Raw genomic sequence first — 57,671 nt, 5'->3', positions numbered from 1 at the left:
CGAGCCCATATGGTTCGCGCCGCCTTGGAAGGCGTCGCGTATACCGTTGCATCCCATGTCGACATTATCGAGCGAGAGCATGGACTGCCAATTGGGCGCATTATGCTTGTCGGAGGTGGAACCAAGAATCCAGTTTGGATGCAGGCTATCGCCGACGTATGCGGGCGCGAGGTCTCGGTTGCCATGGTTACGATGGGCGCATGCTTCGGCGATGCCATCATGGCAGCTCTCGCAGGTGGCGCCTATGCATCATGGGATGAGCTCGCCCAAGTCCTTGGCGTTGCGCAAACAATCGTACCCGATATGACTGCCCACGAGTTATATGCGTCGCGCCGTCACATCTTTGACGAATTGTATGCACGCAACCGTGATCTCATGCACGAATTGGTTTAATGCTGCCGAATTGTACTGCCTTCCAAAATAGGGACTGCGTTGTGCGATTCGCATGTCCCTTGGCATTTTTGCCCACAGGGGTTAGCGAAGGTCAAAAACAGAGTGCGCATTTGCTAAAACTACCGACTCGATGCGCTTTGCGTCACAGTTTTTGAGTGAGGCAATGCGCATCGAGGTCCTTGCGAGCGATTTGATGAGCGACTGCGCGCTTGTTTCTGTGTTTGGCTCGGCCGGCGCATCGGTCTCGAGCAGTATACGGTCGAGTGGAATCTGTCGGGCGTATTCACGACCGCGCTTGGTGGCGAGCATGCGCTCGTTGACGGAGAAATAGCAGCCTGCATCGCTCGCGCGGACGAGTTCGTCCGAGGTACCGCTAAACCAGTGGAAGGTGATAACGGGGGAGTCGGGCCTTGGGGTGAGCAATCCGTGCGACTCGAGGACGTCCAGTACGGTTCCTGCCGAACGAACGGCGTGAATTGATATCACGCGCCCGGTAAGAGGATGATGCACAAGTGCATCGCAGAGCCGTTCAAGTGCCTGTATTTGTAACGGCTCGCTTCCAACAAAGCGTGCGGAAAAGTCGAGCCCGATCTCGCCGATAAAACGCTCTTGTGCAGCGACTTCGCAAAGTAGATTGATTTCGGCGGTTCCGCATCGGCCGTCGGCGAGCCACCAGGGATGGAGCCCTACGCCCGCGATGATGCTCGGGCGGTGACTGGCGCGTGTTTTTGCTGCCGCGAAGTCGCGTGGGTCGACGCCGCAGTCAAATAGACCCAGGCCCAGTGCCGTCGCCTCATCGGCAACGGTATCCGGGCAAGCCATCAAATCAAGATGACAGTGTGCATCAAACAGCTGCGGCTCCATCGCGGCATCCCTGCTAGTCCAAGCGCTGGCCGTCGGCGCGCACGCGCTCGGTGCCGCGTCCGCTGATCTGGCGGATAACCTCGCCGGCGATCATCTGGCCCATGATGGGCGGCATAAAGCTCGCGGTTCCCAGCTCGGTACGCTCGTGGATGTTGGAAGGGTCGCGAGGCTGTGTCTTAACCGATTCCTCGCAGCTAAACAACACGCGAAGGCTCTTGATGCCACGCTTTTTGCACTCTTTGCGCATGATGCGGCTCATAGGGTCGCGCACGGTGTCAAAAATGTCGGCAAAACGCAGGCATTCGGGGTGGAGCTTGTTGGCCCCGCCCATGGAGCTAACCAAATGAATGTCGTGGTCCTGAGCATATTTGGCAATGGTGAGCTTGGCCGAGATGGTGTCGATGGCGTCGACGACGTAGTCGAGCTTGCCGTCCGTCTGCTCCAAAACACTTGCGAAGAACTCATCGATGTTGTCGCTCAACAGGTATTCGGTACGTTTGATGACAGCGGCGGCGGGGTTGATGTCGTTGATCATGGCTTCCATTACATCCACTTTGCGCTTGCCGATGGTGCTGTGAAAGGCGATAGCCTGGCGGTTGATGTTGCTGGGCGCGATGATGTCCTTGTCCAAGATCACAAAATGACCGATGCCGCCACGGGCAAGTGCCTCGCAGCAGTTGGAGCCCACGCCGCCGCAGCCAAGCACCAGCACCGTGGCGTTGGCGAGTTTATCGAGCGCCTCGCGGCCCATGATAATCTCGAGCTTGGTGTCGCGTGTCTCGACGGGCGCTGCAGCTGCGGTTTCGGTCATAGATATCCTCCGATGGGGAAGCGGGTCGTGTTTTGGCTATCGCCATTATAGGTATTATCGCGATTCCATTTGAGCCCTAGGGGTTTGTTGAAACGAGACCGGGATTCGCATAAGATGAAGCAGGTGGCACCCGTTGCCGCGGGTTGGCCAACTCCCAAACACGTTTGTAGCGTGAGAAGTGGCCGTCTTCGCATTACGCGGGGGCGGCTATTTTTTTGAGTATAAGATTAGATAGTTAGACAAATATCTAAATATTGAGTATAGTGTGCGCGTCGAACGAAATACTGAGAGGAGGTCCTATGCCGGGAGAGGGTTTTAAAGCGCTGGCCGATCCTACACGGCGTCACATTTTGGAACTGTTGCGCGAGGGCAATTGTACGGCCGGAGAGCTTGCCGAGCATTTTGACATCAGCAAACCGTCATTGAGCCATCATTTGGCGACGCTTAAAAACGCTGGGTTGGTGACCGACGAGCGTCATGGTCAAAACATCGTATACAGCTTAAACACCACTGTCATGCAGGACTTGATTGGCTGGTTTATGAGCTTTAGAAACACTGAAGGTGGTAAGGATGAATAACGAAAACAAGGGCATTCACGCCACGGGGGTATCGCCGCGCGTGTGGGCCGTGCTCGTGGTGCTGTGCGTTGCCAATGTCGCGGCACATCTTATGGTGATGCCGAGCCTTCCTGCGCAGATTCCCACGCACTGGGGAGCGAGTGGCGCCGTTAACGGTTGGGGTCCCAGTTGGATTGCCTCTGCGCTCGGCGCACTGCCGCTGGTGCTTTTGGCGGTATTCTACGTGGTGCCGCGCATCGACCCCAAGGGCGAGGCATATCGGACTTCGGGCAAGTTCTATCAGGGTTTCGTAATCGCCTTCACGCTGGTCATGTGTGCCATAAGCTGGCTGGGGGAGCTTACCGTATGGGGTGTGGTGCCTGCTGCTGGCACGGTCAATTTGCTGGTATCGGGCGCTATCGGTTTGCTCTTTATTGGCATGGGCAACTACCTGCCGCGTGTGAAGCAAAACTACACGCTGGGCATCAAGACGCCTTGGGCGCTTGCCGACCCCGAGAACTGGCGCCGTACGCAGCGTTTTGGTGGCGCTTGCTTTATGGTGCTGGGCGTTGGTCTGATTGTGATGGGTGTGGCGGGCAGCGTGCTATCGAGTGAAGTCGTCGCCACAGTGATCGCGGTGCTGGCGTTTGGATCGGCCGGAGCTGCCTACGTCTACTCGTATCTGCTGTGGCGCAAGTCTCAGCGGGCTGTTCGCTAAGGTTGCGGAAAACTAGCGTACGCAGTTCATATTTTGTTCCGGGGGACTTTTCCCAGGTAGTATTAGGGGGTGTGGGCGACCATGCCCCCTTTTATTAGAACGCGCGGATTGCCCCCCGCTTTTCCAAAACGGACAGGGGGAGAAGATTTCCGCAGCTAGATAAGGAGAAACGGACATTGGCTGAGTTCATTTACAGCATGTATCAGGCTCGCAAGGCCCATGGCGACAAGGTGATCCTTGACGACGTGACCCTGAGCTTCTATCCCGGTGCCAAGATCGGCGTCGTGGGCCCCAACGGCATGGGCAAGTCGACCCTGCTCAAGATCATGGCCGGCATTGAGGAGGTCTCCAACGGCGATGCCAGGCTCACCCCCGGCTACACCGTGGGTATCCTGCAGCAGGAGCCGCCGCTCGACGACGACAAGACCGTCATCGAGAACGTGCGCATGGCGTTTGGCGACATGATCGCCAAGGTCGATCGCTTCAACAAGATCGGCGAGGAGATGTGCGACCCGGATTGCGACATGGACGCCCTCATGGCCGAGATGGGCAAGCTCCAGGACGAGATCGACGCCGCCGACGGCTGGGATATCGATTCCAAGCTCGGCCAGGCCATGGACGCCCTGCAGCTGCCCGATTCTGACATGCCGGTTAACGTGCTTTCCGGCGGCGAGCGCCGCCGCGTGGCCCTGTGCAAGCTGCTGCTCGAGGCTCCCGACCTGCTGCTGCTTGACGAGCCCACGAACCACCTGGACGCCGAGTCGATCCTGTGGCTCGAGCACTTCCTGCATAACTATCAGGGCGCGGTGCTTGCCGTCACGCATGACCGCTACTTCCTGGATAACGTCGCCGAGTGGATCTGCGAGGTCGACCGCGGCCACCTCTACCCCTACAAGGGCAACTACTCCACGTATCTGGAGACCAAGGCCGCGCGTATCGAGGCCCAGGGCAATCGCGATGCCAAGCTCGCCAAGCGCATGGAGGCTGAGCTCGAGTGGGTGCGCAGCTCGCCCAAGGCCCGCCAGGCCAAGAACAAGGCCCGTCTGGCTCGCTACGAGGAGATGGAGGCCGAGGCCCGCGCAAGCCAGAAGCTCGACTGGACCGACATCCGCATCCCTGTGGGTCCGCGTCTGGGCAACAAGGTGCTCGAGGCCCATCACCTGCACAAGGAGTTCGACGGCCGTGTACTCATCGACGACCTATCATTCACCCTGCCGCGCAACGGCATCGTGGGCGTCATCGGCCCCAACGGCGTCGGTAAGACTACGCTCTTCAAGACGATTGTGGGTCTGGAGCCGCTGACTTCGGGCGAGCTCGAGGTGGGCGAGACCGTCAAGATTTCCTACGTCGACCAGAACCGTTCCGGCATCGACCCCGATAAGAACCTATGGGAGGTCGTCTCGGACGGCCTGGACCACATGATGGTGGGCGAGACCGAGGTTCCGAGCCGCGCGTATGTGGCGAGTTTTGGCTTTAAGGGCCAAGACCAGCAGAAGCGCGCCGGCGTGCTCTCCGGTGGCGAGCGCAACCGTCTGAACTTGGCGCTTACGCTCAAGCAGGGCGGCAACCTGCTGCTCCTCGACGAGCCCACGAACGACCTCGACGTCGAGACGCTGTCCTCGCTCGAAGCGGCGCTGCTCGAGTTCCCGGGCTGCTCGGTGGTCATTAGCCACGACCGTATGTTCCTGGACCGCGTCGCCACGCACATTCTGGCGTGGGAGGGCACCGACGAGAATCCGGGCAACTGGTATTGGTTCGAGGGCAACTTCGAGGCCTATCAGGCCAACCGCATCGAGCGCCTGGGCGAGGACGCAGCCCAGCCGCATCGTATTCACCGCAAGCTGACGCGTGACTAGGTTTATTGCTGGTTTGGTTACGTAACATCGCAGATGTGTAGTAATAACGGCTCAAATCCGGGTTTGGATTTGAGCCGTTTTTCGCTGCTACTTGCGTCGAGCGATGTCGTGAAAGACAAAGTAGTCGGGGCGGTGTCGCGAACAGGTGTATTCGAACATTTCTCCGGCGGCGGTAAAGACTTGGTTGGACATAACGGCCATGTAGCAGCCTTCGGGAAGGTCCAACAGCTCATAGTCGCGCTTGGTGGCGGGTTCGACGGTTATTTCGCGACGGCTTTGGGCAATCTTAAGGCCAAGGTCCTGCTCGAGATATCGATAAATGGAGCTTGAGGCCTTATTGGCATCGAGCCCCTGTACGTCGCTTGCCAAAAAATAGCTTTCATCGTGAATGACTGGGCAACCGGCTATGGAGCGAACGCGCTCGAGATGAATGAGGTCTGACCCGATTTCAAACCCTGTTCTGTGGGCTGCCTTTTCGGTGGCTTTGACTTGCTCAAAGAGCGTCACTTTTGTTTCGGAATCAAGCTCCAAGCGCCTGATGGATTCGTCGTATGTCTCGATGCCGCCAACTTCAAAGAGGGCGCGGCTTCGCGGGCGCCAGATGACGCGGACACCCTTGCCATGGATCGGCTGCACCAACCCCTCGTCGGCGAGAGCCGTGAGGGCGCGTCGAAGTGTGTTGTGCGAGCACTCGTATTTTTGGACGAGTTGGGCCTCGGAGGGGAGAAACGACTGAAAAGGATACGTTCCCTCAAGAATGTCGCCTTTGATATCGGTGTAGATGCCTTGCCAGATGGCCTTCATAGCTGTCCTTTGAATCATTTAAATAAGTTGTATTTCAGTATACCGTTCGAATCCGATGCTCTCCGTTCGCAGTGAAAAATCGACCGTTCAGCAACTTATTCAAATAAGTCAAGAAACGTAGAATCAATCTGGCTAAACTAGTTGCTGTCAAACAACTTATTCAAATAAGTTGTCATTTAAAGGCGGGTGGGCCACCTACAGTGTTCTGTCGAAAAGCGCAGAAGGAGGAACGCATGGGTAAGTATGCGGACGACGCGACCAAGCTGCTCGAGCTGGTGGGAGGCAAGGACAATATTGCCGCTGTGAGCCACTGTATGACGCGTATGAGGTTTGTCCTCAACGATGAATCGAAGGCCGACGTGCCGGGTATCGAGGCGCTTCCCTATACCAAGGGCAGCTTTACGCAGGCTGGGCAGTTCCAGGTCATCATTGGTAACGACGTCAAAGCCTACTATTCGGAGTTTACTGAGATCGCCGGAATCGAGGGCGTGAGCAAGGACGCAGCCAAGGCTGCCGCCGTCCAAAACCAGAATCCCATTCAGCGCGCCATGACGGTTATCGCCGAGGTATTTGCACCCATCATTCCCGCTGTTATCGTCGGCGGCCTCATTCTCGGTTTCCGCAATTGCATCGATTCGCTGTATGTGTTTGGCGACGGTACGCAGACGCTCGTGCAGCTGAGTCAATTTTGGGCTGGCGTCGACAGCTTTTTATGGTTGATTGGCGAGGCGGTCTTCCATACTGGCATTCCAGTAGGCATCTGTTGGTCGGTCACCAAAAAGATGGGTGGCACGCCTATGCTCGGTATCGTTTTGGGTTTGACGCTTATCTCCGGGCAGCTTCTTAACGCCTATTCCGTTGCCGGCACGCCGGCTGATCAGATTCCGCAGTGGGACTTTGGCTTTGCCCAGGTCAATATGATCGGCTATCAGGCGCAGGTCATTCCCGCGATTCTCGCCGCAGTTACACTTGGCTTCTTGGAGCGTTTCTTCCGCAAGATCACGCCCGAGGTCGTCTCGATGATCGTCGTTCCATTCTGCAGCCTGCTGCTTGCCGTCATGGCCGCCCACTTTGTCCTTGGACCCATTGGCTGGTGGCTCGGTAGCGGTGTCTCCGCCATCATTTACGCCGGCATCACCGGCCCGTTCCGCGCCCTGTTCGGCGCTCTCTTTGGTGCGTTTTATGCGCCGCTGGTTATTACCGGCCTGCACCACATGTCTAACGCCATCGACCTGCAGCTGATTGCCGATTTTGGTGGCACTATGCTTTGGCCCATGATCGCGCTTTCCAATATCGCACAAGGCTCGGCTGTATTGGGCATGGCGTACCTGCAGCGTTCCAACGATCGTGACCAGCAGGTAAATATCCCCGCCATCATCTCTTGCTACCTGGGTGTTACCGAGCCTGCCATGTTCGGCGTCAACCTTAAGTACACGTTCCCGTTTGTGTGTGCCATGATCGGCTCCTCCCTTGCTGGTCTTTTGAGCGTGGTGACAAACTGCACCGCAAACGCCGTTGGCGTCGGTGGCCTGCCGGGAATCCTTTCGATGCAGCCTGACAGCTGGGCGATGTTTGCGGTTTGTATGCTCATCGTGCTGGTCGTTCCTTTTGTCCTGACGGTTATCGTGGGCTCCAAGAAAGGCATTCGCGAGGAGGCCGAGGCCATTGCCGCCGAGATTCGCGCGGAGTTGGCCGCTCAGGATAAGTAACCCTACGAGCAGTAACCCTACGAGCGCCGCGGCGGCTTTGTTCGTCAGCGGTGCTCGCGAATTTCACATTTCCTGTTGGAGGGAGGACGAGCGATGCTTGATATCAGCAATAAGGTCGTGTACCAAATCTATCCCAAGAGCTTTAACGATTCTAATGGTGACGGCTGGGGCGATCTGCCCGGCATCACGCAAAAGCTCGACTACCTCAAGCAGCTTGGTATCGATTACCTCTGGATAACCCCATTTTTTGTCTCGCCGCAAAAGGATAACGGCTACGACGTGGCCGATTACCGAAGCATCGATCCGCGATTTGGAACCATGGAGGAGTTCGAAGAGCTTTCGCGCGAGGCGCATGCGCGCGGCATCGGCCTTATGCTCGACATGGTATTTAACCATGTTTCGAGCGAGCATGAGTGGTTTCAGCGAGCCATCGCGGGCGACAAGCGCTATCAGGACTACTTTATTTTTGAAGAGGGGACACCGCGTGAGCTTCCCTGCAACTGGGAATCGAAGTTTGGCGGTCCCGCCTGGACCTGGGAACCTCATGTTGGCAAATGGTACCTGCACCTATTCGATCCGGGCCAACCCGACCTCAACTGGAAAAATCCTGAAGTGAGGCATGAGGTTGCCGATGTCTTGCGTTTTTGGCGCGAGAAGGGCGTTGACGGCTTTCGCTTCGACGTAATCAATCTAATCGATAAGCCAGATTCATGGGAAGACGACTACGAGGGCGATGGTCGCCGCTTTTACACGGACGGTGCGCGTGTGGACAGCTACATCCAGGAGCTGGTGCGTGAGGGCGGCATCGAGGGCATGATGACGGTCGGAGAGATGAATTCGACGGGCCTTGAGGCTTGCATTCGATATACGCAGCCTCAAAACCACGAGCTCGCTATGACCTTCAACTTCCATCATCTTAAGGTCGATTTTGAGAACGGGAGGAAGTGGGTAAACAAGGCTCCTGACTTTGCGCTGTTGCAAAAGACTCTTGCCGCCTGGCAGGAGGGTATGCAGGCGGGCGGTGGTTGGAATGCCGTGTTCTGGGACAATCACGACCAGCCACGTGCCCTTTCGCGTTTTGGGACCGACGGTTCCCTGCGCATTCCCGCGGCAAAGATGCTCGCGCTCTTTATGGACCTGTTGCGCGGCACGCCCTATATCTATCAAGGTGACGAGCTGGGCTCGACCAACGCACACTTTACGAGCATCGAAGAGTTCAACGATGTCGAGAGCCGCAACTATTACCGCATCTTGCTCGAGCAGGGAAAGGCACCCGAAGAGGCGCTCGCGATCATCAACATGCATTCGCGCGATAACGGCCGCCTGCCTATGCAGTGGAATGGCGAGGTGCACCATGGTTTTTCGATCGCTGAGCCTTGGGTTCCGATGGCTCGCGATGCGAAGGATTGTAGCCAAGATGAGATAACGGCGGAGCTCGAAGTGGGCGTTTCGAATTCAATTTTTGAGTTCTATCGTCAGGTGAATGAGCTGCGGCACGAGTTGCCTGTGGTGGCGACGGGCAAGGTCCGTTTTGTTGACGCGGACAGTGCGCCCGTGCTCGCGTATGGGCGATTTGGCAATCTTCCTGTCGGAGAGCCCTATGATGCGTCGGTGGCGACGATCGAAGACATGACCGCGCCTGGATCGATGCTTGTGGTTGCCAATTTCTTCGATGGTATGAGCGAAGTGGGCCCGGAAGTCCGGGAACTGCTGGCTCAAGGGGAGTGGGACGTGCTGCTGCACTCGTATGGGGATGTTGAGGACCTGCAGGCGCTTCGCCCCTTTGAGGGATATGCGCTCATTCGTAAATAAGCGCATGGGTATTGTGTCCATTTGCAGCTGAGTGCGGCCTGATTGGCACAATTAAACGGCTCAAATCCTGATTTGGATTTGAGCCGTTTGTCGTTACTGCTCGGGTTCTTCGATTTTATCGATGGTCCAGGCGGCTCCGAGACCGCCGGTGGTGTTGCGGCGGATGCGTACGGTAACCTCGCGGCGCTCGCCGTCCTGCGTGTAGCGCAGCGGGAAACTCGCTCGGTTGCGCGCGACGTCGATGGTGCCGCGCTCGCGGGCGATCCAGTAGTACTCGCCGACGATACCGAGGGTATCGGCGCCGTAGGGGAGATAGGTCGACAGCTGATGCAGCAACGGACCGGGGCAGAAGACCTCGGTTGCGATATCGATGGGGAAGTCCTCGGGGATGGTCGGTGCTGTGGGTGCGGGGGCTGGTGGCGTGGCCGGTGCAGGGGCCCGCCCATCGACGGGCGCCATCCCGGGCGCGGACGCGGGTTCGGCAGCGGACACGGGTTCGGGGTCCGCTGCCGGCATCGCCGCGGAATCTGTGGACTCGACGGTAGCGGGTGCATCTGTGGGCACGGTGTCGACCTCGACTTGCGGAGCGTTCTCATGCTCGACGCTCGGCTTTGTCTCAACCGGCGTGGAAGCCATGGTGGTGATACCTGCGTTGGCGTTCTCGGGGTCATAGACGACCGTGAGCGAGATGGCGGGCTGCGGCGTCTCGGGCTCCGGTGTCGCCTCGGTAGCGTTTTGATCTGCGGGCTCGTCAGACTGACCGTCCTCGGCATTGTCGCCAAAGACATCGCTATTCTGGAACACGGGCGCCTCGGGTTGGCCAGCCGTCTCTTCGATTGTCGACGTGGGAGTCTCGTTGAGCTCAACAGTGGCTTCCTGATCAGACATGGCTTCGGAATCAGTTGCGGTGGCGATTTCGGTTTCGGCTTCTGCCGTCACCTCGATAGCGACTTCGATCTCTGTCTCGGGCTTGGGTTCCGGCACGGCTTCAACCATGGCTTCTGGCTCGGTGCGCTTTACGTGCTTGGGGCGCACGGCCTTGAGGTCCTTCTCACCGCGCTTTTTCTTTTTGTAGGACTGCTTGGCGCCCTTGACTGCCTTGGGCTTGTCCTCGCCCTTGGCAAGTGCGGCATCCCAGGCCTCGTTTGCGATGACCGTGGCATACAGGCGACCGCCCTTAAAGACGGTCAGCTTAATGCAGTCGTCAAGCTCCTCGAGCAACTCGCGCGTGGACTCAAAGCCCAGGTCGTAGGCCGTCATATCGCCCGCGGCGAGTGCCTCCTCGACCTGCGTCATAAACGTTTGCTTGCCGCATCCAATCGCATCGCGTAGCAGTCGATACAGATAGATGTGGTTGCCCAGCGAAAGCGTGGGCCTAACTATTGTCTTGCTCATGGCAAATCTCCTCTTTACACATGTAAAGCATCTTACCATCGCATAGCGTTCGCCATGGCGGCGCCCAAGGCAAACGGGCGCGAACCGCTGTCGATTCGCGCCCGTTATACAGGTCGGTTATCTATGAGAGGCAAATGTGCTTAGTTGCCCGATGCCGTGCCTTGGCTCGAGTTGTCGGATGCCGTGCCGGACGCGGTTCCGCTCGAGCTGTTCGAGCTGTTGGTGTTGCTGCTGTCTGCTGTGCCCGTTCCCGAAGTGCTGTCGCTCGTCTGGCCGCCCGTGCTCGGCTGCGAACCGTCAGTCGTTTGGCTTGAGTCGGTCGTGCCGGACGGCGTGCTGCTGTTGGCCGTAGAGGAATCGGTGCCCTGCGATTGGTTTTGGGTGTTCGAGGACGAATTGGCAGAGGTGGAACTGTCTTGCGTATCGTCCGTCTTCGCCTGCTGATCCTGCGACTGGGTGTTGCCATCTGCATCGCTATCGGTCGTGCGCGACGAAAGGATCGGCTCGGGACGCTCGCCCAGACCCTCACCGGCAGTGGTGATAAGGATGGCGCCGGCGCAGGCGATGACCGCGACTATGGCGATAGCGATCGAGAAGATGATGACCTTCTTTTGCGTCTGGCTGCGCTCGGCCGCCGCCTTGGCGCGCAGGCTGTTGGGAGCGACGCGCGCCGTGGTCGCGCGTCCCGCAACCTGGCGCATCTCTTGCGTAGTTGCGGCGCCACCTAGGTGCTCCTCGACATTGGGCTCAACGGGCTCGTAGGCGCCGGTAGGGTAGTCGACAGCGGCATGCGTGCCCTTGATTGCTTCGGCGCTGGCGGAGATAAAGTGGCGATAGACCTGCGAAGACACAACAGTGATGACTGAGCTCACAGCGGCACCAATCACCGAGCCGGCAATGCCGATCTTTGAAGCAAGCGCCACACTCGTGGCGGCAGCTGCGGCGCCGGCGATGATCTGGGGAATGGAAATGTCATCGAACAGGCCCTTTTTGGGCGCGATGGCCATGGTCTGTCCGATGGAATGGTTCTCGTGCACGCCGTTGTTGAGCGATGCCGGCGTCATGACGCGCGTGCGCGGCGCATCGGTGTACTTGGTTGTCATACGGGGTCCTCCCGGTGTAAATCTACTTCGTTTCGTGTAGCCATCAGGGTACCCACCAGATGTGAATCGTACGTGACATTTAACAGATACCATCAACTCATCAAGGGGGCCTGCTGTCTTTGGTGCAATAGCTTGATGCTAAACTGGATTTATGTTTGCGAGGTGGTTTACGTGATGTACCCGTATATGACATTCGAAGATGGAACCGAGGTCATTCATTCTGACCTGATTACAGATGGCGATATCGAAAAGGTTATCGTGCATTTTGAACGACCGACGGCAGAGGGCTTTGACTCCGCTCGTTGTGAGCTGCCTTCTTACAATTGGACCATGTGGGAGGGGCGTTTCACCGACGAGGAGAAGCGAGGCTTTGAGACTTTTCTGAGCAATAACGCCCATCTGCTGTATCGCTACGCCGCAAGCGGAGGAGCAAAAGTTGCCTAGCTTATTTCTTATTGGCGGCTATCGAGTCTTCTTTTGGTCCAATGAAGCGGGCGAGCCAATCCATGTCCATGTTTGCAAGGGGGCGCCTTCGGATAGCTCGGCCAAAATCTGGCTGACTCGCAGGGGCGGTTGCATTGTCGCTAATAACAAAGCGAAGATCCCCCGGAGCACGCTTGACGACCTCTGTGAAATTATCGCCGCTCAGCATGAATTGATTTGCTCTAAATGGAAGGCGTTTTTCCTTGTGGATGAGATCTCGTTCTACTGCTAAACGCTATTCTGACTTCTCTTTTCCAATTTTAATCATGAGCCCGCCCCATCAGCACTGATTGAACTTGACAGTACAATGGAGGCGGACTTTATCGCCGCCGCTCGTTGCGGCTAAACGGATGTGTTGGAGCTCGCATGAACGATTTTCTAAACGGTCAAGTTGAGAACGATGGCTTTTTGCGTGTGGCGGCGGCTTCGCCGCGGATTCGCGTGGCCGATGTCGAGGGCAATGCCGAGGTTGCGCTGGCGGCTGTTCACGAGGCTGCCGAGCACGGTGTTCGCGCTCTGGTGCTGCCCGAGCTCAACTTGTGCGGCTATACCGCGGCCGATCTGTTCCATAACCGCACATTACTGCATGCCTGCGAGGCGGCACTTGTGCACATCCTCGATGGAACCCGTGAGTTGCCGATCGTCTTTACCGTTGGCTTGCCCGTTGCGGTGGCAGAAAACATCTACAACTGCGCCGCCGTGTGCTGCGCGGGCGAGCTTTTGGGTCTTAGCGCCAAGAAATATCTGCCCAACTATGGCGAGTTCTATGAGCGCCGCTGGTTTGCTCCGGCGCCGGCCGATCCCGTGTGGGTTGAATTTGCCGGTCAGGGTCCGGTCCCGCTGGGCTCGGGGCTTGTCTACCGTTGCTGTGATGAGGGCGCCGAGGACCTGGTGCTGGGCGTTGAGGTCTGTGAGGACCTGTGGGTGCCGGCACCCCCTTCGACCGAGATGGCGCTTGCCGGTGCGACGGTGATCCTCAACCCGTCGGCCTCGGACGAGATTATCGGTAAGGCAGATTACCGCCGCAGCCTTATCTCTAACCAGAGCGCGCGCCTGTACTGCGCCTATGCCTACGCGGACGCGAGCGAGGGCGAGTCCACGACCGATATGGTCTTTGCGGGCGAGAACCTTGTCTACGAAAACGGCTCCAAGCTCGCCGCGACCAAACTGCTTACCTGCGATATGGCCATCGCCGACGTTGACCTTGACCGTCTGGTTGCCGAGCGCCGCCGCTCGACGACGTGGACGCGCGCGGACGATGCGCCGGAGGCCACGACCGTTGAGTTTTCGTTTGAGGGCGTGTTGGCCGAAGAGCCCGTTCTGCGCGATGCCTACGATATCGACCGTGTTTTCCCGCGTGCGCCCTTTGTGCCGGCCGACCATGGCGATCTGGTCGAGCGCTGCGAGACCATCCTCGATCTGCAGACCGCGGGCCTCAAGACGCGCCTTGCCCACACGGGTACCAAGGCGGCGGTCATCGGCCTTTCGGGCGGCTTGGACTCCACGTTGGCACTGCTCGTGACCGTGCGTGCCTTCGATGCACTGGGCCTGCCGCGTACGGGTATCACGGCGGTTTCCATGCCGGGCTTTGGCACGACGTGCCGCACCAAATCCAATGCCGAGTCGCTTGCTCGCGACCTGGGTGTGAGCTTCCGCGAGGTCTCGATTCATGCGGCCGTGGAACAGCACTTTAAAGATATCGAGCACGATCCGGCCGTGCAGGACGTGACCTACGAGAACAGCCAGGCCCGCGAGCGTACGCAGATCCTGATGGACCTGGCCAATCAGGCTGGCGGTTTTGTTATCGGTACGGGCGACCTGTCGGAGTTGGCGCTCGGCTGGGCTACCTATAATGGCGACCACATGAGCATGTACGCCGTCAACGCGAGCGTGCCCAAGACGCTTGTGCGCCATCTGGTGCGTTATGCGGCTGATGTCTTTGGCGGGCGCATTGCCGAGGTCTTGCTCGATATCCTCGATACGCCGGTGTCTCCCGAACTTCTGCCGCCCACGGGCGACGGCGAGATTGCGCAGAAGACCGAGGATTTGGTGGGCCCGTACGAGCTCCACGACTACTTCCTCTACTACCTGCTGCGTTTTGGCTTTGAGCCCGGCAAGATCTACCGCATGGCGCTCAAGAGCTTCGAGGGCGTCTACGACGTCAAGACCGTTCACACGTGGTTGCGTACGTTCTATCGTCGCTTCTTTGCCCAGCAGTTTAAGCGCAGCTGCCTGCCCGATGGTCCCAAGGTGGGCTCGGTGACGCTCAGCCCGCGCGGCGATTGGCGTATGCCGAGTGACGCTAGCTCGCGTCTGTGGCTTGCGCAGATCGACGCGCTCAATCCAGTTGACTAAGGTTGGTTAAATTGAACCAATACGGGGGTTGCAAGCGTTACACTTTTGCAATCTGATGGCCCGTATCGCGCGGCGCTCTTGTCGGAGCGCCGCGTTTTTTATATCGAAAGGTGGCACCATGCAGGCATCGCAGCGTCTCGACCGCTTTGGCGCGGAGGTCTTCGCCTCGCTCAACAATAAGCTTCTCGTGCTGAAGGCTCAGGGCAAGACCATTTACAACATGAGCGTGGGCACGCCCGACTTTAAGCCGTACGACCACGTGGTCGAGGCGCTGACCCAGGCCGCCCAGGACCCCGAGATGTGGAAGTATGCCCTGCGCGACCTGCCCGAGCTTAAGCAGGCCGTGTGCGATTACTATGAGCGTCGCTTTGGCGTTTCGGGCATTACGCCGTCCATGGTGCAGTCGTGCAACGGCACGCAGGAGGGGGTGGGCCATTTGGGCCTTGCCCTGCTCGATCCGGGTGACACCATTTTGGTTCCCGATCCGTGTTACCCGGTCTTTGAGGCGGGTGCCAAGATCGCCGATGCCAAGCTCGAATACTATCCGCTGGTTGCCGAGCACAATTACCTGCCCTATGTGGCGGGTATCGATTCCGAGGTGGCCGATCGTGCCAAGTATATGATCGTGTCGCTGCCCGCGAACCCGGTCGGCTCGGTGGGCACTCCCGAGGTCTACGAGGAGATCATCGCTTTCGCCCGCGAGCACGACCTGCTCATCGTCCATGACAACGCGTACTCCGACATCGTGTTCGACGGCGAGCCGGGCGGAAGCTTTTTGCAGTATCCCGGCGCGCTCGAGGTGGGCGTGGAATTCTTCTCGCTTTCCAAGTCGTTTAACGTCACCGGTGCCCGCATCGGCTTTTTGGTCGGTCGCGAGGACGTGGTCTCGGCCTTTGCCAAGCTGCGCAGCCAGATTGACTTTGGCATGTTCTTCCCGATCCAAAAGGCTGCCATCGCCTGCCTGAACGGTCCGCGCGATGAGGTTGAGGCACAGCGTCTGAAGTACCAGGAGCGCCGCGATGCCCTGTGCGACGGCCTTGAGGGCTTGGGCTGGGAGCGTCCCAACGCGCATGGTTCGATGTTTGTGTGGGCCAAACTTCCCGGCGGCCGTACCGATTCCATGGCGTTTTGCGAGGAGCTCATGGAGAAGGCCGGCGTTGTGGTGACGCCGGGTGCGAGCTTTGGGCCTTCGGGCGAGGGGCACGTGCGCATGGCGCTGGTCTTGCCGCCCGATCAGATCGCTCTGGCCGTCGAGGCTATTCGCGAGGCGGGTCTGTATTAAAAAGACATCTAGGCGCGTCAATAGTTCGAAACCGATTTCGGGCAGTTATCTTACGAATTCTGCAAACAATTTCGGTAAACGGTCGATTTTTGGCTGCGAATAGGCGCATAATCAAAGTCCCGATTGGCTATATTGGGATTACGGCAAGCCGCTTGGGTCGTTCCCGGGCGGCCTGTTTGTGGAGAGAGATGGGAGTTTCTAATGGTTAACGAGAAGAAGGTCGCTATTGTCGGCTGCGGTTTCGTCGGTTCGTCGTCGGCGTTCGCACTGATGCAGAGTGGTCTGTTCTCCGAGATGGTCCTCATCGACGTGGACAAGAACCGCGCCGAGGGTGAGGCACTGGATATCGCGCACGGCATGACGTTTGCCGAGCCGATGAAGATCTACGCCGGCGATTATTCCGATGTCGCCGATGCTGCCATGATCGTCGTCACCGCTGGCGCTGCCCAGAAGCCCGGTGAGACTCGCCTGGACCTGGTCAACAAGAACGTCAGCATCTTTAAGTCCATTATTCCCGAGATTAAGAAGTCCGGCTTCGACGGCATTCTACTAATCGTCTCCAACCCGGTCGACGTTCTGACCTATGCCGCCATCAAGATGTCCGGTCTGCCCGAGGGCCACGTCATCGGATCCGGCACCGTGCTCGACACCGGCCGTCTGCAGCAGATGCTCGGCGCTCACGTCGAGGTCGATCCGCGCGACGTTCAGGCCTACGTCATGGGTGAGCACGGCGACTCCGAGTTTGTCGCTTGGTCCAGCGCTCAGGTTGCCGGCGTTCCGCTGAACACCTTCTGCGAGCTTCACGGCCATCTGGAGCATGAGGCTGCCGAGAAGCGCATCGCCGAGGACGTCAAGAACTCCGCCTACACCATCATCGAGAAGAAGCACGCCACCTACTACGGCGTCGCCATGGCCGTTAAGCGCATCTGCACTGCCGTCATGCGCGATGAACAGACCGTTCTGCCCGTCTCCTCGCTCATGGTGGGCGAGTACGGCCTGTCCGATCTTGCCATCTCCATGCCGACCGTCGTTGGCCGCGACGGCGTTGTCTGCCGCGTCCCCGTGCCGCTGAACGATGACGAGCAGCATGAGCTCACCGTCTCCGCCAAGGCCCTCAAGGACATCATCGACAGCGTCGACTTCTCCTGCTAAATTAGGCTCGTTTGCCAGCAAGCTACAATGAAGGCGCTTGGGTCCACACGACCCGGGCGCCTTTTTGGTGCAAGGGGGACAGGTTGCTTTGCGCCATTGTTGATGGGAGAGCCATGTCGGATTCGCCTAATTTTTTGACCTATGCCCAGACGGCGTTTGATCCGTTTGAGGAACGGTCGTTCTGCGCGGTGGATAGCCTGGTCTTTGCGTGGCTGTCCTATTTGCGTTTGCCGGGGGATATGCCGGAGCTTACCGGCTGGCAGGGTCTTGACGTACGCGAGCTGCTGCGTGCCGAGTGCTACCGGGACATGATTGGCGACCTGTGGGATCCGGAGGGGAGCAGGGCCTTGTTGGAGGCCGTGGCAGCAAGCCCTCGCTACCGTGGCGTGCACGTTTGCGGCTATCGTGCCGTGAGCGATGTGGTGGTGACAGAGCAGTTTGCGGCTATGACGTTCCGATTTCCGGCGGGGTTTAGCTATCTTTCCTTCCGGGGGACCGACAGCACGATTGTGGGCTGGAAAGAGGACTTTAACATGGCGTTCCGGTGTCCTGTGCCGGCCCAGGAATCCGCGGCGCGTTATGTGGACGAGGCAGCGGATACGATTGACGGGCCGCTTTTGTGCGGAGGTCATTCCAAGGGTGGAAACCTTGCGGTGTACGGTGCGGCGATGTGCTCCGATGTCGCCCGTGAGCGAATCGAACGGGCGTATTCCCATGATGGTCCGGGCTTCGTCGAGGAGTTTCTGAACGGCAGCGCCTTCGCTGATCTATCCAGTCGAATCGACAAGACGCTACCTCGGTCGTCGATTTTTGGCATGATGTTCGAGACGCAGGAGGACTATGCCATCGTTGAGAGCACCGAGTTCAGCTTGCTGCAGCACAATCCCTTTAGCTGGGTGGTTGATGGTCGCGACTTCGTGTACTGTGAGCGCCTGTCCGCCGGTGCTCGATACGTTGATGGCTCCATTCGCGAGATGCTGCTTGCGGTGTCGCCTAGCGAGCGCGAGCGTTTTGTAGATGCGTTGTTCTCCGTGCTTGAGGCTACGGGTGCTGAGCGGTTTGCGGATATCGCCGGGAATCTGCGCGAGAGCCTGCCCGTGATGCTCCAGACTGCGCAAGGCTTTGACAAGGATACGCGACGCTTTGTCTCGCAGACCATCGCGGCAATCCTTAAATGCGCACTGCTGCCCAAACGACCCCAGATCGACATGCCCGCTGCCGGCAAGAGTTTGGCAGAACAGCTCGAGGCTTGGCAGTCCGAGCTCCTGCGCTAGCCATTGGTGCAAAGCAACCTGTCCCCGATGCACCAATCTTCGATGCGCCTGGGGCGGGCTCGACCGCTATACTGGTTCGTGCTCAATTCGATCTAGAACGGAATGCCGTATATGAAAATCAATCACGCGATTCTGCATATCCTGGACTTTGACTCTGCCGTCAACGTCATGAGCCAGCGAGAGCTCGATATCGAGAGCCGCACCGTGCGCAACTTTGTGACCACACATTTGCGCCGTGCCCGTACATCGGCCGATAACAAGCGCGCCACGTTTGCCGAGAACTCCGCATTCGGCGGCGAGCTCAAGGGCTATTTCTTTGGCGAGCGCGAGTTCGTGGACCTGTCGCAGCAGATTGCGGAGTTCATTTCCTCCGAGCTCACCAAGGCCGAAAAAGCCGAGTCCACCGATGTGCTCGTGGCCGACTTTGACGACGACGAGGATGCCCGCTGGTTTGCCGTGATGTTGCTGGGCTCCAAGCAGGCTTTTATGCACGAAGTGGGCCGCGAGGAGGGCGAGGTGCGCAACGACATCACGCGCCACTATGCTATCCTGCCGAATCCTTCACAAAAGGTGTCAAGCTATGCCATCGTGCGCGCGAGCACCATGGAGATCGGTTATGTGGACAAGAAGCGCAAGATTGCCGGTGAGGACCGTATGCTTATCCCCGATGGCCTGCTGCAGTGCGACACGGGCGTATCGGGCAAGGAGGTCATCGATACGGTGACCCGCGTGGTCGAGGAAGTTGCCGAGGAGCACGGTGCCAATACGGCCGTGGCGCTCGCCAAGGTTAAGGCAGCTGTCGCCGAAAAGGTCGAAGACGACGAGGAGCTGCCGCCTTGGGATATCGTCGACGAGGTCTTTGAAGACGAGCCGGTCATCAAGGAGAGCGTGCGTGCGGTGCTGACCGAGGAGAAGGTACCGGAGCGCGTGCCCGTGGAGCGCAAGCAAGTCGAGCGCGCGGCCGTACGCAATCACAAGATTCGTACCGACACGGGTATCGAGATCAGCTTCCCGGCAGAGATGGGCTCAAACTCCGAGTACATCGAGTTCGTCAACGAGCCTAACGGCCTCATCTCCATCGAGCTCAAGAACATCGGCAGCATCGAGAATCGATAAAGCTTTTTTCTTTTGAATAAAAGTCTGGATTATATTTCGATGTATACTTGGAAATATAATCCAGACTATTTTTTTGGAGGTCAATAATGTCCCCACTTGTTCTGGAAAAACCGGTGTTTACGAAAGACCAGGTTGTTTCTGCTACCGAAGCAAGCAAGTCTTTATCCGCCATACGCAAGCGCGCCAAGCGTGCCCCGCAATTCATTGCAGACCATAACGATATCGATACCGTGATTGTCGATTATGCCGCCTATGAGGAAATGTACGGCGCGCTGCAGTATCTGCGCGAACTTGAGATTGATCGCATCGCGGCGGACCGAATCAAGAACGGTCCGCACGAGTTTATTCCGTTTGAGGACGCCTTAACTCCTGAGGAGCTCGCAGAGTTTGAGTCAATGGATCCCGACGCGATTTCCGACGAGGACCTTTTCGAATGAGTGGACATTTTGTCATCGGCTTTTTGAATCGAGATGTCGAGAAGGAATATCAAAAGCTTGATGGTTCTCAGCGAAGACTCGTGCGCATTGCAATAGAAAAATTAAAGACGCGCGCCGATGAAATCGGAACGCCGCTTCACGGTGAGCTTGCCGGCTGCAAAAAGATCAAATGGCGAAACGCGGGACTCCGAATGATTTTTCGAATTCGAGAGGACGGAACAGTTGAGATTGCCGAGATTGTAGCAATTGGGCGGCGTGACCGTTCCGAGGTCTATAAGACGGCCGCAGGGCGCCTGTCAAAGCGACCCGCCATGGTTGAATACGACGGAACCCTGAGATGATGAAGGCCGAAGCCCCGATGGTGCTTCGGCCTTTTTTGTTTTCGGCTTGGTTGCTGACACTGTGCCGCAGGTTGAGCATACGTCAGCGAAAACGCGGTTTGTCAAAACCGCGTAACCTTTAAAGCTGGCGCAGGCCTTCCTCGAGGCCGGTCTTGCTGTCGGTCTTCTCGTCGCGCATCTTGATGACGCGGGCGGGGACACCGGCCACGACGGCGCCGGCGGGGACATCCTCGACACATACAGCACCGGCGGCCACGACGGCACCCTTGCCCACGCGCACGCCTTCCAGGACTACAGCGTTGGCGCCGATCATGACATCGTCCTCTATGATGACAGGTGTGGCGCTGGCGGGCTCCACGACGCCTGCCAGCACGGTACCGGCGCCGATGTGGCAGTTCTTGCCCACGGTGGCGCGGCCGCCCAGCACGGCGCCCATGTCGATCATGGAGCCCTCGCCAATGACGGAGCCGATGTTGATGATGGCGCCCATCATGATGACGGCGCGATCGCCGATCTCGACGCGGTCACGGATGATCGCGCCCGGCTCGATGCGGGCGTTGATGCCCTTAAGGTCGAGCATGGGCACGGCGGAGTTGCGGCAGTCGTTCTCTACGTCGTAGTAGTCGATGGAGTCGGCGTTGGCGTCGAGGATTGCCTTGAGCTCGTCCCAGTCGCCAAAGACGGTCTTGCCGCGACGGCCGCCGTAGACATGCGCGTCGCCCCAGGCAACCTCCATGCCGGGCTTTTCGCGCACGTACAGTTTGACGGGCGTCTTCTTGGGCGCGGTGGCGATGTAGTTGATAATCTCCTGTGCATCCATCTCGGCTGCGTTGCTCATATGCTGTCTCTCCTTTGGGTGGATCCGGTTGATACCTGGTTAGGCAAACATGATCTGGTCGAACGTGTAGAAGCCGGGCTCGCGGGTGACGAGCTTCTGGGCGGCGGCCAGGGCGCCGTTGACGAAGATCTGGCGGCTCGTGGCACGGTGCGTGAGCGTGACCTCCTCGTCCTGGCCAAAGAAGCTCACCTCGTGCACGCCGGCGACGGTGCCGCCGCGCAACGAGTGCATACCGATTTCCTTGGGGTCGCGCGCGCCGCACATGCCCTCGCGTCCGTAGACGGGGTGGTAGCCTGCCTCGGGCTCGGCCTCGACTACGGCGTCGAGCAGCAGCTTGGCGGTGCCGCTGGGGGCGTCAACCTTTTGGTTGTGGTGCGTCTCGACAATCTCGCAGTCAAAGCCGGGCAGCTCGCGCGTGGCCTGGGCCACTAGATGACGCAGGGCGGCGATGCCGATGGAGTAATTGCCCGAGTGCATAACGCGGGCGTTCTGGCCCAGCTCACGCAGGCGGTCCATCTGCTCGGGAGTGTAGCCTGTGGTGCCCGAGACCAACGCCGTACCCGTGCGCTCGACATAGGCGACGACGGCGTCGAAGGTCACGACGTTCGAGAAGTCGATAATCACATCGGCAGCCGGTGCGTTCTCGAGCTCGCTCAAATCGAAGCCAATCTGGGCCACGATATCAAAAGCGGGCTGCCCGGCGGCGTCGACAATTCCTTCGGCGGTAGTGCGGATGAGCGAGCCCATGCGGCCCGTTCCCATAATGACGGTCTTAATCAAGCAGACCAGCTCCCTTCAGAGTATCGGTAAGTGCGGCTCGCGTGTCGTCTGCCATGGGGCATAGCGGCATACGGTAGTTTGCCTCGATCATGCCCATCTGGGCGAGCGCTTCCTTAACGGGGATGGGGTTGACCTCGCTAAAGAGGGCGTTGATGAGCGGCTGGCCGGCAATCTGGATATCGCGGGCGCGCGCTACGTCGCCGTCCAGATAAGCGCGGCACATGTCGTGCACGAGTTGCGGCTGTACGTCGGCCCACACGCTGATGGTACCCGAAGCGCCTAGGCTCATGAGCGGCACGGTGAGTGCATCCTCGCCCGAGTACATGCGGAAGTCATCGGACAGCAGGTGGGCGATCTTGGCCGCGTAGGCGACGTTGCCCGAGGCCTCCTTGATGCCCATGATGTTGGGGTGCGCGGCCAAGCGCTCTACGTTGCGCTCGCTGATACCGCAGCCACAGCGGCCTGGGATGTTGTACAGAATGCAGGGGATGTCCACGGCGTCGGCCACGGTCTTAAAGTGCTGGTAGATACCCTCTTCGTTAGACTTGTTGTAGTAGGGGGTAATGAGCAGCAGACCATCGGCACCCAAGCCCTGGTAAGTGAGCGACTTAGTGAGCATGGTTTGCGTGGAGTTAGAGCCCGAGCCGGCAATAACGGGGACGCGGCCCGCAACCTGCTTGACCACTGCGGCGACAACGGAGTTGTCCTCGTCGTCGGTCATCGTGGCACTCTCTCCGGTGGTGCCCAGGGTGAGGATGGCGTCAGTGCCATTTTGCAGGTGGAAATCGATAAGGCGCTCAAGCGCGTCAAAGTCGACACTGCCGTCCTTTTTAAACGGCGTGACAAGGGCGACGATTGAGCCCTCGAGATTGCGGATATCCATGTTCTTCTCCTTCGCTTCCGCGATCTGGACGCGTTTGTTCCATTGGGCGGCGACTGCTAGGCGCTCGTCTTGAGCGCGACGGCGGGCGGCATCGGCGCGCGATTTGGCCAGCAGCTCGCGGCCGCACGGCAGCACGTCGAGCGTGGCAAAGTAATCGCCCGGGCGCTCGGCGCGGCGGATGAGGTCTGCCGAGCCATCGGGGCGCAGCAGGACCTCGGCGGAGCGCAGACGGCCGTTGTAGTTGTAGCCCATGGAGTAGCCATGCGCGCCGGTGTCGTGAATCACGAGCAGGTCGCCCATGTCGATATGTGGCAGCTCGCGGTCGATGGCGAACTTGTCATTGTTCTCGCACAGATTGCCCGTGATGTCGTAGGTGTCCGTAACGGGCTTTGTGGTCTTGTCGTTGCCACCCGGCTGGCCCATCACCGTGATGTGGTGGTAAGCGCCATACATGGCGGGACGAATGAGGTCGACGGCGCTGGCGTCCACGCCGATATAGTCCTTGTAGATTTGCTTCTCGTGGATGGCCTTGGTGACCAGGCACCCATAGGGGCCCATCATAAAGCGGCCCATCTCGGTACAGATCGCCACATCGCCCATGCCGGCGGGAACCAGAATCTCGTCGTAGGCCGTGTGTACCCCTTCACCGATGGCGTGGATGTCGTTGGCCTGCTGCTCGGGCAGGTAGGGGATGCCGACGCCACCAGATAGATTAATGAAGGCGACGTGTGCGCCGGTCTCGCGCTCCAGGCGTACGGCAAGCTCAAAGAGGATGCGCGCGAGCTTGGGGTAGTAGTCGTTGGTGACGGTGTTGCTGGCAAGGAATGCGTGGATACCAAAGTCCTCGGCGCCCTTGGCCTTGAGCATGCGGAAGGCCTCGAAGAGCTGCTCGGTGGTCATGCCATATTTGGAGTCGCCCGGGTTGTCCATGATGCCGTTGGAGAGCTGGAACAGACCGCCCGGATTAAAGCGGCAGCTGACCGTCTTGGGGATTGGCCCCGCAACGTGCTCAAAGAACTCGATGTGGCTGATGTCGTCAAAGTTGACGATGGCACCCAGCTTGTCGGCGAGCTCAAAGTCGGCCGCCGGCGTGTCGTTGGACGAGAACATGATGTCGTGGCCGGTGATGCCCAGTGAGCGGGCGATCATGAGCTCGGTATAGCTCGAGCAATCGCAGCCGCAGCCGTATTCGTTGAGGATGGAGATAAGTGCCGGGTTAGGGTTGGCCTTGACGGCAAAGTATTCCTTAAAGCCCGGGTTCCATGCAAAGGCGTCGCGCACTTCTTGCATGTTGCGGCGGATGCCCGCCTCGTCGTATAGATGAAACGGCGTGGGGAACTGCTCAACGATATGCTCGAGCGTTTCCTTGCCCACAAACGGCTTCTTTGCCACATATGCCTCGTTGGGAGTCAATGACATGTCCCGTAAACCTCGCTATCCAGACGGCGCTACCTGCGCATCGAATCCGCATAGCGTGGACCCAATGTCCGGATAGCGCTCCCGCATTGCTGCAGACAGTCCTGCGGGTGTTTCCCGCAGGCCCACCAGGCTGTTCGTGCCCGAAAAACCCAGTTCGGCGGGTTTCGCCTCCCCACGGGGTCAAAGTCTGCCGACTCGCCCGCGGCTCTTCGTGCCCGCGCCTCTATCAAGTGGTAAAGACCCTACCACGTTGCACTTTACCAAACAAGAGTATTCGTATATAACGTTTAAAAAATGCAGGGATATGCTGGAAACATGTGTGCCACAATCCTGTATCACAATAAGTTGCAACAGATGTGCCTTACGAAGGGATTCTCTATGACCGAGCTCCAAGAACTCCGTCGCTATCGCCGCGATCTCCATCGCATTCCGGAGCTCGATTTCGATCTTCCGCAGACGATCGCTTATATCGAGGGCGTGCTGGCGCCGCTCGCCTGCGAAGTGACCCATCCGTGCCCCAGCTGCGTCTGCGCTTTCTTTGACGCTGGCGTTGGTGCCACGCATGCCACGGCGATTCGCGCGGATATGGATGCGCTGCACATTGCCGAGGCGACGGGTGTGGCCTTCGCCTCGTCTTATCCTGGTAAGATGCACGCTTGCGGGCACGACGGGCACATGGCCATGGCGCTTGCCGCCGCGACGTATGTCGACCGTACGATTCGCGAGCAGCCGGGCACCATTAAACGTAACGTGCTCTTTGTGTTCCAGCCGGCCGAGGAGACAACCGGTGGTGCCAAGAATGTGTGCGAGAGCGGCGTCTTCGAGCGCTACGGTGCCGACCGCATCTTTGGCTTTCACGTGTGGCCCGACCTTCCCGCCGGCACGCTGGCGAGCTGCCCCGGTCCGCTGCTGGCACGTTCGAGCGAGACGCATGTGCATATTCACGGGACGAGCATCCATATCGCCAAGACCTATGGGGTTCCGGTTGAGGAATCGCGCGATGCGGCGCTGGCAGCTGCCAAGTTCTTGGTCGCCGAGCGCGAGCTGATGGACGAGCTGGGCGCCGATGGACCCTGTATCGGTAAGTTTGGCCTGCTGCAGGCCGGCACCGTCTGCAACGCCGTGGCGGGGGAGGCCCACGTGGCCGGCAGCCTGCGCGTGTTTACGGACAATATGTTCGACCGTGCGCGAGAGGGCGTGCGCCGCGTGCTTGATGAGGCGTGCGCCGCTACGGGCTGTACGTACGATCTCGACTTTGCTGAAGGGTATCCGCCGGTCGACAACGACCCCGAGCTGTTTGCCAGCGTCGCACCTGCTTTGCCCGAGCTGCAACTCGTGGATGAACCGCTGTTAATTGCCGAGGACTTCGCCTTCTATCAGCGCCATCTGCCAGGCGTGTTCTTCTTGCTGGGCGCGGGTGTGCCGGAGGGCCAAGGCAATCCGATCGATTCGGATGGCTGTCCTGCCTATGCCACAAGCGCCCTGCATACCGATACCATGCTCTTTGACGAGGAAATCCTGCTCAAAGGCCTCAATGTCTACAAACGATTGCTTGTGATGGAGTGACGATGAGGCGACGCCGACAGTCTGCCGTATATAGTCCGGGTGGATGCGGGTGCGGTTTGCTGCTGCTTCCGGTCATCGCTGTGAGCATTGGCGTGATGTTTGTGCTTGCTGGGCTGGCTGCGGCGGCACTCGTACTGTTTATCACTGCCATCGGCGTGACGATTTGGCTTTATCGCAGTCGTGAACAGCGCCGCGCCGACGGTAAGACCAATGTAGAATGGATTGCCTTTTGGTCATCGCCTACCTGCTGAGCATCAGCTATTTGGCCTTCTTTATCCTGTTGGTTGTGAGCACCTTTACCGGGGAATCCGTCACGGTGGGTTGATGCACTGCCAGCAGACGGTCGCGTAAAGTGCGTTTGCTCGGCGTTTGGATAACTGCATTGGCCGTTTACCGCAGCCTTAGCTCTCAGCTAATGAATCCAAGTTCAATCCTTTCTACGATGTGCTGTGTGCCGGCACGGTGGCCGGATAGTTGGAAGGATGCATAATGGCAAAAGAGGGAAAGAAACCGATCGGCAAGATCATTTTGGGCGTCATCGTGGTGCTCGTTGTTGTCGGGGCCGTAGGTTCTATGGGTGGCAACTCGTCTGGTTCTTCTACGGGTGATGCGGCAAAATCTGCTGAGCAGACCCAGCAGGTCGAGGAACAAAAAGAGGCACAAGAGCCCTATACGGTTTCGGATGAGGCAGGGGATACGTCTAATCAGTTCGCATATAAGATCACCGGCACGTTGACCAATAATACGGATAAAGAGCAAAGCTACATTCAGATTGAGTATGTTCTGTATGACGCGGACGGCAATCAGGTGGGAACGGCTCTTGCGAACACTAACCATCTAAAAGCGGGCGGCACCTGGAAGTTCGAAGCGTTGAGTACGGTATCTCCCGACCAGGTTGCTAGCTGGGAGCGTTCTGATGTGAGCGGCTTTTAACTAGAATTAATAACATGATTACTGTGCGAGCTGGGGAGGCGAAGCCGCGTGCCCGATAAAAAACTGACCGAGGAGCTGCTCGACGAGCTTCTCGATGCGCCAAGTATCGATGGCTACATAAGGGAACACGACTTTGCCGCCCCATCGCTTTCTGATTACCTAAAGCAGCTGCTGCAGGAAAAGGGACTGGAGCGTTCGCGCGTGGTCCGTATGGCCGACCTCAACGAGACGTTTGGCTATCAGATTTTTACCGGCACGCGGCATCCGAGTCGCAATAAAGTGCTGCAGATTGCCTTTGCCATGGCGCTGACGCTCAAAGAGGCCAACCGCGCCTTGACGGCGGCGGGCGCCAACGTCCTCAACTGCAAGGACCGCCGTGATGCGATCATCATTTTCTGCATCGATCGCGGCTGCAGCTTGCAAAAGGTAAACGAGGAGCTATACCGCTTTGGCGAGGAGACGGTGAGCTAGCGGCTGTCTGCCGGCGGAAGAGTCGGTCACGATATTTCGAACGTGCAGGGCATGGGCGTCATGGGGCGCCCGTGCCCTGCGTTATTATGGACGCTATGGATACTCAGAGCCCAACATATTCCGATGATGAGCTGACCGCCGCGCTCGCCGGCCACCTGGCGTCACTCGAGCGCGATGATAGCTATCGCGTAGACCGGGTGCTCAAGCGCTCGGATGTCGAGACGACCGAGCTCGTGTACTTTGAGGGCTCTGGCGGAGGGTCTCTCGGCCCCTTTGTTCGTAAGCGTATCGACGCATCGGCCCAGATTGGCGGGGTATATGAGCGTCTGTTTGCGGCCCAGCGCGCCGGACGACGCTATGAGCACTTGCCCCGGATTGTCGATTGCCGCCGCGTGGGCGACGAGCTTTGCGTGGTCATGGAATATATCGAAGGCGAAACGCTTGAGGCCCTGGTGGGACGTTTGGGCGCGACACCCGATTATGCGTGCGATCTGTTTGGCGCCCTTTGCGATGCAGCCGCTGAGTTCCATGCCGGCTTTGCGGCGGCCGGAGAGCGTCCGGTGCCGGTGATTCATCGTGATTTCAAACCCTCGAACATTATCGTCTCGGGTGTGCGATATACGGCCGACGCGGGTATGACCTTTTCGTCACTGGTGATTATCGATTTGGGGATTGCGCGGGTATGGCGTGACGGAGCCGATGCCGACACGGTTAAGTTTGGAACGCGACCCTATGCGCCGCCCGAGCAATATGGTTTTGGGCAGACGAGCGTGCGTAGCGATGTCTATGCGCTCGGCGCACTCCTGTTCTTTTGCTTGACGGGGATCGATCCTAAGCCGGGACGGAACATGCGCGAGCAATGCGAGGCGCGTGGCGTTCCCGCCCCGCTTGCCGATGTTGTCTGCATGGCGATGGCGCTCGATCCGGCCAAGCGCTTTGCAAGCGCGGAGGCGCTCGGGCACGCTGCGCGCGCGGCATATGAGCTGTGCCTGCCTGGGCCTGGCTCGATTGGCGAGACGGAGCCTTCAGCGACGCAGACTGCTCCGCAAACGGCGGCATCCACCGCGCGACAGTCCCAAGATGTCTCGATGGTGGCCCCTTGCCACAAGGGCCTGCTTTCGCGGATCCCGGAGCCCATCGGGCGTATATGGAACGGCTTTATCTATGCAGCAACCTTGCTGCTGCTCGTCGGAAGCCATTTTGCCGTGTTCCAGCCCACGGGAGCCAACCGTAGCTATCCAACGTGGTTTTTGGCCCTTGAGTATTTTCTTATGGTCGATGGCATGGTGGTGCTCATTGCGTTTGGCATGCTCGACCGCCGCAGGCTTCGGCGCCGCTTTCCCGTGCTCGATCGCTATCGGGGTCGCGAGTTTGTCACGCTGTGGCTCAAAGCGCTGGGGATTCTGGTCGCCATCATGATCGTGGTTGTTGCCATCGGCAATGCGACCGGCATCGTCGCCTAATGTGGTGTACCGCTTAAAGAAAAAAGGGCCCCGATGGGGGCCCTTCGACGTTGAGTTTAGATGCGGTTCATCTGGCTGGCGACCTTGTTGTACCAGTCCTGCCAGGTGGGCGGGCAGTACTTTTTGGCGGCTTCCGGGGTAAGCGTGGAGCCGTAATTGCGACCAAGATAGGCAACGTGGGCTGAGATGCCCTCGCTCCAGCTGCCGAAGCTGCGCCAACCGCCGCCAACGGCGCTCCAGCCCCAGGCGTTGTAAGAATTGGCGCAATAGAGGCCCTTGCTGCTCTCGATGCAGGCGATGGCGGGGGACCAGCGAGGGTCAACACCGGTGTTCCAGGCGGCCACGGCAAAGTTGTAGCCCTGGCCTGCCAGGGGGGAGCCGGCGAGGTAGTTGTCGATACGGCTGGTCCACTCGTTGATAAACGAGTCGTAATCGGAGTTGCCGGTATTGGGGTTGTTCACCGTGGTATCGATGGTGGTGTTGGAGTTATTTGCCTGGCTGTTGGAGTTGTTGCCGCTCACGCCAGTGCCCGCGAGCTTCTCGGCGGCAGCAGCCTTGTCGGCCTCGAGCTTGGCCAGCTCGGCGGCGTTCTCCTGCTCGGCCTTTGCCTGGGCTTCGCTGCGAAGCTGCTGGGCCTGCGCCAGTGCATCCTCGGCGGTTTTCTGCTCGGCCTCGAGCTGGGACTTGGCCTGCTCGAGCTCAGTCTTGTTCTGCTCGAGCTCGGTCTGCATCTTGTTGAGCTCATCGATCTCATCGACGCTCGAGCTCGTGATCTGGTTGGTGTATTTGCAGGTCGTGATGAACTCACCCAGGCTCTGCGCATTGACCAGGAAGCTCACGATGGGGTTGGTGCCCTTCTGGTATTTATACAGATCGCGCATGGCGGAGCTCGCCTTGGCCTGCTGATCGGGAAGCTCGGCTTCGATTTGCTCGATGCTGGCCTCGTTGGTGTCGATTTGCTTCTGAAGGTCCTCGAGCTTGGTGCGGGCCTCGTTGTAGGCGCCCGTGGCGGCTTCGATCTTCTGCTGGGCGGCGGAAAGCTGATCCTGCGTTGCCTGCGAGGCGGCATATGCCGCGACGGGGGAGAGCATCGGCGAGGCCGTCAGTGCAACGGCGAGCGCGGCGCTCGTGATGATACGAGCCGGCTTCGACGCGATGAGCGCTGCGGTGCGATGGTTCGAATGCTGCATCCAGTCCCTCTGCAATCAATCGTAGGTTATGGTTCGAAAGGTATTCTACTACTGCTTTCGACCTCAACTTGAACCTTAAAGGTTCTAAAGGGTCAAGTTGAACTTGAGGCTTTGGCTTTGACCTGCAGTTATATCGAATTGTTGAGAAACCATAGAGTTCAACTTTAACGTTACGAGGACCTGTTTGTGGGCGAGTTTTGGGCTGTGAAAGCTCTCTTAACGTGGGGTTTTGCAACTACAGGGCCCTATCGCGGTGAGCGTGGCTTTCATACTAGATAATTGCGTTGATTGCCATAGATACGGTGGAGCTTTAGGAGGAGACGGCCCGGCACGTTAGAATAAACAGGTTGCATAAAGACCGCTCAGCGTATGGGCAGTTGATGATAGGAAGTATCCATGGCATTGCAGTTTACAGAGCGTGAGTTTATCCCCGTGCTGCTCGGTGGCGACATCAACGCCTATTCGGTGGCGCGCGCCTTCTACGAGGAGTACCAGGTTAAGAGTCTGGTCTTTGGCAAGTATCAGACGGGTCCCGCGTACCGCAGTCAGATTATCGACTACACGCCCAACGTGGATATCGATACCATGCCCGTGATGCTCGGGACCGTCAACGGCATTGCCCAAGCGCATGCCGATAAGACGATTGTCCTTGTGGGCTGTGGAGATAACTATGTTGCCCTCGTGGCTCAGGCCAAGGATGCCCATGAGTTGGCGGATAACATCGTCGCGCCTTACGCTCCCTATAGCATGCTTGAGCAGTGTCAGAAGAAGGAGATCTTCTACGAGCTGTGCGAGAAGCATGGCGTGCCCTATCCGCATACCTTTACCTTCACCATGGCGATGCTGAATGCCCAAGGCGAGGCACCTGCCGAAGTGCTCGACCAGATCGATTTTCCTTACCCGATGATCCTGAAGCCTTCCGACGGCATCATGTGGTGGCAGCACGAGTTCGAGGGCCAGAAAAAGGCCTATGAGATTGCCGACCGTGCTGAGCTGGAACAGGTCATTCGCGACTCGTATGCCAGCGGCTACACCGACGACCTGATCTTGCAGGATCGCGTGCCCGGCAACGACGAGTACATGCGCGTGCTCACCAGCTATTCCGACCGCAACGGCAAGGTCCGCATGATGTGCCTGGGCCACGTGCTGCTCGAGGAGCATCAGCCCCATGGCGTCGGTAATCACGCCTGCATCATCACCGAGTCCAATGACGAGCTTATGGGTGGCGTGCGCAAGTTGCTCGAGGACCTTCACTTTGTGGGCTATTCCAACTTTGACGTTAAGTACGACGAGCGCGACGGCTCGTTTAAGTTCTTCGATTTCAACACGCGCCAGGGTCGCAGCAACTACTACGTCACCAACAGCGGCTTTAACGTTGCCAAGTATGTGGTGGACGAGTATGTGTTCAACCGCCCGTTTGAGCCGGAGTTTGTGACGGCGCAGGACGAGGCCCTGTGGATGGTCGTTCCCATGGGCGTCGTCGACAAGTACGTCAAGGATCCCGAGTTGCGCGCGAAGGTGCATCGCCTGGACAAGGAAGGCAAGGGCGCCGACCCTTCGTTTATGAAGGGCGACTTTGTCTTTAACCGCTGGCTGCGCATGTGGCACACCAAGCTGCGCCACTTTAAGCTGTTCAAGACGTATTACAAGTAGATGAGTGCGGCGCCCGTCCGGTTTACATCGGGCGGGCGCGGGTATGATACGCGCAATTGCGCAAGCGTCACCAAGGAGGCGGCGATGGAAAAGCTGGGAGTTATCGGCGGCATGGGCGCCGAGGCCACGTCGTATTACTACGACCAGGTGGTGCGTCATACGGCTGCTGCCTGCGATCAAGAACATATCGACATGGTGGTGCTCTCCAAGTCGACCATGCCCGACCGCACGCTGGCCATTAAGACCGGCGAGCATGCCAAGCTGCTGGCGACCATGAAAGAGTGTGCCCAGGCACTCGAGTCGCTGGGCTGTGCGCACATTGCCATTCCCTGCAACACGTCACACTACTTCTACGACCAGATCCAGTCGTTTACCAGGGTGCCGATCATTCACATGCCGCGCGAGTCGGTTCGCTATGCCCTTGCGGGTGCGGTGATGGGGGAGTGCGAGTTCGACCCCAACTTGAGCATGCCGGCCGAGCCGGTTCGCAAGATTGGCATTATGGGAACCGACGGCACCGTGGGTGCCGGCGTCTACGGGCGCGAGTGCGAGGCGGCAGGTGTCGAGGTTGTCTATCCCAGCGAGAAACGTCAGAACGATGTGATGTCGCTTATCTACGATGATGTGAAGGCCGGACGTGAGCCCGATATGGATAAGTTCGATCGCGTGATGTGGGAGTTCGCCCGCAGTGGCTGCGACCGTGTCATTTTGGCTTGCACGGAGCTCTCGGTGCTGCAAAAGTATCGCGAGATGCCCGAGATCACCCTCGACGCCATGGACGTGTTGGTGCGCGAATCCATCATCCGCAGCGGCGCACTCTATCGCCTGTAGCCCTCGACCTGCCAAGAAGGGACAGGTTTATTTTGGCAGGTTTTATCTGGGGAAACAGTAAGGCCCCGGCTCGCTCGATGCGATCCGGGGCCTTTTGCGTTTGTCGGTTGCCGTTGGCGATGGGCTAGAACAGGAAGCCGAGGACGATGAGCGCAACACTGACAGTAAGCACAGCAATGTCCAGCCCTGTGATGGGATAGCGCTTGTACGAGCTTGCGCGCGTGCGCAGGTAGAAGCCGCGCTGTTCGGCTGCTAGGGCCGTGGCATCGGTCTTGCCCACGCTCGAGATAAGCAGCGGTACGCACAGCGGCAGCATGAGCTTAAGCTTCTTGATGGGGTTTTTGGTGTCATACTCGACGCCGCGCGCGGTCTGCGCCTCCATGATGGCGTTCATCTCTTGGCCAAACACCGGCACAAAGCGCAGCGCCGTGGTAAAGGTGAAGGCATAACGATACGGCACGTGCAGCACCTCGACGCAGGCGTTGGCAAGGTCGTTGAGCTTGGTCACCATGAGCATGAGGATGAGTGGTAACGCCACGCCCAGCAGGCGCAGACAGGCCTTCGATCCTGTGATGAGGCCTGTGTCGGTGATAAAGCCCCACACCACGTTGCCATCGCGCATAAAGGCCAGCTGGAGCACCAGCATGATAAGCGCGAGCGGAATCAGCAACTTGAGTAGCGAGAACAGACGGTTGACGACGCCGGCATAGGCACCCAGAGCAAGGGTGAGTGCCAAAAAGCCCAGCAGCGCCACATAGGTGTCGGATAAGAAGATGCCGACGATGATGGCGGCGGCGAGGCCCAGCTTGACAACGGGGTTCAGGCGATGCAGCAGCGTATCGCCCGGCATGTAGTCGATGACGTTAACCACGGTGGACCATCTCCTTGGTAATTCGAACGACATCGGTGACCTCGCTCACCTGCGCAAAAGCGGGCGAGACGGAAGATGCCAGACGGCGCGAGAGTTCAATAACCTGGGGAGGCTCCACGTAGGCACGCCGCATGAGATCGATGTTCGAGAATAGCTCGTGCGTGCGGCCGCGGTCGAGGATGCGGCCGTTTGCCATCACCACGATGCGCTCGGCAAAATCCGAAACGACTTCCATATCGTGGCAGACCATGATAACGGCGCAACCGCGCTCGGCCATGGTGCGCACCGTTTCCATGACGGTCATGCACTCGCGGTAATCAAGGCCGCTCGTGGGCTCGTCGAGCACGACGATCTTGGGCTCTACGACCACGACAGAGGCGAGTGCCACCATCTGGCGCTGACCGCGCGAAAGCGAGAAAGGTGCCTCATCGGCAGGCAGGCCAAAGCGGTCGATGACGAGTTGAGCACGACGCAGAGCCTCGGCGCGGTCCATGCCGCCAAGCTCCAAGCCAAAGGCGACCTCGTCGAGCACAGTGTCCTTGCAGATCTGACGGTCAGGGTTTTGGAAGAGGGTTGCGACTTCGCGGGCGATACGGCTCGTGGGAACGGCTGCGGTATCCAGTCCCGTGACGCGCACACTGCCTGAGGCGGGCTTAAGCAGGCCTGTGAGCAGCTTGGTGAGCGTGGTCTTGCCGGCACCGTTTTGGCCGACGATGCCCACGAGCTCGCCGGGATAGAGGGTCAGGTTGAGGTCGTGGACGGCGGCGCCACCATTGGGATAGGCAAACTCAACATGATCGAAGGTGAGCACGGGCTCGGCGTCCTTGGCGCGCGGGCGCAACGACGGTGCGTGCGGTGAGCCGGCGGGTGCCTGTATGTCGCTGCTTGCGTGTGCGGGGTCGACGATGCCCGAAATCAGGCGCTCGGCCTCATCGACATCCAAGCAAGGGGTACCGCTTACCAGGCCATCGGCCTGGAGGCTATTGAAGATACGCGTGACGCGAGGGCAGTCGACGCCGATGGCACGGAGCTCGTCGGTATGCGCGAAGACCTCGTGTGGCTCGCCCTGCAGCGCGATTTCGCCATGGTTGAGCACGAGCACGCGGTTGCAGTACTCCGAGAGCAGGGCGACCTTTTGCTCAACGACGACGATGGTGATTCCAAGTGCGCGGTTTGCCTCACGTAGCGTCTCGAAGACCAGCGTGGAGCTGGCGGGATCGAGTGCCGCGGTGGGCTCGTCGAGAACCAAGACGCGCGGACGCATGGCGAGGATGGCGGCGATGGCTACCTTTTGCTTCTGTCCGCCCGAGAGGGTGGCGATCTCGCGGTCGCGCAGGTCGCTGATGCCGACGGTCTCGAGCGTTTCGCTCACGCGCTGCTCGATCTGGTCGTGGGGAACGCCAAAGTTCTCGAGTCCAAAGAGCATCTCGTCCTCGACGACCGAAGCGACCATCTGCGTGTCGATATCCTGCAGCACACTGCCGGCGATTTGCGACACGTCGGTGAGCGAGACTTCGCAGGTGTCGTGTCCGCCAACCATGACGGACCCAAAGAACGTGCCGGTGTAGTGGTGGGGCACGGCGCCCGACAGGCAGGCGGAAAGCGTGGACTTGCCGGCGCCCGAGGGCCCGATGATGCCGATGAAATCTCCCTTGTTCACGCTGAGCGAGATGTGGCTAAGCGCCTGCTCGGTCTGCGTGCCATAGGAGAACGAGACATCGTCGACGTTGATGATCGTTTCCATGGATACCTTTCATAGTCATTGGGGACGTTCTTACATGACTAGTCGTTTAAGAACGTCCCCAAGAGCTAGTTGTTTGGGACAGTCTTTGTTGGTGGAGTGCGGAGACGGCTTTACGAGGGGCCCCAGGTTGGCGCGAAAGAGGAGCGCAGCGTACTTGGGTACGCGAGCGACGAATGAACGCCAAGATGGGGTGGCTCGTAAAGCCGAGCGGGTTAATGGAGCCTAAGGGCCTTCTGGATGGGCAAGTAGAGGGCACCGACCAGAATGGCGTTAAAGACGGCGGTCATGGCGACGACGGGCAGCATAGCGGCGGCGAGCTCGCCCACCACGCCGAGCATGGCCATCTTGATGACCATGAAGATGACGCCCGAGACAAAGGTGGTCACGAACGTTGCGACGATGGCGACGGCAGACTTGACCTGTCCGTCCTTGGCAGCAGCGTTGACGATGACGGCCATGAGCATGGCGGCGATGCCCTCGGCGGCAAAATCGACGAACGGCGAGGTGGTGGTGATCTGGATCACGGCAGCCGAGATGAGGCCAATGACGAGCGCCTGGCCGATGTTGGGGCGAACGACCAGGATGGTGAGGCAGAAGGCCGAGATGATGAACTCGGGGCTGATCATGCCGCCCGAGATGCCCGAGATTGCCTTGCCGACGGTGAAGTTGAGGATGAAGCCGGCGGCAAGCAGGATGGCGAGCAGGACGAGGGCGCGGACATCGAGTTTGCCGCGGTCGGCGGTCTGGACGGTGCGGGGCTGGGTGGCGGTGGTGTTCTGAGACATGGTGAAAATCCTTTCGGAAGGGGAGTGCAAGAGAAAAGTGGGGGCGCGTGATGCGAATGCGATCGGGCTCGAGATAGAAAAAGGCCCCCGGTCGAAACCGGAGGCCTTCCAATCACCTAGAGCGCAAAAACAGGCGTGAGGGACTCACTGTCGACCGATCGTATTCGCATCACGCCACCACCAGTTGTTGAGAGAGTTCATCGTGTTCTTCATGTTGGTGGCTCCTTTCGTGATGCCGTGGCGCGGTCGCACCTAGTTGCTGTTGCGCTGCACTATAGCACAGCGAAGTGTGTGCGGGGAAATCTTTTTTAAAAAGATTTCAGGCGGGTTTCCCGGGTTTCCCGCCGGTCAAAAGAGCGGGCTGAGCGGGCGAGGCTGCCATCGCTACCTTGTCCGCTCAGCTAGGACATGAGGGCCTTAGGCCTTCTTGCGACGATAGATCACGTAGGCGCAGACGCCGATGATGACGACGGCGCCAACGGCCATGGCAGCCATGTTGTTGCCCTCGGACTTCTCCTCGGTGGCCTCTTCCTCTTTGACCTCGGGCTCGGCTACATCCTCATCGGAGAGGGCCTCGTCGGCGTAGGTGATGGACTCGACCAGGCAGTCGTTGTCGGCATCGTAGTCACTCGGGACGAACTCCTCGGAGAAATCCTCCTCCTTGAGGTAGTCACGCATCTCCTCGAGCATAGCCTTGCACTTGAGGAAGGTGTTCTTGGTGGCAGCCTTGCCGGCCTTGTTGGCCAGGGCGGTGCGGGCCTCGGTGTCCTCGGTGGCCTGCATGGCATCGTCGACGGTCAGGTTCTGCTCGATGAGTTCCTTCTGCAGGGCGTCGAGATAGGCGCGGACGCCGGTGGCGCAGTGGTCGCGGTTCTCATAGGCGAGTGTGTTGATGTCCATGAGGACGTAGTTGATGGAGTTCTTGGGCTCCTCGTTGTTCACGACGTCTTCCTCTTCGCAGTGATCAAAGGAGACATCCTGATCGCTGAAGTAGGGGCTGATCTCGGTGAGCAGTGCGGAGTAGAAGGGGATGGCGACGGAGAATTCGGCGTTGGAGAGCATCTCCCACTGAATGGTCGCGATCTCGGGGTCCATGCCCTGACGGATCTGGAAGGTGTGGATCTCGGTGTTGCGGTTGGAACCAATGGCATAGGCGCCGTCGGTGTTGGCGTTGAGGCCGGCGACATTCTCGCCACGAGTAGCAAAGCTGCGGATCATCTCAAAGGTGTTCCAGTCGGACTTGCCGGGCTGGAAGAACAGCGGCTGCATCTCGTGGACCAGGGCGCCGGTCGTGGCGCGAGCATCTTCGCGCTCGTCCTTAACGATCTCGTAGTCGGTGCCCTCGGCAAGCGGAGCCATGAAGTAATCGCGGCCCTGGATATAGCGCGACCAAGAATGCATGGCCTGCTCGCTAATTTCCTCACCGTAGGTCTGGGCAACGTCGAACTGGCCGTCATCGAAGTACTTGGCAAAGCCCTTTTCTTCGGGCATGGTCTGAATGTCCTTGGAGTGGAGGCAGTTCTCGGTGTCGTCGAGGTTAACCTTGTAGTTAAGGTTGCCGATGTTGGGGTTGACCGAGGCGATGTCGTCGGTGAGCTTCATGGCAATCCACTGATGGCCAGAAAGTCCGGCGAACAGCCAGGTCTCGTTGTTGTCGGCGATGATGATCTGGTCGTTGGTGCAGATGCCCTGCTCGTCGACCAGACTTCCGAGGAGCTCGACGCCCTCGCGGGCCGTGGCGCTCTCGCCCAGGATGACGCTGGCGTAGTTGTATTCACCGATGCCGGTCTCCTCGGTGAGGGGGTCGGCCTCCTCGGCCTTCTCGTTGTAGGAGGTGCTCAGCGTGGCAGAGCAGGAGACGCCCTTCTCGTTGATGCCAGCCTCGGAATAAGCGTCATAGCGATCTTCCCACTGAGAGGGGTTGTCGCGAACGAAGGTGTAGCGATACGTGGGGCCCGTGGACTTGTACTCAAAGCCGGATTCGAGCGAGGTGTACTTGCTACCGTCCTTGTGCGCAGGCTCAATGCCAAAGTGCTTGATATAGCGTGTGCTAAAGTCCTCTGCGCGGCCGTAGTACGTGTTGCCGTCCGCCGTGAGTTTGCTGCCCATGTAGATCTGGGTGCAAGCGAGTGCCGAGGTCGGCATGGCCATAATGGCCGCAGCTCCGAATGCAAGGCCGCAGCCAAGCTTCTTGAGCGTGTTGACGGGATGAGTAAACCTCATGATCCCTCCCAACCGTTGAAACCCCGCGGAACCGTGCAGGATTTCAGCTAATAAATACATCTATTAGCCTATCGGAAGTCTAAAAAGTATTCACTATATTCGGTGAAATACTCGATGAGCGTCATAAAATATGCGATGAGCGGATAAGAATACTCATTTTGTAGCTTTAGTTAAATAAAGGCACCCTGCATTTACTGCAGTGGAATAAAGCGCCAGACAATACTCAAAAGAAAACTCTCCCGCTGTTTAGAATTTGCATAAACAACGGGGGAGACGATAATTGGATGAATATCATACCAATGTGGAATTACTTCTTCCGACGGTGGATCACGTTAATCGCATAGCCGACGAGCATGGCCAGAACAATGACGATAAAGCCGAGCAGGGGATTGTCGTTCATGGGGTCCTCCTATTTTCCGAGCGGGGAGAATTCGTCGACGATGATATCAAGGCATTGAGGCAGCGCGCGGGCACCAAAGACGCCCGAGTTGCTGGAGATGATCTCGCCATCGAACTGCATGCCCAGCGACGGCGTGCAGGTGATCTTGGCTTCTTTGGTCTGGATGATCTTGAACTGCGGACGGCCAAGCACCTTGCCGGCGGGGTCGAGCGCGGCGGTGATTACCGTGGGAAGCAGCTGTACCGTGCGTACGGGCTCGATGACCGCGATGTCGACCATGCCGTCGTTCATGCGGCAGTTGGGGAACAGGTTGATGTCGTTTTGGATGACAGACGTGTTGCCTGCCATGCAGCAGATGCCGTCGAGCTCCTCGACAATGCCGTCATGCTCAATGGTAAAGTGCGCCACCGTGGGGTTGGGTGTGGCGAGCGCCGACAGGAAGTAGGCGATCTCGCCGATGTCGTTTTTAGTGGGGGCGGCCTTCATCATAATCTCAGCGTCAAAGCCCGAGCCGGCGATGATGATAAAGCCATGGCGCTTTTCGTTGCCGTTCTCGTCGAGCCAAAAGAGCTCGCCCATGTCGACTTTGACCGTGCGGCCGGCGCGGCATGCCTTGGCGAGCGCCGCTGCCTCGGGGGCATTGCCGATGTTGTTAAAGAATAGGCAGGCCGTGCCGGAGGGGAAAACGAGCGTGGGAACGCCGCAGCCGCGCATCTGGTCGAGCACGTTGGAGACGGTGCCGTCGCCGCCCGAGACGACCACGCGGTCGAACTCGCGAACGTCTGCCACGGCGTCCTCGGGCTCCATGCCATCGCCGATAAAGCGCATCACGACCTCGTCGCCGCCCTGTGCAAGGGCGTGCGTGAATGCGTAGATTTCATCTGAGCTGGGGCCCGATGCCGGGTTGTGGATGATAAGGCAGCGCATACTTACGTTCCCGTTCTGTGACTAACCGAGTATAGTTGTAGGGCAATGCCGATATCCTACCCGTGTTTTTCGGGCCTAACCTTATTCGATGGGTTGATATGTACATTTCCACACATCAGGCTCTGCTCGACTTTTGCCAGCGCGCCCGCAAGTTCGACGCGATCGCCGTCGACACCGAGTTTTTGCGCGAGCGCACGTTTCATCCGCGCCTGTGCCTGGTCCAGATTGCCACCCCTGCCGAGAGCGTCGCGGTCGATCCTCTGGTGATCGACGACCTATCGCCGCTGGCAGAGCTTATGGCCGACGAGAGCGTGACCAAGGTGTTTCACGCCTGCTCGCAGGATATGGAGGTTATGCTCCATACCGTGGGCGTGCTGCCGCGTCCCATTTTTGACACGCAGGTGGCCGCCGCCTTTTTGGGCGAGCGCCAGCAGATTTCCTACGGCGCGCTCGTGCAGACGTTTTGCGGTGTCTCATTGCCCAAGACCGAGTCACTGACCGATTGGTCGCGCCGCCCGCTGACCGACAAACAGATCGAGTACGCGATCGATGACGTCAAGTATCTGATCGTCGCCTATACCGAGATGATGAGTCGCCTGCGCGAGCTGGGCCGGGTGGACTGGGTGCTCGACGAGTTGCGTCCGCTGGCCGACGAGTCGCATTATCGCGCCGATCGTCACGAGGCATTCCGCAAGGTCAAGCGCATCAACTCCTGCAGCCGTCACCAGCTGGGTATCGCGCGCGAGCTCGCCGCTTGGCGCGAGGATCGCGCCGAGCGCCGCAACATCCCGCGCAAATGGGTCATGTCCGACGACACGTTGCTGGCCCTGGTTAAACGCAATCCCGTGCGCGTTGAGGAGTTCCGCAGCATCCGCGGCACCGACCAGCTGGGGGAGCGCGACGTGGACGGTGCATTGATGGCCATCAAGCGTGGCGCGAGCTGCCCGCACGATCGCCTGCCGCTCATGGTGCGCGGGCATCGCCAGATTTCGCCGGAGTTGGAGAGCGTGACCGACCTTATGTATGCGCTTATTCGCTTGGTTGCCGAGCGTTCGGGCGTGGCGACCTCGGTCATTGCCTCGCGCGATGACCTGGCCGACTACATCGAGCATCCCGAGCAGAGCCCCCTGCGCGAAGGTTGGCGTTTTGAGCTCGTGGGTTCGCGTCTGGACGATTTGCTCTCGGGCAATATGGGGTTGACGGTCAAAGATGGCAAAATTGAATTGCTATAAGTATATAGTTACGCGGTTTTACCAAACCGCGTAACAGCTCGACGCTGCAAACGGCCGAGAGCGGCAATCTGACGTTCAATCGTCGCTCGCGTACCAAAGTACGCGTCGCTTCTCTTTCACGTCACCTTGCTCGCTCTCGACCGTTTTCGCTGTCATTGCCAAAACATCGATGTTGATTTGCTGGTCAGTCGAATGGGTAGAATGCCTCCAACGTGTAACTCGATTCGGAGGAATTCGCATGCCTTATTACTATGGATACGGCTTTGGCATCGACCCGCTGTACCTGCTGGTTGTTCTTGTCTGCACAGTGCTTGGCCTTGCCGCGCAGAGCTATATCAACTCGACGTACAAGACGTGGTCTAAGGTGCGCTCGGATGGCGATACGGGCGCCACGGTCGCTCGTCGCATGCTCGATGCCAACGGTTGTAGCGCCGTGGGCATAAAGGGCGTTGCCGGCGAGCTTACCGATCATTACAACCCGCAGGATAACAACCTGTATCTCTCGGATGCCAACCGTTCGGGCGGGTCGGTCGCAAGCGTTGCCGTCGCCTGCCACGAGGCGGGCCATGCCGCCCAGCGTCAAAGTGGTTATGCCATGATGAAGGTACGCACCGCTTTGGTCCCCGTCGTCAACTTTACCCAGAACACCTGGACGATCGTGCTGCTCATGGGCCTGTTCATGAACATCGCGGGGCTCACGACCCTCGCGCTGGTCTTCTTCTCGTTTAGCGTGCTGTTCCAGCTGGTTACGCTGCCGGTCGAGATCGATGCCAGTCGCCGCGCCGTGGCGTATATCGAGCAGTCGGGCATGAGTTCCAAGCAGGTCAACGGTGCCAAGAAGGTGCTGACGGCAGCCGCGCTCACCTACGTGGCGGCGGCGCTCACCTCGATTATTCAGCTGCTCTACCTTATGGCTCGCTACAACAGAAACTCCAACCGATAACAAATTGGGTCGCTGGGCGCCGTGGGGATTTGTGTCCCCGCGGCGCTGTACTATGTTTTGGACTTGAATTTGCGCAGGGCCGAAGCCCTTGTGCACGATAACGGAAGGAGGCTGCGTGGCAGGCTGGAATCTAACCGGCAATGCCGTTTCCGCCGAGTTCGACGGTTCGGACGATCAGGAGCGCAAGGAGCTCAGCGTGAGCCAGGCGGTGGAGATCGCCGCCGGCGCGCTCGATGCCATTCCGCAGCTGAGCGTTTTAGGCGAGGTCACGGGTTTCCGTGGTCCCAACGCCCGAAGCGGCCACTGCTACTTTCAGATCAAGGACGACTCGGCGGCCGTCGACTGTATCATCTGGAAGGGCGCCTACCTTAAGCGCACTTTCGACTTGCGCGACGGCATGCAGGTAAGCTTTAAGGGCAGCTTCAATCTCTACAAACCTACGGGTCGCATGGGCTTCGTCGCCCGCTCGTTTTCGCTGGCGGGGGAGGGTCTGCTGCGTCAACAAGTGGCGCAGCTGGCCGAAAAGCTACGCCGCGAGGGCCTGATGGACGAGACGCGCAAGCGTCGCATCCCGGTGTTTTGCTCGCGCGTGGCGGTCGTCACCTCGCTTTCTGGTGCCGCAATCGACGACGTCAAGCGTACGCTGCGCCGTCGCAACCCGCTTGTCGAGCTTGTCTGCGTGGGCGCAAAGGTCCAGGGCGAGGGTGCGCCGGCAGAGCTTATTGAAGGCTTGCGCCGCGCCGCTGCCATTACGCCGGCGCCCGATTGCATTTTGCTCGTGCGTGGCGGCGGTTCCTTCGAGGATCTCATGACCTTTAACGACGAGGTGCTCGCCCGTGCGGTGGCAGCCTGTCCCGTGCCTGTGGTGACGGGCATTGGGCATGAGCCCGATACCTCGATCTGCGATATGGTGAGCGACCGTCGCGCCTCCACGCCAACGGCAGCGGCAGAATCGGTGGCGCCGGCTATGACGGAGTTGGCCGACGTGCTCGAGACGCGCCATCAGCGTCTGGGCGCCGCGATGGCTTCGATGATCGGGTCGGATCAGGTCGATCTGGAAATGCTCGACCAACGCGGTCGTCGTGCCTGGGACACCTATACGGCTCGCCTAGGCGATGCACTCGATGCGGCTGCGTGCCGCCCGTGCCTCAACGACCCAACGTTTATGGTCGAGCGTCGCGAGTCTGAGCTTGCCCTGACGGCCGATCGTCTGTCTGGCGCCATAACGCGTTCGGTCGGGTCCTTTCGTTCCAACTTCGAGCGTCTGCCCGAGCGCTTGATCGCAAGCACCTCAGGGCTTGATGGCAAGCGCCATGCTCTCATGCTCGCAAGCTCCCGTCTAGAGCATCAGGGGCGCACGATGCTCAGCAAGCCCGCGTCCGACTTGGGCCGAGCGGCCGCGTCGCTCGATGCCCTGTCGCCGCTCAAGGTGCTTGCCCGCGGCTATTCCATCGCCTACAGCGAAGACGGCGTGGCTACGAGCGCCAAGACCTTTAAGCCCGGCGACGCCATCCGCGTACGCATGGCAGACGGCAACGTGGCGGCAACGGTCGATGCGGTCGAGTAGGCCGCGTTTCATAGTGATAAACCTTTAGGAAAGGAAACAAATATGGCAGAGAAGACCCCGGTGGAGCAGCTTACGTACAAGCAGGCTTCGCAAGAGCTGGAGCTCATCATCCGCAGCCTTGAGTCGGGCGATATGGAGCTCGAGGAGTCGCTCGAGAGCTACACCCGCGGCGTCGAGCTCCTCAAGAGCCTGCGCACCCGCCTGTCCGATGCCGAGCAGAAGGTCTCGGTGCTCCTTAAGGACGTCGACGGCAACGACGTACTCGCCGACGGCGAAGCCGCTAACACCGACGACAACCTTTCGTTCTAACCAACTTACAGCCTGCTTTGGGGTAGTCTTTTTGGGACGGGGCTTTTTTGACTACCCTTGCGCGACGGCTCGCCGAGCGTTTGCGTTTGCGAAAAAGTAGTCAAAAAAGCCCCGTCCCAAAAAGACTACTTTGGTCTGTGAGAAAGGAACCAACCATGTGTGATTGCATTTTCTGCAAAATCGCCAACCACGAGATCCCCTCGACCGTTGTCTATGAGGACGACCAGGTCATCGCTTTTGACGACCTCAACCCCCAGGCGCCGGTCCATACGCTCGTGATCCCCAAGAAGCACTACAGCGATATCGCCGACAACGTGCCCGCCGAGACCATGGGCGCCATGGCTCACGCCATCCAGGAGGTCGCCAAGGCCAAGGGTCTGGAGGACGGTTTCCGCGTCATTTCCAACAAGGGCGTCAACGCCGGCCAGACCGTCATGCACTTCCACATGCACATCCTCGGCGGCAAAAACCTGGGCGAGAACCTCATCTGAGGGCGCCTCTTCCGTGCAATGAATCGGAAGCTCTGGCACCGATAACTTATATATCAACGCAATAAACCCGAGCGCGAGGGCGTTTGGGTTTATTATTGAAACGTATGTAACCTGGCGGCGCCACACCGCCTGTTAGTAGGGAGACACATGAACGTTCTGGTCGTCAACGCAGGATCTTCGACCCTTAAGTATCAGGTCATCGATACCAAGTCCCACAAGGTGTCCGCAAAGGGCTCCTGCGAGCGCGTCTGCTTTACCGGCGGCACCTTCACCCATGCTGCCAACGGCTCCAAGAAGGTGACCGAGAACATCGAGTTCCCCGACCACAAGGTCGCCATCGAGGTCGTCCTCAAGGACCTCGAGGCCAACGGCGTCAAGATCGAGGGCATCGGCCACCGCATCGTTCAAGGCGGTTGGTACTTTGGCGATTCCTCCCTCGTCGACGAGGACGTCCTCGCCAAGATCCGCGAGGTCGCTCCGCTCGCCCCGCTGCACAACAACCCCGAGGCTAATGTTATCGAGTACTGCCTGGAGCAGTATCCCGACCTGCCCAACGTCACGGTTTACGACACCGCTTTCCACTTCAACATGCCCGAGGTCGCCCGCACCTACGCCCTGCCCAAGGACGTCTGCGACAAGCTGCACATCCGCAAGTATGGCGCTCACGGCACCAGCTATCGCTACATCTCCAAGAAGGTCGCCGAGATGACCAGCGGCGAGGCCCGCAAGGTCGTCGTGTGCCACATCGGCTCCGGTGCTTCCCTGTGCGCCATCGAGGACGGCAAGTGCATGGACACCACCATGGGCTTGACGCCGCTCGACGGCGTCATGATGGGCACCCGCTGCGGCTCCATCGACCCTGCTACCGTGTGTTACCTGCAGCGCGAAGGCGGCTATACCTTCGACGAGGTCGATGAGATGATGAACAAGAAGTCCGGCCTCATGGCCGTGACTGGCGGCAAGACCAACGACTGCCGTAACGTCGAGGAGCTCGCCGCCGCTGGCGACCCCGAGGCTCAGCTCGCCTTCGATATGTTCGTCTACAAGATTGCCGCCAAGGCCGCCGAGATGGCCACCTCCATGTGTGGCATGGACACCCTGGTCTTTACCGCCGGCATCGGCGAGCACGCTCCGGCCGTTCGCGCCGGCGTGGCCGATCGTCTGGCTTTTATGGGCGTCAAGATGGATCATGCCCGCAATGCCCTGCGCGGCGACGGCGCTTGGTGCCTGTCCGCCAAGGATTCCAAGGTCAAGATTTTTGTCATCCCCACGGACGAGGAGTTCATGATCGCTTCCGACGTCGAGCGCATCGTCAACGCCAAGTAATTGCAAGAGGGGAGGGGCTGGACAGCAACATGCCGTTTGGCCCCTCTTTTGCGCTCGTTGGGCGATATGCATGATAGTTATTTATCAAGCTGTGATAACTTCTTATTAACATACGGCCGCCTTAAGGGGCATGCCGACCGTATTGCACTGCAAAGGAGTCTCATGAACGTACTTGTTGTTAACGCCGGCAGCTCAAGCCTTAAATATCAGCTCTTGGATACCGATACCCGCGAGGTTTTCGCCAAGGGCAACTGCGAGCGTATCGGCTCGGACATGGGCATCTTTGGTCACGCCGAGAACGGTGGCGCCAAGCAGACCGAAGAAGTTCCCTTCCCCGATCATCGCTGCGCCATTGCGCGCGTACTCGAGGAGCTTGAGAAGACCGACTTTACGATCGATGGCATCGGCCACCGTATCGTTCAGGGTGGCTGGCATTTCGATGATTCCGCGGTCGTCGACGATGAGGTCATGGCTAAGATCCTTGAGGTGGCCCCGCTCGCCCCGCTGCACAATTACGGCGAGGCCGCGGCAATCGAATATTGCCGCGAGAAGTATCCGGAGCTGCCCAATGTGGCCGTCTTCGACACCTCGTTCCACATGACCATGCCCGAGGTCGCCTACACCTACGCCCTGCCCAAGGACGTGTGCGACAAGTACCACGTGCGCAAATATGGCGCGCACGGTACGAGCCACCGTTACGAGTGGATGATGGCCAAGGAGATCCTGGGTGCGCGCTGCCACCGTCTGCTTTCGTGCCATCTGGGCAACGGCGCCTCGATTGCCGCCATCGAGGACGGTGTGTGCCGCGATACCACGATGGGCCTCACGCCGCTTGACGGTCTGATGATGGGCACCCGTTGTGGTTCTATCGACCCGGCCACCGTGTGCTACCTCCAGCGCGAGGGCGGCTACACCTACCAGGAAGTCGATGACATGATGAACAAGCAGTCCGGTCTGCTTGCCATCTCGGGCATCTCCAACGACGCCCGCGACATCCGTACGCGCGCCTCCGAGGGTGACGAGCGCTGCCTGCTCGCCTTCGATATGTTCGCCTATAAGGCCATGCAGCAGGCCGGTTCCATGATCGCCTCCATGGCGGGCGTGGACACCATTACCTTTACCGCCGGCATCGGTGAGAATGACTGGTCGATCCGCAAGGCCTTCTGCGACTGCTTTGAATGGCTGGGCGTGCGCATCGACAACAACAAGAACCGCGAGGCCGTGGGCAACGGCCCGCAGGTCATCAGCGCCGCCGGTTCCGCCGTCACCGTCATGGTCATCCCCACCGACGAGGAATACATGATCGCCCACGACGTCGAGCGTCTGACCAAGAACAACTAACGCTCATTTGCAATTGAATGAAAGGCCTCCTGAGCAAACGGCTCCGGAGGCCTTTTTGTTGGCAGAAGGACGACGACCCAAGCTTTGCCGCTCAGATCCAAAGTGATCGATTCCAAACACATACGCCCTCAGCAACGACACCCATGCATTCAGATCCTCAGCCCCAGCTCGTAGCCAAGCCGCCGTCCACTCCAGATTCCCTGATCGCTACGTAGCGGTAGAAGGCCGCACAGGCTAACCCCTGAAAACAATCCGCAGACCAGAAACGCCCCCGTTCGTAGCTCCGAAGGAGCAGAACGGGGGCGTTTCATTGGTCGAGGACGTTTTCAGGGGTTAGCCTGTGCGGCCTTCGGTGGGATACGTCCGCTACTCAGCCATCTGAGCCTGGACGGCGGTGATGGCCACGACACCCACGATGTCGTCGGCAGAGCAGCCGCGCGAAAGGTCGTTAACCGGCTTGGCAATGCCCTGCAGGATAGGGCCGTAAGCGTCGGCGCCGGCGAAGCGCTGGACCAGCTTGTAGCCGATGTTGCCGGCCTCGAGGTCGGGGAACACAAGCACGTTGGCCTTGCCGGCAACGGAGGAGCCGGGAGCCTTGAGCTGGGCGACGGTGGGAACGATGGCGGCGTCAAGCTGAAGGTCGCCATCGATGGCGAGCTCGGGGGCCTTCTCCTTGCAGAACTTCACGGCCTCTTGGACCTTCTTGGCGACCTCGCCGCCGGCGGAGCCCATGGTGGAGTAGGAGAGCATGGCCACGTGCGGCTCGACGCTGCTCATAAAAGTGGACCAGGAGTGAGCGGAGGCGATGGCGATCTCGGAGAGCTCGTCGGAGGACGGGTTGATGTTGAGGCCGCAGTCGGCGAAGATCAGCGTACCGTCGGTGCCGAACTGCGGGGTGTCGGTGCACATCACGAAGAAGGCCGAGACCAGCTTGGTGCCCGGGGCGGTCTTGAGGATCTGCAGCGCGGGGCGCAGGGTGTCGGCGGTGGAGTGGCAGGCGCCGGAGACCAGGCCGTCGGCGTCGCCCATCTTGACCATCATGGTGCCAAAGTAGGTGGCGTCCATCACCTGGGCGCGAGCCTGCTCGATGGTGACACCCTTCTTGGCGCGGAGCTCGGCAAACTTCTGCGCGTACTCCTCGTGCTTCTCGGCATTGCGCGGATCGATGACGGTGGCGCCGGGAACGTTGATCTCGTCGGGGTTGCCCAGGATGACGATCTTTGCCAGGCCCTCCTCGATGATCTTGGTGGCCGCGACGATGGTGCGCGGATCCTCGCCCTCGGGCAGGACGATCGTCTTAAGGTCGGCCTTGGCGGCAGACTTCATACGGTTAAGGAAATCGCTCATGTTACTCCTTACAAGCGTTTCACTAAGCTCCAGGCGCCCGGCTGTTCACGAATAAACCCGCTGCTAGCGGGTTTACCTTTCAAATTTGTACGCCGCGGTGCTTGAGCTTTCCTTGTGTGGCAAGCTCATTATAGGACGCATTAGCGCTATAATCGCTCTGATAAATATGTCTCGAAGAATGTTCGAGAAAAGCCCAGCTAACGAGCCCGTGGCTTTTGACAAGGAGTATCGATGCAGATTACCTCAGGCCTGCCTGAAGGCTTTAACGCCGGCGCGTACGACATGATTGTCGTCGGTGCTGGATATGCCGGTGCCGTTTGCGCCCGCCGTCTTGCCGAGACCATCGGCTATCGTGTTGCCGTTTTGGAGCGCCGTAGCCACATTGCGGGCAATGCCTATGACTGCACTGACGAGGCCGGAATCCTGATCCACGAGTACGGTCCGCATATCTATCACACCTTTAACGAGCGCGTGCACAATTTCCTGTCGCGCTTTACCAAGTGGACGGATTATCAGCACAAGGTGTTCGCCAACATCAACGGCACCCTTATGCCCGTGCCCTTCAACCATGCGAGTCTCAAACTCGCCTTTGGTGACGAGCGCGGCGAGGAGCTGTATCAGAAGCTCGTGGAGACCTTTGGCAAGGATGTCAAGGTGCCCATTATGGAGCTGCGTAAGAAGAACGACCCCGACTTGGCCGAGGTCGCTGATTACATCTACGAGAACGTCTTTTTGCATTACACCATGAAGCAGTGGGGCCAGACGCCCGATCAGATCGACCCCTCGATCACCGGCCGCGTCCCCGTCTTTGTGGGCGATGACGATCGCTACTTCCCGCAGGCTCCTTTCCAGGGCATGCCGCAGGACGGCTATACCGCGCTGTTCGAGCACATGCTCGACCACGATCTGATTGATGTGTTCTGCGACGTGGACGCCCGCGACCTCTTCGAGATCGACGAGACCACCGTCAAGATCGACGGCAAGGTCTACGGCGGCGAGATCGTCTACACCGGTCCACTCGACGAGCTGTTCAACCTCGACCTGGGCGCGCTGCCGTACCGCACGCTCGATATGAAGTTCGAGACGCTCGATATGGATCAGTTCCAGCCCGTGGGCACCGTCAACTACACCACGAGCGAGGACTATACGCGCATTACCGAGTTCAAGAACATGACCGGTCAGGTCCTGCCCGGCAAGACCACCATCATGAAGGAGTACTCCAAGGCCTATACGCCCGGCTCGGGCGAGACGCCGTATTACGCCATCCTGGAGCCCGAGAACCGTGAGCTCTACGAGCGCTATCTTGAGCGCGTCCAAAACCTGACGAACTTCCACCCAGTTGGTCGCCTGGCCGAGTATCGCTACTACGATATGGATGCTGTGACCAACTCCGCCCTCGACCTATCGGATGAGATTATCGCCTGCCATGCATAAAGTTATTACATTCGGTATTCCCTCGTATAACGCCGCCAAGGACATGGACCATTGCATCACCTCTATTCTGGAGGGGAGCAATTACGCCACCGATATCGAGATCATCATCGTCGATGACGGTTCCAAGGACGAGACGGCCGCTAAGGCCGACGAGTGGGAGGCGCGTTACCCCGGTATTATCCGCGCGGTGCATCAGGAGAATGGCGGCCACGGTATCGCCGTCCTTTCGGGCCTGCGCGAGGCACAGGGCACCTATTACAAGGTTGTCGACTCGGACGACTGGCTCGACGGCGCAGCCCTTTCGACCATGCTTTCGATCCTACGCGGCTTTGAGGAGCGCGACCAGCGCGTGGACCTGTTTATCTCGAACTACGTGTACGAGAAGGTTTACGAGGGCACGCATACCGCTATCGGTTACAAGTTTGCCCTGCCGCGCAAAAAGATCTTTACCTGGGACCAGATCGGTCATTTCCGCCTGGACCAGAACCTACTCATGCACAGCCTGTGCTATCGCACGGATGTACTGCGCGAGTCCAACCTTCCCATGCCGCCGCACACGTTCTATGTGGACAACATCTACGCCTACGTGCCGCTGCCGCGTTGCAAGACTATCTATTACGCCGACATCGACCTCTACCGCTACTTTATCGGTCGCGAGGGCCAGAGCGTCAACGAGGCGACGATGGTTAAACGCCTGGACCAGCAGTTCCGCGTTACGCGCATCATGATGGAATCGTTCCACCTGTACAGCGATGTTGAGTCGTCGCGTCTGCGCTCGTACATGATGGGCTATTTCACCATGATGATGGCGATTTGCTCGGTGCTTACCAAGCTTTCCGATGAGGATTGTGCCGATGAGCGTCTGAAGACGCTGTGGGGCGATTTGAAGTCCTACGACGAGCGCATGTATCGTCGTGCGCGCTACGGCGTGGTCGGCTTCTTTACCAACCTGCGCGGGCGGGCCGGGGACAAAACCACACTCGGCCTATACCGTCTTGCCTCAAAGATCTTCAAATTCAACTAACTGCCGAGTAATCGCTTCTGTTAGGTTGACTGGGCCCCTTGGCCTTTAGTTTACTACTGCGGACAGTCCTGCTCGCACGGAAAGCACATTAAGTGCTTTCCGGCTCGTGCGGAACTTGTATCAAACTAAAGGCCAAGGGACCTCTGCTATAAGTATCGATTTTCAGATGATTTGAATTTGAAGATCTTCGACGCGCGGTACACAGGGGCCTGGGCTGAAAGGGATCTGGTTGAGTAGGTTACCCGGTGAGGCTTGGTTATGTTTGTCGCGAGTTCCGCACGAGCCGAAGAGCACTTAATGTGCTCTTCGTGCGAGCCAGGACTGTAGAGCAGCAAACATAACCAAGCCCTACCGGGCAACCGGTCAGGTGAGGTTACTTTGCGGCGCCGGGGATGCCGTGGGAGGTTTTGGCGGTTTTGGCTCCGTTTACGATGGCGGTTTCCAGTGCCCTTACGGCGAGCATGCCCAGCAGGTCTAGGGGAATGGCGGCGCTTGCCTGGGCGCCCAGTTTGCCACTGGCGAGGGTGTAGATGGTGTCGCCGTCGTTGGTGGTATGCGTGGGGCGAATGGCGTGCGCGTAGGCGTCTGCTGCCATCTGGGAGACCTTGGTGGCCTGGGCCTTGGTGAGCTCCACGTTGGTGACGATGCAGCTGATAGTGGTGTTGGTGCGGTCGAGCGGCATCTGCATAGAGCCGGCGGCGGCAAAAGCGGCGAGCTCCATATCGATGATCTGGTCGCTATCGGCTGCTGCGCGCATGCCTGCCACCCACTCGCCCGTGGTCGGGTCGACGACGTTGCCGCAGGCGTTGACCGAAACCACGGCGCCTACCTTAACGGGACCGAGCGCCACGGCGGCAGTGCCAAGGCCGGCCTTCATGCAGGTGGCGGGGCCCATGAGCTTACCTACGGTAGCGCCGGTGCCGGCGCCCACATTGCCCTGCTCGAGTGTGGTGGGGGTGTTGTCGAGTGCCTCGCGCACGGCGGCGATGCCGGCCTCTATGTCGGGGCGCACGGTGGGATCGCCAAAGGCGAGGTCGAAGATGCAGCTGGAGCACACGATAGGCACCTGCGTGGGGCCGACGGGAAGGCCGATGCCGCGGCTCTCGAGCTCGCGGGCGACGCCGCTTGCGGCCTCCAGACCAAAGGCCGATCCGCCCGAAAGGCAGACGGCGTGGACCTTGTCGACGGTGTTCTCGGGTCGCAGCAGGTCGGTTTCGCGCGATGCTGGAGCACCGCCGCGAACGTCAACGCCGCCGGTGGCGCCCTCGGGTGCCACGATTACGGTGCAACCGGTGCCGGCCTCCTCGTCCGTATAGTTGCCATAGCAAAAGCCATCGACATCGCAGACGTCAATGGCCTCGAGCAGTGTATCCATGTTTAACTCCTGTCGGTTTTCCGCCGCGCCATGTGCCCGGTCGGGATCCGTACGGTACGCCAAAATTGTAGGCGCTGGGGGATACCCAGCGCCAGGTGCAATTACGAGAGTTTTTGAATCGCGCGCGCGACGCGAGCGATGGGTAGGCCCACCACGTTATAGAAGTCGCCCGATATATCATGCACGAGCATGCGTCCTCCTGTGCCCTGAATGCCGTAGGCACCGGCCTTGTCCATGGGCTCACCCGAGGCGACGTAGTGCTCGATCTGTTCGTCGTTGAGCTCGTAGAACGTCACGTCGGTCACATCGACAAAGGACAGGCTCTCGGCGGCGTGCGGAGCCGTGGCGTCGCCGGCCTTGACGATGCAGACGCCGGTCGCCACCTGGTGCGTGCGGCCCGAAAGCTCGCGGAGCATGGTGCGCGCCTCGTCCTCATTTGCGGGCTTGCCCAAAATTCTACCGTCAAACGTGACGATAGTATCGGCAGCGACGGTCAGCTCGTTGGGCTCGGCGTGTTCAGCGGCGACGGCAGCGGCTTTGGCGCGTGCCAGGCGCTCGACGAGCGTAAGCGGAGCTTCGCCATCAAAAGGCGTCTCGTCGATATCTGCTGGAATCACGCGAATGTCATAGCCCGCTTCGCGCATCAACTCGATGCGGCGCGGTGATTGCGAAGCCAAAATCATAGCTGAATGCCCTCGGCAACCTTCTCGACGGCCTTGTCGCCGGCGAGCGTGCGCAGCAGCTCAAGCGCAAAGGGGAGCGACTGGGCCATGCCGCTGGCGGTGATGATGTTGCCGTCTTGCGTAACCTTCTCGCCGGTATAGGCGCCTTCGGGGAAGCTTTTCTCAAAGCCAGGGAAGCAAGTGGCGTGGCGCCCCTCGAGCAGGTCGAGCTCACCCAGGATAAACGGGGCGGCGCAGATGGCGGCGACGTGCTTGGTCGCGGCGAACTCGCAGACCACGTCGCAGACGCGCTGATCGGCGCGCAGGTTGGTGGCACCGGGCAGGCCGCCGGGCAGCACGACGCAGTCGTACTCGTCAAAATTGATCTCATCAAAGAGCGCATCGCAGGTCACGGGGATCTGCAGCGAGCTTACGACCTCACGCGTGGGCATGATCGAGACGAGCGTGGCACGCACGCCGCCGCGACGCATGACATCGACCATGGTCAGGCATTCAATAGTTTCAAAGCCATCGGCGGCGAGAACGGCAACGCTGGGCATGAGGGTTCCTTTCATAGGCGGCATACAATTAGCCGTCTTATACCCCGAAGACCTCCGCTTGCCATGCCCCATTCCCAAATGATTTTTCTGGGACGGGGATTTAATAATCATTCGGTACACAATGATCATTAAATCCCCGTCCCAGAAAAATCATTTGGGCGGTGGGTTCGAGCAGTTGGGTTAGTTGCGCTTGAGGTGGACGACGGTTTCGCAGTGGAAGGTTTGCGGGAACAGGTCGACTGGCGTGATCTTTACGGGGGAGAAGGTGCCTTCTTCGACAAAGCGTTTGAGATCGCGCGCCAGGGTGGCCGGGTCGCAGCTCACGTAGGCGACATCGCGAGCACTCGTGCTGGCGATAAGGTCGATCGCCTCGGGGGCGAGGCCTGCACGCGGCGGGTCGACCACCAGGACATCGGCGTCCTGATCGGGGAACTCGCGCACCGCGTCGCCGCCGATGACATCGACGTTATCGAGTTTGTTGATCTCCAGGTTACGGCGCAGGTCGCGCACGGCCGGGCCGTAGGCCTCGACGGCGGCAACAAAGTCGCAGCGGCGGGCGAGCGGCAGGGTGAAGGTTCCAGCTCCGCAATACAGGTCCACGGCAAGTTCGTCTTCCTGCGGGTCGAGCGCCTCCATGACAAGCTCGATCAAAATCTCGGCACCCTTGGTGTTGACCTGGAAAAACGACGGGGCCGAAAGGCGCATCTGGCCGTCGGCGATGTTCTCGGTCCAGGAGCCCTCACCGGCGAGCATCTCAACCTTGGAGACGCGGCGGGCCTTCTTCTCACCCTTGCTCATAACGCGCACTATGCTCGTGGGGTGTGCGGCGTCTGCCAGCACGCGCGAGACTTGCGAGCGCGGGAACGAGCCCGTGGGCGTCCAGAGCGCGACCTCGAGCGCTTTGGTGCGACGCGAGGCGCGAATGCCCACGCGCTCCAAGCCCAGGTCGTGGCTGCCGCTCAGATAGTTAAGCGCGCCGACGACCGATTTGAGCGCCTTGGGAAAACGCTTATCGAACAGCGGGCACGAATCGACGGTCACGATCTTGCTGGGATCGACGCCGTGCATGCCAAGACGAACGCGGCCGTTAACGACGGTCGGTTCGAGCTCAATTTTATTGCGGTAGCCCCAATCGTCCTTGGTGTGGCGGATGGGCTGCACCAGCTCGTCGACTTGCTCAGGGGTGAACTTGCCGATGCGCTCGAGCGTGGAGCGCAGGTTTTGCTCCTTGGCGGCAAGCTGAGCGGTGCGCGAGAGATTGCCCCACGAGCAGCCACCGCAGGCGCCCACGAAGGGGCAGGGAGGCTGAATTCGATCGGGGCTCGGCTCAAGAATCTCGGTGGCGCGGGCGCGCATAAACGACTTGCCGTCCTGCACGATTTCGACCTCGACGGTATCGCCCGCCACGGCGCCCTGCACAAATACGGCCTTGCCGTTGTCGGCGTGCGCCAGACCATCGGCGCCATACGTCATCGATTCTATGGTGAGCTTCATATTCCTGCCTGTCATTCGCGTTGTTGTCCGCAACCATGGTAGCAGGGAAAAGCGCCCCGTACCTGAGGCATTCCTCAAATACGGGGCGCTTCTACAAACGTCTATTTCGTCTTGCCGGTAATGAGCGTCTTAAGGCCTAAGCCGATCAGGCCCAGACCCATACGCACGCGGCCGGGGCGATGGCGCTCGATGGCCTTGGTCTGGCCGGCGGGTTTCTCGCGGTGGGCGCTTGCATGGGGCGCGGACTTGACGGTCTGCGGCCGAGGCTGGGGCTGGGGCTGGGGCGCAGGCTCGGGTTCGGATTCCAGGTCGGGTTCAATGACGGTTGCCTGGACCTTCTGGACCTTGGGAACGTCCGCCTGGGGCTTGGGCTTGGGGCCCAGAACAGGTGCGGATTCCGGTTTTGCTTTGGCGACGGGCTCCGAAGCCACGGCTGCGGACTCGGCGTTGCGATAAGCGCGCTCCAACAGGAACTCCTGCGAATTAAAGGGCTTCTCACCCTCTTTTCGCTCTACGGGAACCCAGGTGCCGTCGCTCGTCAGGCTGCGTGCCTTCACGTTGTCGCGCAGCTGCATGCCCATGTACTCGTGCACCAGGGCGCGGCAGGTGGGGTCGAGCACGGGGAAGGCGATCTCCACGCGGTGCTCGGTGTTGCGCGTCATCATGTCGGCCGAGCTCAGGTAGATCATGTCCGAGTCCACGCCGAAGGCATAGACGCGCGCGTGCTCCAAGAAGCGTCCGACGATAGAACGTACGTGCACGTTTTCGGTCTTGCCCGCAATGTTGGGCTTCAGGCACGAGATGCCGCGGATGATCATGTCCACGCGCACACCGGCACACGATGCCTCAGCGATCTTGTCGATGACCTCGCGGTCAGTCAGCGAGTTGAGCTTAAAGAATACGCGCGCGGGCTCGCCGGCGAGAGCGCGTTGGATCTCGCGGTCCAGACCGCGCATGATGAGTGGCTTAAGGCCGACGGGCGCCACGCCCAAAAAGCGGTAGTCGCCGCGCAGGTTGCCCAGCGACAGGTTGCGGAAGAACAAGTTGGCGTCTTCGCCGATCCCGGGATGGGCGGTCATGAGCATAAAGTCGCTGTAGAGCTTGGCCGTCTTCTCGTTAAAGTTACCGGTGCCCAAAAGCGTGAGTCGGGTGAGCGCCATGCCCTCGCGATAGGTGAGCTGGCAGATCTTTGAGTGGCATTTAAAGCCCTCGGAGCCATAGATAACGGTGCATCCCGCTTCTTCCAGACGCTCTGCCCACTCGATGTTATTTTGCTCGTCAAAGCGCGCGCGGAGCTCCATGAGCACCGTGACCTCTTTGCCGTTCTCGGCGGCGTCAATCAACGACTCGCACAGACGACTCTGCTTGGCCACGCGGTAGAGCGTGATGCGCAGCGAGATGCACTCGGGGTCGTATGCGGCCTCGTGTACCAGGTCCAGGAACGGATTCATGGCCTCGTAGGGGTAAAAGAGCAACTTGTCGCCCTGCAGCACCTGCTCGCGAATGGAGCGGGACATGTCGATGGTGGGGTTGGGCTGCGGCTTAAACGGCGTAAAGAGGAGCTCGTTGCGCAGGTGCTCGGGAATTTTGCCCTCGATGCCAAAGACGTAGTCCAGGTCGAGCGGGATATCGCAGGTAAAAACCGAGCGGCGCGAAAGCTCGAGCGCTTTGCGGATGGTCTTGAGCGTCGCCTTCTCGAGCGAACCGGAGACGGCAAGCACCACCGGCTGCAGGCGCAAGCGCTTTTTGAGGATGCGCTTCATGTGCTGGCGGTAATCCTCTTCCTCCTCGACGCCCTCGCCGTCCGGGTCGATATCGGCATTGCGGGTGACGCGGATCAGAGCGCGGTCGAGCGGCTTATAGGAGCCAAAGCAGCTGTCCAAGCAGGCAAGAATGACGTCCTCGAGCAAGATGTAGGAGTAGGTGCCGGCGGGCGAGGGAATCTCGACCACGCGGTTCATCGAGGCGGGAATCTCGATGAGGCCCAGCAGACTTTCCTCGTCCGTGACACCGTCCAGTCCGCAAGCTAGATAGAGTGCGCCGTTGCGCAGGTTGGGGAAGGGGTGGCGCGGGTCAATGACCAACGGCGAGATGACCGGCGACACGTAGGCCTGGAAGTAGCGGGTGACAAAGGTGCGCTCCTCGGGCGTAAGCGAATCGACGCGAGCGCGGTGAACGCCCAGGGCGTCGAGTTTGCCCTCGATGCTCTTGAAGATGGACTCCCAACGGGTAAGGAGCCCGGGCATTTCGGCCATGACGGCATCGACCTGTTCGGAGGCGGTCATATTGCTCTTGTTATCGACAGGCTGTTTTTTTAGCTCTGCCAGGTCGGACAGGCCGCCCACGCGCACCATGAGAAACTCATCGAGGTTGGACTCGAAGATCGACACGAACTTTAGACGCTCGAACAAAGGAACGGTCTCGTCGAATGCCTCGTCAAGCACGCGGTTATCAAAGCGTAGCCAGCTGAGCTCTCGGTTCTGCGTATACGAGAAGTCGCGCGGCGGTTTGCGCAGCTTTGCGGCGGCTTGCTTCTTTTCGATTTTGCTCGGCATATGCATCTGTCCGTTCAGTCCCTACAGGGGACGGTAGCCTAACACTGTTCTCTATTGTCTCAATTTAGTCGACCTATGGCACGGGCGTATCGCGCGAACGGTATCTTTACCTACTTCTAACGCTGACGAGCCGAAGCACTTACGTCCGGTGCCTTGAGTAAGCGATCTATATCCTCACTCAACTGGTGAGAATGTATGAATAAGAATGATAGCAAGCTGAATATAATCGAATGTAGGTCGAATCGAGGACAAGCGTCATATATATGCAGAAAACCGTTTTCTCTATGCAATTTTGAATCATGGATAACTTTGAGTGTGGAATCTTGATTTCTTAGAAAAATAACGTTTACCTAGGAAAATCTGCTTTACGAAACTGAAGTGCATCATGGGAAATCATATGCGATATACCGTTCATCGTACTTTGCTGACCGTTCGGGGGCGAGGTGGAATTGCGGGTGGAAATTGGATATAACTAGAGCTGTCAGCAAGCAGCGTCCCATATGGAGGGGCGCTGATACATTCGGCCAGTAAGGCCCGAAAGAAAGGTAGGAGGCCATGACGAAAGGTCTGCA

At 59.2% G+C, this 57,671-nt stretch carries 51 protein-coding genes and 1 riboswitch (1 of these 52 running past the window's edge); of the genes, 31 read left to right on the top strand and 20 right to left on the bottom strand.

Annotation, left to right across the window (positions count from 1 at the left end):
- Nucleotides 1-393 carry the end of an FGGY-family carbohydrate kinase gene (locus DW732_RS05455; protein ID WP_118099017.1) on the top strand. 1,125 nt of this gene lie to the left of the window's left edge, so 393 of the gene's 1,518 nt are visible here — the last part of the coding sequence; its start codon lies off the left edge, out of view; the stop codon is at nt 391-393.
- Nucleotides 394-474: 81 nt separating this feature from the next.
- Here the strand turns inward: DW732_RS05455 and DW732_RS05450 are convergent, their stop codons facing one another.
- Complete coding sequence (locus DW732_RS05450; RefSeq protein ID WP_118099016.1) at nt 475-1,257, bottom strand: TatD family hydrolase; 783 nt, start codon at nt 1,255-1,257, stop codon at nt 475-477.
- A gap of 13 nt (nt 1,258-1,270) precedes the next feature.
- A complete protein-coding gene (locus DW732_RS05445) occupies nt 1,271-2,068 on the bottom strand; it encodes a ThiF family adenylyltransferase (protein ID WP_117735287.1) in 798 nt (265 codons plus the stop codon).
- A 299-nt stretch (nt 2,069-2,367) separates the two neighbouring features.
- Between DW732_RS05445 and DW732_RS05440 the strand changes: the two genes are divergently transcribed.
- From DW732_RS05440 to ettA, 3 genes are all read left to right on the top strand, one after another.
- Complete coding sequence (locus DW732_RS05440) at nt 2,368-2,646, top strand: autorepressor SdpR family transcription factor (protein WP_117735286.1); 279 nt, start codon at nt 2,368-2,370, stop codon at nt 2,644-2,646.
- Entirely contained in the window at nt 2,639-3,343 is a 705-nt protein-coding gene (locus DW732_RS05435) for an SdpI family protein (protein ID WP_118099015.1), read from the top strand. The genes DW732_RS05440 and DW732_RS05435 overlap by 8 nt, the downstream gene beginning before the upstream one ends.
- Before the next feature lie 176 nt (nt 3,344-3,519).
- A complete protein-coding gene (gene ettA / locus DW732_RS05430) occupies nt 3,520-5,199 on the top strand; it encodes an energy-dependent translational throttle protein EttA (protein ID WP_117735284.1) in 1,680 nt (559 codons plus the stop codon).
- A gap of 87 nt (nt 5,200-5,286) precedes the next feature.
- Here the strand turns inward: ettA and DW732_RS05425 are convergent, their stop codons facing one another.
- Entirely contained in the window at nt 5,287-6,021 is a 735-nt protein-coding gene (locus tag DW732_RS05425; RefSeq protein WP_233539373.1) for a UTRA domain-containing protein, read from the bottom strand.
- 215 nt (nt 6,022-6,236) lie between these two features.
- Between DW732_RS05425 and treP the strand changes: the two genes are divergently transcribed.
- The gene (gene treP / locus DW732_RS05420) at nt 6,237-7,712 is read left to right on the top strand and encodes a PTS system trehalose-specific EIIBC component (protein ID WP_118099013.1); all 1,476 of its coding nucleotides are present in this window, start codon (nt 6,237-6,239) and stop codon (nt 7,710-7,712) included.
- A 93-nt stretch (nt 7,713-7,805) separates the two neighbouring features.
- Nucleotides 7,806-9,524 carry an alpha,alpha-phosphotrehalase gene (locus DW732_RS05415; RefSeq protein WP_118099012.1) on the top strand — a complete coding sequence of 573 codons (1,719 nt, stop codon included), beginning with the start codon at nt 7,806-7,808 and terminating at the stop codon, nt 9,522-9,524.
- 93 nt (nt 9,525-9,617) lie between these two features.
- On the opposite strand, the gene DW732_RS05410 is transcribed toward DW732_RS05415, so the two are convergent.
- Together DW732_RS05410 and DW732_RS05405 are read right to left on the bottom strand one after the other, a co-directional pair.
- A complete protein-coding gene (locus tag DW732_RS05410) occupies nt 9,618-10,919 on the bottom strand; it encodes a hypothetical protein (RefSeq protein WP_118099011.1) in 1,302 nt (433 codons plus the stop codon).
- Between the two features lie 140 nt (nt 10,920-11,059).
- Nucleotides 11,060-12,022 carry a hypothetical protein gene (locus tag DW732_RS05405; RefSeq protein ID WP_118099010.1) on the bottom strand — a complete coding sequence of 321 codons (963 nt, stop codon included), beginning with the start codon at nt 12,020-12,022 and terminating at the stop codon, nt 11,060-11,062.
- Nucleotides 12,023-12,208: 186 nt separating this feature from the next.
- Here DW732_RS05405 and DW732_RS05400 point away from each other — a divergent pair, with 186 nt between their 5' ends.
- The 9 genes from DW732_RS05400 to DW732_RS05360 all read left to right on the top strand — a co-directional run bounded on the left by DW732_RS05400 (nt 12,209) and on the right by DW732_RS05360 (nt 20,462).
- A complete protein-coding gene (locus DW732_RS05400) occupies nt 12,209-12,466 on the top strand; it encodes a hypothetical protein (protein ID WP_233539372.1) in 258 nt (85 codons plus the stop codon).
- The gene (locus DW732_RS10200) at nt 12,459-12,737 is read left to right on the top strand and encodes a DUF4160 domain-containing protein (RefSeq protein WP_117735273.1); all 279 of its coding nucleotides are present in this window, start codon (nt 12,459-12,461) and stop codon (nt 12,735-12,737) included. Before DW732_RS05400 ends, DW732_RS10200 begins: the two co-directional genes overlap by 8 nt.
- 134 nt (nt 12,738-12,871) lie before the next feature.
- Nucleotides 12,872-14,860 carry an NAD(+) synthase gene (locus DW732_RS05390; protein WP_118099009.1) on the top strand — a complete coding sequence of 663 codons (1,989 nt, stop codon included), beginning with the start codon at nt 12,872-12,874 and terminating at the stop codon, nt 14,858-14,860.
- A 118-nt stretch (nt 14,861-14,978) separates the two neighbouring features.
- Nucleotides 14,979-16,142, top strand: a complete 1,164-nt coding sequence (locus tag DW732_RS05385; protein WP_118099008.1) for a pyridoxal phosphate-dependent aminotransferase — start codon at nt 14,979-14,981, stop codon at nt 16,140-16,142.
- 201 nt (nt 16,143-16,343) lie between these two features.
- Nucleotides 16,344-17,294, top strand: a complete 951-nt coding sequence (locus DW732_RS05380; protein ID WP_022094138.1) for an L-lactate dehydrogenase — start codon at nt 16,344-16,346, stop codon at nt 17,292-17,294.
- A 113-nt stretch (nt 17,295-17,407) separates the two neighbouring features.
- Nucleotides 17,408-18,568 (top strand): DUF2974 domain-containing protein, encoded by a 1,161-nt coding sequence (locus DW732_RS05375; RefSeq protein ID WP_117735269.1) that lies wholly within the window; start codon nt 17,408-17,410, stop codon nt 18,566-18,568.
- 111 nt (nt 18,569-18,679) lie between these two features.
- On the top strand, nt 18,680-19,684 hold the full coding sequence (locus DW732_RS05370) for a nucleoid-associated protein (protein ID WP_118099007.1): 1,005 nt from the start codon (nt 18,680-18,682) through the stop codon (nt 19,682-19,684).
- A gap of 86 nt (nt 19,685-19,770) precedes the next feature.
- A complete protein-coding gene (locus DW732_RS05365) occupies nt 19,771-20,121 on the top strand; it encodes a hypothetical protein (RefSeq protein ID WP_117794499.1) in 351 nt (116 codons plus the stop codon).
- The gene (locus DW732_RS05360) at nt 20,118-20,462 is read left to right on the top strand and encodes a type II toxin-antitoxin system RelE/ParE family toxin (protein ID WP_117794500.1); all 345 of its coding nucleotides are present in this window, start codon (nt 20,118-20,120) and stop codon (nt 20,460-20,462) included. Before DW732_RS05365 ends, DW732_RS05360 begins: the two co-directional genes overlap by 4 nt.
- A 118-nt stretch (nt 20,463-20,580) precedes the next feature.
- Here the strand turns inward: DW732_RS05360 and dapD are convergent, their stop codons facing one another.
- The 3 genes from dapD to dapA are packed head-to-tail and all read right to left on the bottom strand — an operon-like array spanning nt 20,581 to nt 24,382.
- Entirely contained in the window at nt 20,581-21,300 is a 720-nt protein-coding gene (dapD, locus tag DW732_RS05355) for a 2,3,4,5-tetrahydropyridine-2,6-dicarboxylate N-acetyltransferase (protein WP_117763758.1), read from the bottom strand.
- A 39-nt stretch (nt 21,301-21,339) separates the two neighbouring features.
- Nucleotides 21,340-22,080 carry a 4-hydroxy-tetrahydrodipicolinate reductase gene (dapB, locus tag DW732_RS05350; protein WP_199406643.1) on the bottom strand — a complete coding sequence of 247 codons (741 nt, stop codon included), beginning with the start codon at nt 22,078-22,080 and terminating at the stop codon, nt 21,340-21,342.
- The gene (gene dapA / locus DW732_RS10075) at nt 22,073-24,382 is read right to left on the bottom strand and encodes a 4-hydroxy-tetrahydrodipicolinate synthase (RefSeq protein ID WP_158567361.1); all 2,310 of its coding nucleotides are present in this window, start codon (nt 24,380-24,382) and stop codon (nt 22,073-22,075) included. Before dapA ends, dapB begins: the two co-directional genes overlap by 8 nt.
- Before the next feature lie 65 nt (nt 24,383-24,447).
- A riboswitch (Lysine riboswitch) is annotated at nt 24,448-24,616 on the bottom strand.
- Nucleotides 24,617-24,760: 144 nt separating this feature from the next.
- Between dapA and DW732_RS05340 the strand changes: the two genes are divergently transcribed.
- The 5 genes from DW732_RS05340 to DW732_RS05320 all read left to right on the top strand — a co-directional run bounded on the left by DW732_RS05340 (nt 24,761) and on the right by DW732_RS05320 (nt 28,815).
- The gene (locus DW732_RS05340) at nt 24,761-25,948 is read left to right on the top strand and encodes an amidohydrolase (protein WP_233539371.1); all 1,188 of its coding nucleotides are present in this window, start codon (nt 24,761-24,763) and stop codon (nt 25,946-25,948) included.
- Nucleotides 25,949-25,950: 2 nt separating this feature from the next.
- On the top strand, nt 25,951-26,199 hold the full coding sequence (locus tag DW732_RS05335) for a hypothetical protein (protein WP_147326613.1): 249 nt from the start codon (nt 25,951-25,953) through the stop codon (nt 26,197-26,199).
- 238 nt (nt 26,200-26,437) lie between these two features.
- Nucleotides 26,438-26,881, top strand: a complete 444-nt coding sequence (locus DW732_RS05330) for an FxLYD domain-containing protein (protein WP_117735262.1) — start codon at nt 26,438-26,440, stop codon at nt 26,879-26,881.
- A gap of 48 nt (nt 26,882-26,929) precedes the next feature.
- Nucleotides 26,930-27,352, top strand: coding sequence for an XRE family transcriptional regulator (locus DW732_RS05325; protein WP_117735261.1), 423 nt, complete (start codon nt 26,930-26,932; stop codon nt 27,350-27,352).
- Nucleotides 27,353-27,447: 95 nt separating this feature from the next.
- Nucleotides 27,448-28,815: a protein kinase gene (locus tag DW732_RS05320; protein WP_158567360.1), complete on the top strand. Its 1,368-nt coding sequence runs from the start codon at nt 27,448-27,450 to the stop codon at nt 28,813-28,815.
- Between the two features lie 56 nt (nt 28,816-28,871).
- Here the strand turns inward: DW732_RS05320 and DW732_RS05315 are convergent, their stop codons facing one another.
- Nucleotides 28,872-30,005, bottom strand: a complete 1,134-nt coding sequence (locus DW732_RS05315; protein WP_118099004.1) for a glucosaminidase domain-containing protein — start codon at nt 30,003-30,005, stop codon at nt 28,872-28,874.
- Between the two features lie 396 nt (nt 30,006-30,401).
- Here DW732_RS05315 and DW732_RS05310 point away from each other — a divergent pair, with 396 nt between their 5' ends.
- Together DW732_RS05310 and DW732_RS05305 are read left to right on the top strand one after the other, a co-directional pair.
- The gene (locus DW732_RS05310; RefSeq protein WP_118099003.1) at nt 30,402-31,658 is read left to right on the top strand and encodes an ATP-grasp domain-containing protein; all 1,257 of its coding nucleotides are present in this window, start codon (nt 30,402-30,404) and stop codon (nt 31,656-31,658) included.
- 84 nt (nt 31,659-31,742) lie between these two features.
- The gene (locus tag DW732_RS05305; RefSeq protein WP_233502225.1) at nt 31,743-32,489 is read left to right on the top strand and encodes an aspartate/glutamate racemase family protein; all 747 of its coding nucleotides are present in this window, start codon (nt 31,743-31,745) and stop codon (nt 32,487-32,489) included.
- A gap of 124 nt (nt 32,490-32,613) precedes the next feature.
- On the opposite strand, the gene DW732_RS05300 is transcribed toward DW732_RS05305, so the two are convergent.
- The 5 genes from DW732_RS05300 to DW732_RS05280 form a co-directional block, all read right to left on the bottom strand.
- Nucleotides 32,614-33,360: an energy-coupling factor transporter transmembrane protein EcfT gene (locus tag DW732_RS05300; RefSeq protein WP_118099002.1), complete on the bottom strand. Its 747-nt coding sequence runs from the start codon at nt 33,358-33,360 to the stop codon at nt 32,614-32,616.
- The gene (locus DW732_RS05295) at nt 33,353-35,104 is read right to left on the bottom strand and encodes an ABC transporter ATP-binding protein (protein WP_118099001.1); all 1,752 of its coding nucleotides are present in this window, start codon (nt 35,102-35,104) and stop codon (nt 33,353-33,355) included. Before DW732_RS05295 ends, DW732_RS05300 begins: the two co-directional genes overlap by 8 nt.
- 212 nt (nt 35,105-35,316) lie before the next feature.
- Nucleotides 35,317-35,889, bottom strand: a complete 573-nt coding sequence (locus DW732_RS05290) for a hypothetical protein (protein ID WP_118099000.1) — start codon at nt 35,887-35,889, stop codon at nt 35,317-35,319.
- A gap of 417 nt (nt 35,890-36,306) precedes the next feature.
- Nucleotides 36,307-38,112 (bottom strand): C69 family dipeptidase, encoded by a 1,806-nt coding sequence (locus DW732_RS05285; RefSeq protein WP_158567359.1) that lies wholly within the window; start codon nt 38,110-38,112, stop codon nt 36,307-36,309.
- 409 nt (nt 38,113-38,521) lie between these two features.
- On the bottom strand, nt 38,522-39,439 hold the full coding sequence (locus DW732_RS05280; RefSeq protein ID WP_117799048.1) for a diacylglycerol kinase family protein: 918 nt from the start codon (nt 39,437-39,439) through the stop codon (nt 38,522-38,524).
- A gap of 98 nt (nt 39,440-39,537) precedes the next feature.
- Between DW732_RS05280 and rnd the strand changes: the two genes are divergently transcribed.
- From rnd to DW732_RS05245, 7 genes are all read left to right on the top strand, one after another.
- Nucleotides 39,538-40,671 carry a ribonuclease D gene (gene rnd, locus DW732_RS05275; RefSeq protein ID WP_118098998.1) on the top strand — a complete coding sequence of 378 codons (1,134 nt, stop codon included), beginning with the start codon at nt 39,538-39,540 and terminating at the stop codon, nt 40,669-40,671.
- Nucleotides 40,672-40,909: 238 nt separating this feature from the next.
- Nucleotides 40,910-41,614, top strand: coding sequence for a zinc metallopeptidase (locus DW732_RS05270; protein ID WP_117735251.1), 705 nt, complete (start codon nt 40,910-40,912; stop codon nt 41,612-41,614).
- A gap of 115 nt (nt 41,615-41,729) precedes the next feature.
- The gene (gene xseA, locus DW732_RS05265) at nt 41,730-43,181 is read left to right on the top strand and encodes an exodeoxyribonuclease VII large subunit (RefSeq protein ID WP_370214255.1); all 1,452 of its coding nucleotides are present in this window, start codon (nt 41,730-41,732) and stop codon (nt 43,179-43,181) included.
- Nucleotides 43,182-43,223: 42 nt separating this feature from the next.
- Nucleotides 43,224-43,490: an exodeoxyribonuclease VII small subunit gene (xseB, locus tag DW732_RS05260; protein ID WP_006234311.1), complete on the top strand. Its 267-nt coding sequence runs from the start codon at nt 43,224-43,226 to the stop codon at nt 43,488-43,490.
- Between the two features lie 155 nt (nt 43,491-43,645).
- Nucleotides 43,646-43,981: a histidine triad nucleotide-binding protein gene (locus tag DW732_RS05255; protein ID WP_006234310.1), complete on the top strand. Its 336-nt coding sequence runs from the start codon at nt 43,646-43,648 to the stop codon at nt 43,979-43,981.
- Nucleotides 43,982-44,128: 147 nt separating this feature from the next.
- Entirely contained in the window at nt 44,129-45,307 is a 1,179-nt protein-coding gene (locus DW732_RS05250) for an acetate/propionate family kinase (protein WP_118098997.1), read from the top strand.
- A 162-nt stretch (nt 45,308-45,469) separates the two neighbouring features.
- Nucleotides 45,470-46,648 carry an acetate/propionate family kinase gene (locus tag DW732_RS05245; protein ID WP_118098996.1) on the top strand — a complete coding sequence of 393 codons (1,179 nt, stop codon included), beginning with the start codon at nt 45,470-45,472 and terminating at the stop codon, nt 46,646-46,648.
- A 366-nt stretch (nt 46,649-47,014) separates the two neighbouring features.
- On the opposite strand, the gene pta is transcribed toward DW732_RS05245, so the two are convergent.
- On the bottom strand, nt 47,015-47,995 hold the full coding sequence (pta, locus tag DW732_RS05240; protein ID WP_117735246.1) for a phosphate acetyltransferase: 981 nt from the start codon (nt 47,993-47,995) through the stop codon (nt 47,015-47,017).
- Between the two features lie 231 nt (nt 47,996-48,226).
- Between pta and glf the strand changes: the two genes are divergently transcribed.
- Complete coding sequence (glf, locus tag DW732_RS05235; RefSeq protein ID WP_118098995.1) at nt 48,227-49,429, top strand: UDP-galactopyranose mutase; 1,203 nt, start codon at nt 48,227-48,229, stop codon at nt 49,427-49,429.
- Entirely contained in the window at nt 49,422-50,453 is a 1,032-nt protein-coding gene (locus DW732_RS05230) for a glycosyltransferase family 2 protein (RefSeq protein WP_118098994.1), read from the top strand. Before glf ends, DW732_RS05230 begins: the two co-directional genes overlap by 8 nt.
- Nucleotides 50,454-50,826: 373 nt before the next feature.
- Here the strand turns inward: DW732_RS05230 and DW732_RS05225 are convergent, their stop codons facing one another.
- From DW732_RS05225 to ppk1, 5 genes are all read right to left on the bottom strand, one after another.
- The gene (locus tag DW732_RS05225) at nt 50,827-51,828 is read right to left on the bottom strand and encodes a P1 family peptidase (protein ID WP_117743473.1); all 1,002 of its coding nucleotides are present in this window, start codon (nt 51,826-51,828) and stop codon (nt 50,827-50,829) included.
- Between the two features lie 101 nt (nt 51,829-51,929).
- Nucleotides 51,930-52,511, bottom strand: coding sequence for a nucleoside triphosphate pyrophosphatase (locus DW732_RS05220; protein ID WP_117743472.1), 582 nt, complete (start codon nt 52,509-52,511; stop codon nt 51,930-51,932).
- Complete coding sequence (locus DW732_RS05215; protein ID WP_055287259.1) at nt 52,508-53,050, bottom strand: DJ-1 family glyoxalase III; 543 nt, start codon at nt 53,048-53,050, stop codon at nt 52,508-52,510. Before DW732_RS05215 ends, DW732_RS05220 begins: the two co-directional genes overlap by 4 nt.
- A 180-nt stretch (nt 53,051-53,230) precedes the next feature.
- Nucleotides 53,231-54,559 (bottom strand): 23S rRNA (uracil(1939)-C(5))-methyltransferase RlmD, encoded by a 1,329-nt coding sequence (gene rlmD, locus DW732_RS05210; RefSeq protein WP_118098993.1) that lies wholly within the window; start codon nt 54,557-54,559, stop codon nt 53,231-53,233.
- Between the two features lie 86 nt (nt 54,560-54,645).
- On the bottom strand, nt 54,646-57,099 hold the full coding sequence (ppk1, locus tag DW732_RS05205) for a polyphosphate kinase 1 (RefSeq protein ID WP_233505232.1): 2,454 nt from the start codon (nt 57,097-57,099) through the stop codon (nt 54,646-54,648).
- Nucleotides 57,100-57,671 lie beyond the last annotated feature (572 nt).

Origin of the sequence: Collinsella sp. AM28-11LB (assembly GCF_003469895.1) — a bacterium.
Classification (GTDB): domain Bacteria; phylum Actinomycetota; class Coriobacteriia; order Coriobacteriales; family Coriobacteriaceae; genus Collinsella.
This window is presented reverse-complemented; position numbering and strand designations above follow the sequence as displayed.

Excerpts from the sequence above, each read along its gene's own strand:
- DW732_RS05450 (WP_118099016.1), bottom strand. The coding sequence starts at position 1,257 with ATGGAGCCGCAGCTGTTTGATGCACACTGTCATCTTGATTTGATGGCT.
- DW732_RS05445 (WP_117735287.1), bottom strand. The coding sequence starts at position 2,068 with ATGACCGAAACCGCAGCTGCAGCGCCCGTCGAGACACGCGACACCAAG.
- DW732_RS05440 (WP_117735286.1), top strand. The coding sequence starts at position 2,368 with ATGCCGGGAGAGGGTTTTAAAGCGCTGGCCGATCCTACACGGCGTCAC.
- DW732_RS05435 (WP_118099015.1), top strand. The coding sequence starts at position 2,639 with ATGAATAACGAAAACAAGGGCATTCACGCCACGGGGGTATCGCCGCGC.
- DW732_RS05425 (WP_233539373.1), bottom strand. The coding sequence starts at position 6,021 with ATGATTCAAAGGACAGCTATGAAGGCCATCTGGCAAGGCATCTACACC.
- treP (WP_118099013.1), top strand. The coding sequence starts at position 6,237 with ATGGGTAAGTATGCGGACGACGCGACCAAGCTGCTCGAGCTGGTGGGA.
- DW732_RS05415 (WP_118099012.1), top strand. The coding sequence starts at position 7,806 with ATGCTTGATATCAGCAATAAGGTCGTGTACCAAATCTATCCCAAGAGC.
- DW732_RS05410 (WP_118099011.1), bottom strand. The coding sequence starts at position 10,919 with ATGAGCAAGACAATAGTTAGGCCCACGCTTTCGCTGGGCAACCACATC.
- DW732_RS05405 (WP_118099010.1), bottom strand. The coding sequence starts at position 12,022 with ATGACAACCAAGTACACCGATGCGCCGCGCACGCGCGTCATGACGCCG.
- DW732_RS05400 (WP_233539372.1), top strand. The coding sequence starts at position 12,209 with ATGACATTCGAAGATGGAACCGAGGTCATTCATTCTGACCTGATTACA.
- DW732_RS05390 (WP_118099009.1), top strand. The coding sequence starts at position 12,872 with ATGAACGATTTTCTAAACGGTCAAGTTGAGAACGATGGCTTTTTGCGT.
- DW732_RS05385 (WP_118099008.1), top strand. The coding sequence starts at position 14,979 with ATGCAGGCATCGCAGCGTCTCGACCGCTTTGGCGCGGAGGTCTTCGCC.
- DW732_RS05380 (WP_022094138.1), top strand. The coding sequence starts at position 16,344 with ATGGTTAACGAGAAGAAGGTCGCTATTGTCGGCTGCGGTTTCGTCGGT.
- DW732_RS05375 (WP_117735269.1), top strand. The coding sequence starts at position 17,408 with ATGTCGGATTCGCCTAATTTTTTGACCTATGCCCAGACGGCGTTTGAT.
- DW732_RS05370 (WP_118099007.1), top strand. The coding sequence starts at position 18,680 with ATGAAAATCAATCACGCGATTCTGCATATCCTGGACTTTGACTCTGCC.
- DW732_RS05365 (WP_117794499.1), top strand. The coding sequence starts at position 19,771 with ATGTCCCCACTTGTTCTGGAAAAACCGGTGTTTACGAAAGACCAGGTT.
- DW732_RS05360 (WP_117794500.1), top strand. The coding sequence starts at position 20,118 with ATGAGTGGACATTTTGTCATCGGCTTTTTGAATCGAGATGTCGAGAAG.
- dapD (WP_117763758.1), bottom strand. The coding sequence starts at position 21,300 with ATGAGCAACGCAGCCGAGATGGATGCACAGGAGATTATCAACTACATC.
- dapA (WP_158567361.1), bottom strand. The coding sequence starts at position 24,382 with ATGTCATTGACTCCCAACGAGGCATATGTGGCAAAGAAGCCGTTTGTG.
- DW732_RS05340 (WP_233539371.1), top strand. The coding sequence starts at position 24,761 with ATGACCGAGCTCCAAGAACTCCGTCGCTATCGCCGCGATCTCCATCGC.
- DW732_RS05335 (WP_147326613.1), top strand. The coding sequence starts at position 25,951 with ATGAGGCGACGCCGACAGTCTGCCGTATATAGTCCGGGTGGATGCGGG.
- DW732_RS05330 (WP_117735262.1), top strand. The coding sequence starts at position 26,438 with ATGGCAAAAGAGGGAAAGAAACCGATCGGCAAGATCATTTTGGGCGTC.
- DW732_RS05320 (WP_158567360.1), top strand. The coding sequence starts at position 27,448 with ATGGATACTCAGAGCCCAACATATTCCGATGATGAGCTGACCGCCGCG.
- DW732_RS05315 (WP_118099004.1), bottom strand. The coding sequence starts at position 30,005 with ATGCAGCATTCGAACCATCGCACCGCAGCGCTCATCGCGTCGAAGCCG.
- DW732_RS05310 (WP_118099003.1), top strand. The coding sequence starts at position 30,402 with ATGGCATTGCAGTTTACAGAGCGTGAGTTTATCCCCGTGCTGCTCGGT.
- DW732_RS05305 (WP_233502225.1), top strand. The coding sequence starts at position 31,743 with ATGGAAAAGCTGGGAGTTATCGGCGGCATGGGCGCCGAGGCCACGTCG.
- DW732_RS05295 (WP_118099001.1), bottom strand. The coding sequence starts at position 35,104 with ATGGAAACGATCATCAACGTCGACGATGTCTCGTTCTCCTATGGCACG.
- DW732_RS05290 (WP_118099000.1), bottom strand. The coding sequence starts at position 35,889 with ATGTCTCAGAACACCACCGCCACCCAGCCCCGCACCGTCCAGACCGCC.
- DW732_RS05285 (WP_158567359.1), bottom strand. The coding sequence starts at position 38,112 with ATGAGGTTTACTCATCCCGTCAACACGCTCAAGAAGCTTGGCTGCGGC.
- DW732_RS05280 (WP_117799048.1), bottom strand. The coding sequence starts at position 39,439 with ATGCGCTGCCTTATCATCCACAACCCGGCATCGGGCCCCAGCTCAGAT.
- rnd (WP_118098998.1), top strand. The coding sequence starts at position 39,538 with ATGTACATTTCCACACATCAGGCTCTGCTCGACTTTTGCCAGCGCGCC.
- DW732_RS05270 (WP_117735251.1), top strand. The coding sequence starts at position 40,910 with ATGCCTTATTACTATGGATACGGCTTTGGCATCGACCCGCTGTACCTG.
- xseB (WP_006234311.1), top strand. The coding sequence starts at position 43,224 with ATGGCAGAGAAGACCCCGGTGGAGCAGCTTACGTACAAGCAGGCTTCG.
- DW732_RS05255 (WP_006234310.1), top strand. The coding sequence starts at position 43,646 with ATGTGTGATTGCATTTTCTGCAAAATCGCCAACCACGAGATCCCCTCG.
- DW732_RS05250 (WP_118098997.1), top strand. The coding sequence starts at position 44,129 with ATGAACGTTCTGGTCGTCAACGCAGGATCTTCGACCCTTAAGTATCAG.
- DW732_RS05245 (WP_118098996.1), top strand. The coding sequence starts at position 45,470 with ATGAACGTACTTGTTGTTAACGCCGGCAGCTCAAGCCTTAAATATCAG.
- pta (WP_117735246.1), bottom strand. The coding sequence starts at position 47,995 with ATGAGCGATTTCCTTAACCGTATGAAGTCTGCCGCCAAGGCCGACCTT.
- glf (WP_118098995.1), top strand. The coding sequence starts at position 48,227 with ATGCAGATTACCTCAGGCCTGCCTGAAGGCTTTAACGCCGGCGCGTAC.
- DW732_RS05230 (WP_118098994.1), top strand. The coding sequence starts at position 49,422 with ATGCATAAAGTTATTACATTCGGTATTCCCTCGTATAACGCCGCCAAG.
- DW732_RS05225 (WP_117743473.1), bottom strand. The coding sequence starts at position 51,828 with ATGGATACACTGCTCGAGGCCATTGACGTCTGCGATGTCGATGGCTTT.
- DW732_RS05220 (WP_117743472.1), bottom strand. The coding sequence starts at position 52,511 with ATGATTTTGGCTTCGCAATCACCGCGCCGCATCGAGTTGATGCGCGAA.
- DW732_RS05215 (WP_055287259.1), bottom strand. The coding sequence starts at position 53,050 with ATGCCCAGCGTTGCCGTTCTCGCCGCCGATGGCTTTGAAACTATTGAA.
- rlmD (WP_118098993.1), bottom strand. The coding sequence starts at position 54,559 with ATGACAGGCAGGAATATGAAGCTCACCATAGAATCGATGACGTATGGC.
- ppk1 (WP_233505232.1), bottom strand. The coding sequence starts at position 57,099 with ATGCCGAGCAAAATCGAAAAGAAGCAAGCCGCCGCAAAGCTGCGCAAA.